The organism is Capillibacterium thermochitinicola, assembly GCF_013664685.1.
GTDB lineage: Bacteria > Bacillota > UBA4882 > UBA10575 > UBA10575 > Capillibacterium > Capillibacterium thermochitinicola.
In genome coordinates, this window is the sequence record NZ_JAAKDE010000006.1 from 1 (window position 1) to 57,671 (window position 57,671).

The window sequence follows — 57,671 nt, forward strand, 5'->3', positions numbered from 1 at the left end:
CCATTATATGGACTCAACTCGTTTTTGCGCCCTATTGGTTCCCGTTTTGTAATAAAAAAATAAGCGCCCGACGGCGCCCGTTTGTTTTTCGGCCTTAAATAAATTAAGGCCTTCGCAAAGGTAAAAGTTCCACATCATCAGCGGGTACAATGCCCCCGCTTACTCGGCAACTGCGGGTTATGTGGACGAACCCCGTATGATAAAAAGGAGGAAAATGGAAAAGGTTGTTTGTCTTGGTCTGAATTTATTATAACAAGAAACGGTTAACTTCACTTTGCCCGGAGGCAACAAATGGGTAAAAAAAACAACCCCGTACGGGGTTAACCTTTGATATCATTGATAATCGCTTGCACTGCTTGTTCAAGGTTGCTGAAATTCAGTGCTTTATAAAACTCCTCCAACTCTGCGTCCGAAAATCTTTCCTTTAGTTTCGCAATCGCTTCCGCTGCCGTCAGGGAGGAGCCCTGGGCTTCAACTATCTCTCCGATTGCCGAAGAAATTTTATGGTTCATCAGCACAACGTCTCCTTTCCTCCGGTTTGTTACGAACGCGGCCAACCTGTAATAAAACCCGTGATCTTCTTGATTTGATATTTAATAATATAAGTAACATAAATAATTAATATTATCTGTTTGGTAGTTATAAGCCAAATTATCCGGTTATAAATCAAATCATCCTAATGGATGTTTTGGTGGAGGCGGGGGGAGTCGAACCCCCGTCCGGAAAGATGACCACAGGAGTCTCTCCGGGTGCAGTCCGTATTTTGGTTTCACCAAAGTCCCGTCTACGGACAAACTGGACTTCGGCTATCTCGATCCGCTTAGCACCAGCCTCCGAGAATTGGCCGGTGAGCAACCTGGTTTAAGTGACGCCCGCACCAGACTCCCAGGTAAAGTCCGGATTGGACGGCCGCTGTTAATTAAGCAGCTAAAGCGTAATTGTTATTGGCACTTATTGTGCTTGCTGCAGTTTAACGAGGCCACAGCACCTCGACCCGCTACTCCTGTCACCACACTCCCCGTCGAAACCGGTCGCCCCCAACGGGAATTGGTTTACCTTATTTATTATACTCGATCCGCAGAGTTTTGGCAAACCTTGCGGCGAAACCATCTCTCACCTTCCTAGTCAGGTCTTCCCTTTAACGTCCGGGCCACTTCCCGCGCCGCATCCCGTTTGGCGAGGTCATGACGTTTATCATACAGTTTCTTTCCTTTGGCCAATGCCAACTCGATCTTAACCCGGTTATTCCGGTCAAAATACATGTTTAACGGCACTAAAGTATAACCCTTTTCTTTTATCTTCGCCGCTATTTTTCGAATCTCTGCCTTATGCAAAAGCAGTTTACGGGGACGCAAGGGATCATGGTTATACCGGTTCCCATAATCATACGGGCTTATATGGCAGTTGTAAAGAAAAACTTCCTCCGCCTTAATCAGCGCGTAACTTTCATTAAGGTTTCCCTTCCCCTGCCGTAAGGACTTCACCTCGGTCCCCGTTAAAACCACTCCTGCTTCGATTGTCTCTTCGATAAAATATTCGTGCCGGGCCCGACGATTCGTGGCAATTTTCTTGACTTCCAAAAGTGCCAACTCCTCAAAAGTGTCATTTAACATTATAGCCGGGTCCGCCGCCGATGTCAAGAAATAGCAATCGCGGTTGGTTTACGAAATCAGAGCCATCGTATCCCGGGCAATCACCAACTCCTCATTGGTGGGGACCAGTAAAACCTTCACCTTCGAGTCGGGAAGGCTTAAGATGGTCTCTTTCCCGCGCAGCCCTTCATTTTTCTCATAATCCATTTTGACTCCGAGGAATTCAAGCTCCCGGCAGATATCGGCCCGTACTTGCCAGTCGTTTTCACCGATCCCGGCCGTAAAGACCAGCACGTCAAGGCCCTTCAAGGCCGTCATATAGGCCCCGATGTACTTGACAATCCGGTAGATAAACAAGTCATAAGCTTCTTGGGCGCGAAGATTCCCCGCTTGACGTTCCCGCTGGATATCACGCATATCGGAGTAACCGGTCATCCCCACAAACCCGCTCTTTTTGTTCAAATATTCATCGGCCTGTTCCGGAGTGAGTTTCAATTTACTCCCGATCAGCGGGACAATCGCCGGATCAAGGTCCCCGGATCTTGTCCCCATCACTAAACCCTCGAGTGGCGTCAACCCCATCGAGGTATCAATTACTTTACCCCCGTCGATGGCCGCCAGACTGCTCCCGTTCCCAAGATGCGCGGTGATCATCTTCAAACTCTCCAGCGGACACCCAAGCAACTTCGCCGCTTGGCCTGACACGTAACGGTGGGAGGTTCCGTGGAACCCATACCGGCGGACCCGATATTTCTCGTATAACTCATAAGGCAGGGCATAGAGATAGGCCTTCTTCGGCATCGTCTGGTGAAAAGCCGTATCAAAGACCGCGACTTGTGGCACTCCGGGCATCAATTCGGCACAAGCCTTAATCCCCATAAGGTTAGCGGGCATATGCAGCGGTCCAAGCTCAACGAGCTCCTCCATCTTCCGCAACTCTTCGGGGGTCACCAAAATGGACTCTTTAAAGTACTCACCACCGTGGAGCACGCGGTGCCCAACACCGCCAATCTCTTTGAGATCGCGCAACACACCCCACTTTTCGTCGGTCAGCAGGTTTAAGATCATACGTAAACCCTGTTGGTGGTTGGAGATCTCCTCTTCAGCCTCGTACTTTCCGTTCTGTTGTACTTGATGGGTGATCTTGCCCAGTCCTCCCGGCATCCCAATTCTTTCAACCAAACCATGCGCCAATACTTCTTCTTTTGCAGCGGAAAAAAGCTTATACTTCAGCGAAGAACTACCACTATTAAGCACTAATATATTCATCGTACGCAACTCCTTTCTGAATTATTTAATTTGCGCCGGGATACCGAACGGAGACCACCTTCCCCTCAACCACCTCCTCTTACCATATTACCTGCTGTCTGGTTATCAATAGACATAAGAGGAAGCCAGTGTTATACTGGCTTCTCATTTTAAAATCTTCTTCGTCCAGTTTAACCATTGACAACCTGATCTTTTTGTTTCTCCAGTTTTGCGGTGTTAATCTTAAAGACTTCACACTGGTGACAGGTAGCCCGTTTCTCTTCCACGGAGCCGGCGGGTATACCACACCGTTGTAAGGTGTTGGGGATTAACCAGCATTTTTCTTCTTTTGCTTGGTAGGCTGGACAGTCCACCCAGTTGCAATCATGGACTCGCCAGCAACGTTGGAAATCGGAACTGACTTTGAATCTCCCCACCATCGAAGTTAAGTGCTCCGCCATCTCCACCAAGGCGCTGGAGGATTTGGTCAACTGCTCCATAACAGCCCTTTGTTGCTCGGTCACGGACGCCACTTGTTGGGCCGCCGTCGCGTTCCGCTGGGCAATCTCCTCCACACCCGTCATCGTGCTGGTCATCTCTTCACTGCTGGCTGCCTGTTCCTGGGAAGCGGCGGCAATCTCCTGAATCGTCTGGACGGTCTCGGTTACCGCGGAAACAATTGCATTAAAGGCTTCGTTGGCTTGAATGGCCAACGCGGCTCCCTCGTCAACGACGTTTTTCCCCGACTCCATGGCTTCCACGGCGGCCTGGGTTTCTTTCTGGATCTCATCGATCATTTTCACGATTTGGCTGGTGGATTCGGTGGTTTGTTCGGCGAGCGCACGAACCTCGTCGGCTACCACCGAGAAACCGCGGCCGTGTTCACCGGCCCGGGCGGCCTCAATGGCCGCATTCAGGGCCAGAAGGTTGGTTTGGCGGGAGATCGCCCGGATCACATCGGTGATCTTTCCGATCTCCTGCGAACGTTGTCCAAGCCGGCGAACGGTATCCGCCGAGGCGTCAACCGTCTCTTTAACCTGTAGAATTTTAGCCCGCACCGTCTGGATAATCTCCCCACCGGCTTTCGCCCGCTCCGAAGCTTCACTCGAAAAGGAAGCCGCTTTTTGCGATTCAGCAGCCACTTCCTGCGCAGTCGAGGCCATCTGTTGGGCGGCAAGGGATGATTGTTTTACATGGTGGGACTGTTCTTCGGTTCCCTGGGCAATGACATCGATCGAGCGCGTCACTTCTTGTGACGAAAGATTCGCCTGTTCCGCCATGGTGGACATTTCATGGGCGGCCATCGTTAATTTCTCCGCCGCTTCCAAGTTTTCTTGGAGAATACGACGGAGATTTTCAAGCATCCGGTTGATATTATGGCCGAGGATGGCAAACTCGTCTCTGGTCAACACCGTCACTTCGTTACTTAAGTTGTTCTCGGCAACTTCCTCGGCAACCTTGTTAATCTGATAAATTGGCTTCAATATTCCTTTATTAAAAAAGCCTTCCACGAATTTTATGTACGCCAGAACCATCAGCAGATTGAGGACGATGCGTATGAATTTACTGGAGATAAAGGCTCCCATCAAATTGCTGAGCAGAAGTGCGATGGCTAAAGAAGGAATAATCCGGATCATTATGCGCCTTTTGATACTAATAAACTCCAAAGGAACCCCTCCCTGTGGCCAAATACTCTCCCGAAACTATAGCCTTATTCTACACCGGGGTGGCCTATTCCTGCTTTCTTCGGGTGGAAAAGTACAGATCGAGCTAACCGGTCCCGCCGTTCACTAATAATTTCGGTTTAACCAGGTTTTTTCTTGAGCGAAAAACTCTCCTTGGCAGCACGAAAAAAACTCCCATGCGGGAGTTACACGAGATTGGCAATGATCGCGAGCAGGAAAAAAGCTACGCCCAACCCGGCTGTTATTTTGGTGAGGAGCGTTTCCAATCCTTTGTTTTTACCAAAAAAACGCGAAGACCCGCCACCCAACGCGCCCAAGCCTTCTTCTTTGCTCGGTAAAATCGTCACCAACACAATCAAAGCCACGGAGACGATCAATAAGAGAACCGAAAAGAAGTTCACATCTTCACCCCCTGCTGGGTCGCTTATTTTTTTATTGTATCAAAGTTGTCCACCCTAAACAAGGCCTGTCCGAGATTTTTTGTCACGGCCGTGGCAAACGGTGCGGAAGGCCGGCCGCGCCGTCCTTCCGCCTTTTTTTGCTTACCTTGTTTCTTACTTCTTCTTCAAATTGTAGAAGGCTGCCCGTCCGCTGTAAACCGCCCGGTCGCCCAACATATCTTCGATCCGCAGCAACTGGTTGTACTTGGCCACGCGGTCGGTCCGGGAAGGAGCACCGGTCTTAATCTGTCCGGCATTGGTGGCCACGGCGATATCGGCAATGGTGGTGTCCTCCGTCTCGCCTGAACGGTGGGAAATGATCGCCGTATAACCGGCCTTTTTCGCCATCTCAATCGCATCCAGGGTCTCGGTGAGGGTTCCGATCTGGTTGACCTTAATCAGAATCGAGTTGGCGACCCCCAGCTCGATCCCCTTCGCCAAACGCTGCGTGTTGGTCACGAACAGGTCGTCACCGACCAGCTGCACTTTCCCCTTCAGCCGTTCGGTCAGCATCGCCCAACCTTCCCAGTCCTCTTCGGCCATACCGTCTTCGATCGAGATGATCGGGTAGTTATTGACCAAATCAGCCCAGAACTCCACCATCTCTTCGCGGGTCTTCATCATCCCCGATTTCCAGAAGAAATACTTGCCCTCTTCGCCTTTCTCCTTGGCCGCATCCCACAGCTCGGTCGTGGCCGGGTCCATGGCGAACATAATCTCTTTGCCCGGGGTTAATCCGGCTTTCGTGATCGCTTCCATAATTACGTCCAGGGCTTCCTGGTTACTCTTCAGGTTGGGGGCATAACCGCCTTCGTCGCCCACGGCCGTCGCGTAGCCTTTTGCCTTTAACACTGCTTTCAAGGCATGGAAGATCTCGGCCCCCCACTGTAACGCCTGGGAGAAGCTTTCCGCCCCGACGGGCATAATCATAAACTCTTGCAGATCAACGCTATTGTCGGCATGCTTCCCGCCGTTGAGAATATTCATCATCGGGACCGGCAGTTCTTTGGCATTGACCCCGCCCAGGTAACGGTAGAGGGGGATCTCCAGCGCGTTGGCGGCCGCTTTGGCCACCGCCAGCGACACCCCTAAGATGGCGTTGGCACCCAGTCTCCCCTTATTCGGGGTCCCGTCCAGGTCGATCATCAACTGGTCGATTTCGGTCTGGTCCAAGGCATCCATACCGATTACTTCGCCGGCAATATCCTCATTGACGTTATTGACGGACGTCTGGACACCTTTGCCCAAGTAACGGTTTTTATCCCCGTCCCGTAGTTCAACGGCTTCAAAAGCACCGGTGGAAGCACCGGACGGTACCGCCGCCCGTCCGACCGCGCCTCCGGCCAGGGCGACTTCCACTTCGACCGTGGGGTTCCCGCGGGAATCCAAAATTTCTCGGGCATGAATATCAACGATTGAAGTCAAATCTTATTCCTCCTTTAGCTCATCTTATTTATGATTAATCCAAACCTTGGGGTATCCCTTAGGGCAAATGTTCGATTAAAGAGTGGCCGGTCATCTCCGCCGGTTTGGGCAGGCCCATCAGCTCAAGCAGGGTCGGGGCGATATCCGCCAAAATACCGTTCTTTAACCGACATTTCTCTTTGTAACCAATGAGGATCACCGGCGTCGGGAAGGTAGTATGGGCAGTCCAGGGCTCCTTCGTCACCGGATCCACCATCAGCTCGGCGTTACCATGATCGGCGGTGATTAGCACCACCCCGCCTTTTTCCAGGATCGCCGGCACCACCCGCGCCAAACAAGCATCCACGGTCTCCGCCGCTTTCACCGCCGCCTCCCAAACTCCGGTATGGCCAACCATATCACCGTTGGCGTAGTTCATAATGATCACGTCAAAACGGTCGGAGGCAATCTCGGCCAAGACCCGGTCGGTGACCTCCAAGGCGCTCATCTCCGGCTGCAAGTCATAGGTGGCCACCTTCGGCGAAGGGATCAGGATCCGCTCCTCCCCTTGGAAGGGAACTTCTTCCCCGCCGTTAAAAAAGTAGGTCACATGGGCGTATTTTTCGGTTTCCGCGATCCGGAGTTGTTTGAAACCTAACGCACTGAGGTACTTCCCGAGGATGTTCTCCATCGGTGGCTCCGGCGGGAAGAGCAAGGGAACGTCCAGCTCCTCATCGTACTGGGTCAAGCAGACAAAGCGCGTGGCCAAGAAGCCTTTTTTCCGCGGAAAGCCAGTAAAGTTCCGATCCACAAATGCTCTGGTGATCTCCCGGGCCCGGTCGGGACGGAAATTAAAAAAGATCACCCCGTCACCGGGCTCAATGGTGGCCACCGGTCTTCCGTCTTCTTCAATCACGGTCGGCACCACAAACTCGTCGTGGACACCTTTCTGGTATGAAGCATCCACGGCGGACAGCGCATCAGGGGCTTTCTCCCCTTCGCCGTCAACCATCGCCGCGTAGGCCTTTTCCACCCGTTCCCACCGTTTATCCCGGTCCATCGCGTAATAACGACCGGCAACGGTCGCAATGCGCCCCGTCCCGATCTTTTTCAGCTCCGCTTCGAGCTCCGCCAAATACTCCTTGGCGCTGGCCGGCGGGGTATCACGTCCGTCAAGAAACGCGTGGACATAGATATCTTGCACGCCCATTTCCACCGCCAACCGGATAAAGCCGTATAAATGCTCAGTGTGGCTGTGGACCCCGCCGGGAGAGACAAGCCCCATGAAATGTAACGGTTTTTTGTTTGCGACTAAGTACTGGATAAGTTCGGTAAAGACCGGGATGTGTTTAATTTCGCCGTTCTTCAGCGCTTTACTGATCCGGACCAGGCTTTGGTAGACAATCCGCCCGGCCCCCATGTTCAGATGTCCCACTTCCGAGGTACCCATCTGCCCTTCCGGAAGCCCCACGGCCTCGCCGGAGGTTTCAACCAGCGCATGGGGGTTCTCCGCCATCATCCGGTCCAAGAAGGGCGTCCGGGCGGCATGGATCGCATTATAGGTGGGGTCAGGATTATGACCCCACCCGTCCAAGATAATCAACCCAACCGGTCTGTATTTAAGCTCCATTTTTCATCTCTCCGTTCAACACTGCCTAACTTGCTTTAGCGTACTACCTAATAGGAAATAATCCCGTAAAAGTCCTCCGCCTTGAGGCTGGCCCCGCCAACCAAAGCACCGTCGATCTCCGGTTGGTCCATGAACTCTTTAATATTCCCCGGTTTCACACTGCCTCCGTACTGGATGCGCACCTGCTCCGCCAGGGAGGAACCGAATTTCTTGGCGATCGTCTGGCGGACCAAGCCAATTACTTCATTGGCATCGGACCCGCTGGAAGACCGGCCGGTGCCAATGGCCCAGATCGGTTCGTAGGCAATGACCACCTGCGGAATACTCTCCGGCGCCAGTCCGTCCAGGGCTTTTTCCACTTGCCCCGCAACGAAAGCGTTGGTTTCACCCGCTTCCCGCTGCTGTAAACTCTCACCCACACAAATGATGGGTTTCAAGCCGTGGCGAAGGGCGGCTTTCACCTTTTTGTTCACCGTTTCGTCGGTTTCCCCAAAATACTGCCGCCGCTCCGAATGGCCGATAATCACATAGGAGCAGCCCAATTCCTTGAGCATCAAGGGCGAAACCTCACCGGTGTAAGCCCCTTCATCCTCCCAGAACAGGTCCTGGGCTCCCAGCCCAATCGCCGTCCCCTGCAGAAGCTCCGCCACAGTCGTCAACGCCGTAAAGGGCGGACAGAGCACAACTTCCACCGCCGCCGGCATGGTCTTTTCTTTCAACCCGTTGACCAAAGCCCGTGCTTCGGTATTGGTCTTATACATCTTCCAGTTCCCAGCAATAATCGGTTTCCGCACGGTTACCACCTCTTATTCTTTATCGGTAAGCGCAGCTACCCCCGGCAGCTCTATCCCTTCCAGGAACTCCAGCGAAGCCCCGCCACCGGTCGAGACATGGGTCATCTTGTCGGCGTAGCCCAGCTGCTCAACCGCCGCCGCCGAATCGCCGCCACCGACAATCGTCGTCGCGTCAGCTTCGGCCATGGCTTGGGCGATGGCGTTTGTCCCCACGGCAAAGGTGGGATTTTCAAAGACACCCATTGGCCCGTTCCAGACCACCGTCTTCGCCGCTTTGATCGCCGCTGTAAACTGCTTGATCGTCTCGGGGCCGATATCCACACCTTGCAGATCCGCCGGGATCGCATCGGCCGGCACTGTCTTATGCATGGTCGGGTTCTTAAAGTCATCGGTTACAACCACGTCCACCGGGAGGAGCAATTGGACCCCTTTCGCCTCCGCCTGGGCGATCATCTCCCGGGCAAAGTCGATTTTTTCTGCATCAAGCAAGGACTTACCGATCTCGAGCCCCTTCGCCTTGAGGAAGGTATAAGCCATGCCCCCGCCGATGATCAAGGTGTCCACTTTGTTGAGGAGATTGGTGATGACCCCTAATTTATCGGCCACTTTCGCCCCGCCCAGGATGGCGACGAAGGGTCTTTCGGGGTCGGTGATGGCTTTACCCATAATCGCCAGTTCTTTTTCGATCAGGAAGCCGGCCACAGCCGGTTTCAGATAGGCCGTTACCCCGGCGGTCGAAGCGTGGGCGCGGTGCGCCGTGCCAAAGGCATCATTCACATAAAGATCAGCCACCGCGGCCAGTTGCCGGGCAAACTCCGGATCGTTGGCCGTCTCCTCTTTATAGAAGCGTACATTCTCCAGGAGCAGAATGTCGCCTTCGGCCATTGCGGCCACGGCTTTTTGCGGTTCTTCACCGATACAGTCGTTGACCTTAATCACCTTCCGCCCACTGAGTTCGCGCAGGCGTTGGGCGATCGTGTCCATCCGGTATTTCTCGTCCACCCCTTTCGGACGGCCAAAATGGGAGACCAGGATGACTTTCGCCCCTTGCTCCGCCAGATAGTTGATGGTCGGCAACGCCGCTTGAATCCGGCGGTCATCGGTGATTTGTCCGTTGTCGTCCACCGGTACGTTGAAATCAACCCGGACTAAAACCCGTTTTCCCTTTACCGCCAGATCCTTGATGGTCATCTTTTTCATCAGCACACCACTCCTTGCTTCTTTCTCGGGTTTTTTGCTCTATATTAAAGACCTTTCTCCCCCATATAAACAGCCAAATCCGCCACCCGGCAGGAATAACCCCATTCATTGTCGTACCAGGCCACCACTTTCACCAGGTTGCCCTCGATCACCATCGTCGAAAGGCCATCCACAATGGAGGAATGGGGATCACCGTTGTAATCGGAAGAGACCAACGGCAGCTCGTTATAGCTCATAATCCCTTTAAGCTCGTTTTCGGCCGCCGCCTTCAAAGTAGCGTTGATCTCTTCCACGCTCACCGGCGACTGGTTCAACTCCGCCACGAAATCAACCACCGAGACGTTGGGCGTGGGTACCCGCATGGCAAACCCGTTCAGCTTCCCTTTCAACTCCGGCAGGACCAAGGCCACCGCCCGCGCCGCCCCGGTCGTCGTCGGGATAATCGATAACGCGGCCGCCCGGGCCCGCCGCAAGTCACTGTGGGGCAGATCCAAAATCTGCTGGTCGTTGGTATAGCTATGTACAGTGGTCATCAAGCCCCGTTTAATCCCGAATTTTTGGTGGAGAACCTTGGCTACCGGGGCCAAACAGTTGGTGGTGCAGGAGGCGTTGGAGACGACATGATGTATTTGGGGATCGTACTGGTCATGGTTGACCCCCATCACAATGGTCAGGTCTTCCTCCTTGGCGGGCGCCGTAATGATCACTTTCTTGGCGCCGCCTTTGGTAATATGATTGACGGCACCGCGCACCACCCGGCCTTTCTTATTCACGCCGTCATTTTTCAGGGTAAAAATACCCGTTGCTTCAATCACAATCTCGACGCCATAATCCGACCAGGGAATCTCGGCCGGGTCTTGCACCGAAAGGACCTTGACCGCTTTGCCGCCCACGATGATCCGGTCGGCTTCCGCACGGACGTCCGCCGCCAGGCGCCCATGGACCGAATCATACTTCAGAAGATGAGCCAAGGTCTCCGCGTTCGTCAGGTCGTTGACCGCCACCACTTCCAGCTCCGGATGGTACTGTAAAATGGCACGGAAAACACTCCGGCCGATCCGGCCAAAACCGTTAATCCCGATTTTTACTCCCATTTTTTACTCCTCCTTTTTCCTTTTTGCCGTCGCCCCTTGCCTTGGGCGCGGGATTTTCATTGCTACTGGAATTATCTCCCGATCAAGCTAAAACTATCATTAACAGTTTTTGCAACTCGCACGGTTTCAGGAGACTTCCCGTCGGAAAAAGGAGGATAATAACGGGAAACCGGGTTGATGAGGTTATAATAAATTCTTACATTGAATTCAAAACTAAAGCTTCATCCTGGAGAATCCATTTCCTCCTGGCCAATAAAAGTTTCGGCAATTTTTAACAATTTCCGCATCCGGTGGTTCACCGCCGACTTACTCAAAGGCGGTGTGGCCAGTTCGCCAAGTTCCCTGAGGCTGACTTCGGGATGTTCCAGACGCAACCGGGCAACCTCCTGGAGGCTCGCGGGCAGGGTGGCCAGGACCTTCCGGTCTTGCAAAGCCTTGATCGCTTCCACTTGTTCCAAACCCGCCCGCACCGATTTCTCCAGGTTGGCCGTTTCACAATTGACCAGGCGGTTCACTTCATTGCGCATCTCTTTAATCACGCGCACTTCTTCCATGGCCAAAAAAGCGCTGTGGGCACCGATGAAACTGATAAACCGGCTGATCGTTTCCGCGCCCTTCAAATAAACAGTATATTCCTTCCGGTGGTGGATGCCCGCCCGGAACCCGCAGAGGTTTAACAAATAATTTAAACCCACGGCAAACTCCTCGTTCTCGGTGGTGATCTCCAGATGGTAGTTGGGTTTCTGGGGATCGGTAATCGAACCGCGGGCCAAAAACGCCCCCCGCAAGAAAGCCGCCCGGCAGCAGTCGTTCCGGACCAGCGAGGGCGAGATGGCGCTGTTCAACTGCAACCCGGCCGATAAGATCTCCAGCTCCGTCAAGACCCGTTTGACATTCCGGGCCCCGATCAGCTGTAAGCGGTAGTGGCGCCGGTTAAACCGGCCGGTATCTTCCACAATAATCTGCCCGGGCAGCTGAAAGTATTTTTTCAGCAGTAAAAGGGTTTTCCGGATTAAGGCCGCGCTTTCACTGCTGACCGTCAGGACATAAGAATGGTTGGCCCGTAAATGCAGACTGCCACTGGCCCGCACAATCGCCGCCAGTTCCGCCTTGACGCAACATTTTTGCGCCGGGTACTTCCTGGCCAACTCTTCCTTCGTGCGTTGGGAATAGGTCCCCACGATCTTTCTCTCCCATCACTAGCCATCCATTTATTGGGCATAAACCCGCTACGCCACGTATATATAAATCTGTGGGGGGTGTTCGCCATCAATAAAATCTGGTTTGCCCTTTTTTTTCTCGGCTTTCTGGTAGCCGGGGCGACCGGACGCGTCGAGGAGACTACTCTGGCCCTCATTGCCGCCATGGAGGAGAGCGTCAACTTCACCTTGGAGCTCATTGGTTTTCTCGCCTTCTGGTCCGGCCTGCTCAAGATCGCCGAAGCCGCCGGCATCACCCAAAAAGTGGCCCGCGTCCTCCATCCGCTCCTCCGCCACCTGTTCCCCCGTCTTCCTTCCGACAGCCCGGCCATGGGCGCGATCACCCTTAGTTTGGCCGCCAACCTGCTCGGTTTAAGCCACGCCGCCACTCCGCTTGGTATCAAGGCCATGCACGAGTTGGAAAAGGTCAACCCCACACCCGGCGAAGTCTCCGATGAGATGGCCGTATACCTGGCTTTAATCTTGGGCGGCGTCTCTTTCGTTCCTTCCACCATCATTGCCGTCCGTTCGCGTGCCGGTTCCGTCCAACCATCGGTGGTGATCCTTCCTATTTTACTCGTCTCGCTGATCGGAACCACCGTGGCCCTGCTCACGCATTTTATCATAAAAAAAAACCCGAAAGGAGAGTAAAAAATGAAACTACTCTCGGTTTGGGCCATTCCCCTCTTCATCCTGGTTGTGCTCGCCTGCGGCGAGTATAAAGGGGTTAAAGTATATGAAACCTTTATCGAAGGAGCCGGCACCGGTTTGAAAACCGGTTTCCAACTCCTCCCCTATTTCCTGGCCATCTTTGGCGCGCTCGCGGTCTTCAAGACTTCGGGTGCCCTTAGCCTTTTTTGCCGCCTCACCGCCCCGCTCGCCCGCCTCCTGCGGATTCCCGAGGAGATCATCCCCCTGGGTCTGGTGAAGCCGCTCTCCGGTTCGGGAACCATCGGGTTTCTGGCCGACTTAACACAGAAACATGGCCCCGATTCCCTCCTCGGCTTGATGGCTTCCATCATCGCCGGGGGCTCGGAGACCACATTCTATGTCCTCACCGTTTATCTCGGCGCCATCGGCATCAGCCGCCCGAAGCATCTGGTCGGTATGGGCCTCCTTGGCGACCTGGCCGCTTTCTTCGCGGCAATCGTTATAGCTCGGTGGTTTCAAATAGTCTAGCCGCTTTCGCTTTCGCCGCCGCCAGGACATCATCATCATCGATTTCTGTCACGGCCGGCTTCGTGCGGGTTTCCACCTTCTTGAACCCACTCAGCTTCTCCAGCTTCTCCGGTTTCTCAAATTTATCCAGCTTCTCGTCGAAGCGTCCCAGTTTCTCCAGTTTCTCGTCAAACCGCTCTACACTCTCCAGTTTCTCCGGTTTTTCCGGCTTGACTTCCTTCTCTTCCTGCTTCCGGCTTACCCCGCAGCGGGAAAGATCGGTCATTTGCTCCCAGATGTCGTCAATATCCAGTTGTTTCTCGGCCATCTCAATCAAGGTCTGTAAAAAGCGGGTGAAATGGATCCGGAACATATCCACCTGCTGCTTGAGATTGGCCAACTGCTGGAGTTCGGCCTGGATCTCCTCCCGTACTTTCAGCCGCATCTGCTCGGCCCGGTTCTGCGCTTCCCGGAGAATGATCTCGGCTTGTTTCTCCCCGGCCGACTTGATCTCATCCGCGGTCCCCTGGGCGAGATAAAGCGTGTTTTTCAGGGTCTCTTCCATTGCCTGGTAGTTTTTGAGCAAATCTTTCTTCGCTTCCAACTCTTCCCGGAGATCGATGTTTTCTTTATATAGTTTTTCATAATCAACGATCAGCTTCCGCATAAACTCTTGAACCTCTTTGGTCTTGTAACCGCGGAATCCCCGTCGAAAAACCATGGTTTCCAAATCAACTGGTGTAAACATCGGACCAAGCCTCCCTTTGCTAGCTAAATTATTCTGTTGTTGTTCTACAATAACCTCTTCAGTTTAACAAACAAACGCCCTTTGCGCGTTTCACCACCAATTTCCTCGACAATGACCCGGCCCCGGCCCCGGATCGAAAGCACATCGTCCGTTGCCACCTTATAGTCGGGATCCGTGACCACTTGCCAGTTTACCTTAACCTTCCCCATTTTGATCTCCCGGACCATCCGGCTCCGGGAAACACCGTAACCCAGCCCGGCCACCGCATCCAACCGCGGTGAAGCCACGGTGCTCCTGATCTCCTTAACCCTTTCCACCGGGGTGTTCAATTGCTCCGGATCAATGGCCACCACCGTGACGGGCAAGGAACCGACTTTACTCAGGTTGGTCAGGATAAACTCGGCTATCTCCGCGGCGACCACCACCTGTGCTTCCTCAGTCCCCAGGAGAATGTCGCCGATTTTGCCCCGTTTCAGCCCCAAACCCATTATACTGCCTAAAACCGACCGGTGATTAAGCAGTGGTTCGGCTCCGGCGGGGGCGGCCTTCCCCCCTTTCAACGGCGGCCGAATTGCCAAATAAGCCAAAGGCGGTTCCACGGCCTCGTCCAGGTAAAAAGCGGGCATGACCACCATCCGTTGCCGCTCCGCTCCCCGGTACCCACCGAAATATAAAGCTTTAACCTCCGGTAGAAAATGGATTACTTCGCTACAAAGGGCCCGCTGATTCGGGTCAAGAAAATCCGTCGCCACCGGCGCGGTCTTCTTTAAAGCCGTTTCCACCTGGTCCAGGACCCGGGCCACCAGTTCCCGGTCTTCCCCTTCCAGGTGCGCCAAGAATCGTTCTTTATCCATGCCTGCTCCTTTTCTTCGTCAACCGTAATTCGTTCCTACTTTTTTCCTTCACCCAAAGCTTTAGCCCGGTCCGTAGCCGCCAGCACGGCCCTCATCACCTGTCCGGAAAAACCCGCTTCTTCCAAAGTATGGAGACCGGCAATGGTGGTTCCCCCCGGTGAGGTAACCATATCCCGGAGGACCGCCGGGTGCTCGTTGGTCTCGGCGACCATCCGCGCGCTCCCTAAAACCGTCGCCACCGCCAGTTCCCGGGCCAAAGCCCGCGGCAGTCCGGCCAGGACCCCGCCGTCGATCAAAGCTTCGATAAAGAGGTAGACATAACCGGGTCCGCTGCCCGACAGGCCGGTCACCGCATCCATCAGGCTTTCCGGAACCAGGACCACCTGGCCCAAACTACGGAGGACCTTCTCCGCCCAGTCCTGTTCGGCGGACCCGCTTTGCGCCCCCAGGGCCAGGGCCGTAATCCCCGCCCCGATCAGCGCCGGCGTGTTGGGCATCGCCCGCAGGACCTTGGTTCCGGCGGGGAGGAGGGCTTCCAAAGCCGCCACCTTATAACCGGCCACAATCGACAGGAGCGGCAGGCCTCCCAAATCTAAACCAGCCAGGGCCTCCGGCACCACCTGCGGCTTAACCGCCAGAATCACCCCGTCGGCTTCCTGCTTGTTTAAGGCGGCCAGCATCGCCCGGTTATCGGCAAAGGTTGCCACCCCGAGCTCCGCGAGAAGCTGCCGGCGGGCGGGATCCGGATCGGCCACACAGATTGCGTTTGCCGGATAACCCTGTTTCAACAAGCCCTTGATGATGGCTGTGCCCATCAGGCCGCCGCCAATTAAACCTAACGCACCCAAAGGTCTCCTCCTAACGTTCTAAAAAATCGGTGTTGAAATAGGGGTTGCGCTCCGTCTCGGAACGCAACGGGAAAGAAACCTCCACGTTCAACGGCGTAAAGAGCATAATCGACGAGCTGACTTTCTGCACCCCGCCGTCCAAGGCATAAACCGCCCCGCCGACAAAATCGGTAATCCGGCGGGCCACCGCTTTATCGGTCTCTTCCAGGTTAAGAATCACCGGTCGCTTGTTCTTCAACTGGTTAACGATGGATTGGACATCATCAAAGCTGCGCGGCTCGTAAACAACAAGACGTGTCGTTTTATTGGGGCTGGAGAGGCTGACCACCTTCCCCCGTTCTTTCCCCTGGTTTACTTCCTTCATCCCGGGCACGGGATCGTCATCAACCTCTTCCACTTCAATCTGGGTCTCAAAACCCAGGAGGTTCATCAAACGTTCCAAAAAACTCTTTTTCCCTTCCGCCTCCGCCCATTCTTCATTACCCGGCGTTTTCATCGTTATCCCTCCGTTCCGGCACTAAAGATGGCACTGCCAATCCGTACAATCGTGGCACCTTCTTCAATGGCGACCCCGTAGTCGTTGCTCATCCCCATGGACAGTTCACGCCATTCAGGTCCGGGATGGTAATCCCGCTTGATCTGCTCGAATAGATGGCGTAATTCCCGAAAGACCGGCCGGCTTGTCTCCGGATCTTCGGTGTCAGGAGCCATGGTCATGAGGCCGACCGGCCGCAACCCGGACAGTTTCCGGACCGCGGTATAAAAAGCACCAACTTCCGCCGGGGCGACCCCATGTTTGGTCTGTTCCCTGGACACATTAACCTGGATCAAGACGGGAATCTCCTTGTTCAGCTTCCGGCTGGCCTGGTGGAGCGCTTCCGCCAGGCTCAACCGGTCCAGGGAATGGATCAGATCAAACCCGGCCGCCACCTGACGTGCCTTGTTCGTCTGCAAACTCCCGATAAAATGCCACTTAAATCTATTTTTCAAGTCGCCCAGGACTGCTTGTTTCCTGACCGCCTCCTGGAGACGGTTTTCGCCTATATGTTCCACGCCGAGGCCAATTAGCTCCTTAATGATCAGGGCATCCACATACTTCGTGACCACCACCAAAGTCAGTTCCTCCGGGTGACGACCGGCAACGGTTAGTGCATCGTTGATCCTGGCACGGACTGCGGCAATGTTATCCGCTAACGCCACTAGCTTCACCCCCCGCAGAACATGCTTGCTTTTGAATTACCGGTAATAGACCGCCGTACCCAGGGGAAGCCCTTTCACAATTGCCCACTGCTCATTCATATCCACCACTTCCACCCCGGTGGACCGCTTGTCCCCTTTGACCGCAGTCGTCACGGTCCAGCCGACGTTTTCTTCATAAGCCAGGGCCGGGGTGGGCACCCGGAGCCCCGTCACCGAGCTGTAGATCAGGTAAGCCGAAAAATTACGCCGCTCCAAAAACTCCGGGGCTAAAGTATGTTCCGTAAAATACCAACGGCGGTTGGTATAGTCGGTCGCCAAAAAAGAAAGCTTAAAGCGTTTGCCGTTCACCAGTAAGACCGCTTCTTCCGGCGGCTCCAGATTGACACCCTTCGGCAACTGACAAACCAGCGTCTGGTTATACTCGTTGATCATCTTCGCCCATGGTTCGCCTTCTTTGACCGTCGGATTAAAACCGCGGTTGCCGGTCAACCCCCGCGTCGTCGGGGCTTTTGGCGGGGCGTGCTCCAGGAGGTCAAACCCCTCGCCCCCGTCCAGCCTGGTACTGAAGATGCCGGGTTGGTCCGCGACGACCAGGTGATAGCACGCGCGCCAATTGGCACAGATCTTTTCGGCATTCCGCAACAGTTGATTCCGCATGGCCAGTATTTGGGTTTTACGTTGCGCCAGAAACTGCTCCCTTGCCTTTTCTTCGGCTGAATTTTTGTTGTGCACCGCCAGAAAAGTAAGGTCCTTGTCGATTTGGGCCACTTCTCGATCGAGTTGGTAAAGATGCTGGGCGATCGTCCGCAATGCCAAGCGGTCATCGGCGCCGAGCTTGGACCGGGCTTCCGCGCTCACCAGTTCGGCCACCGCCTCCCCGGCCCGGACCCGGGATCCTTCTTCCACCAGTAAACGGGCTTCACCGCTGAAAGGAGCGGTCAGCACCGCCTCCGACCGCAGCACCAACACGTCCACCCATTGTCCATGCTCGATCGTCCCCCAGTCCACCACCCGGACGCGGGGGAAAAGATAACTGACGCCGGTGTAAACCAACTGGGAAAGGAAGAGAAACAACAGCAAAACTGCGGTGATCAGGAGCGGAAGGCGGCAACGGGGTAAAAATTTCAACAAGCGCGCTAAAAAAGAATCCGGTCGCAAGGTATAACGTTTCAAGAACGATCCCACCTCTGACCTCCCGGTCGTTGGAATTCCCCTTAAAATTATTAAGTTCGGTGATGTTCTACTTTTTTCCTGCTTTCCCCCGCATTCTTTGCATTTATTTCATCACCACCAAAGAAAGCATCCGCCCGGTGGCCTGCTCCCGCCGGAAGGAGTAGAAAGCGGTATGGTGACAGGCGGTGCAAAGCCGGGCATTATCAATCTTTGCCGGAAGTAAACCGCAATTTTCCAGGAATTTTTGGTTGATCAGCGCCAGGTCCAGGGTGGATTCCTGCCGGGACACGGTAAGATCCAACTCGGGCCACTTTTCGGCAAACAGCGCAACCCGTTCCGGCGGCACCCGGTAACAACAGGAACCGATCGCCGGGCCAATCGCCGCGTAACATTCCGCCGGCACACTCCCGTACTCCGCTTCCATGCGGGCGACCGTTTTCCGGACAATCCCGGCCAGCGTCCCTTTCCACCCGGCATGAACCGCCGCGATCACCCGGTGCACCGGATCAACCAGGATCACGGGGACACAATCCGCGTGGATCGTCGCCAGCCCGATCCCCGGCCGGTCGGTGATCATGGCGTCCGCCTCCGGCAACTCCTTGCCAGGCCGGAGCTGCTCAACCTTAAGGACCGTATCCCCGTGGACCTGCTTTACCAGTTGCGTTTGCGCGGGCGAAAGCCCAAAGAGGCCGAGAAAACGCCGCCGGTATTCCGCTTCCGCTTCGGCGTCCGCCGGCACCCCCGGGGCTTGATTGCGGGTGGAAAACCCTTGCTTTAACCAGGGAAAAGCGGCCAGCAACTGCGAACGGCAATACCGGATCCCGTTACTCCCCACCAGTTGCCAGGCCATGCTTTATCCCTCCGTTCGGCACCCAGAGCACCGGGCACTCTTTCCCCAAAGATGCTTGGACATCAATGATCCGCTGGTTGCGCGAACCCCGGAACGGCAGGCGCTGTTCCTTTTCGGCTTCAAGAAACGGGCCGTCAACCAAAAGCGCCGTTATTTTCAGGAGCTCCTTAATGACCGGCGAAGGCATCCGCAAAATCTCTTCCCAGGTATAACCCGTATAGATCATCACGTTCCCCTGCGCCGCACGGGCCTTGCGGGCAAGGGCCAGGGCCCCTTCCGGCTGGGCCAGCGGTTCACCGCCGCTGAGGGTAATGCCCGAGAGCAACGGGTTGTAACGTAACAAACGCCATACTTCATCAACCGAGAGGCGCTGTCCGCCCCGGGGGTCCCAAGTTTCCGGATTGTGGCAACCCGGACAATGGTGGGGACAACCTTGAAAAAAGACGACCGCCCGCAAACCCGGGCCGTCCACCACGCTCTCCGGGACCACTCCGGCAATCTGAATACTTAGCTTCCCGTCGGTCATCCACATTCTCCTCCCTGCACCAGCCTTAACATAATCAAACCACGCCCAACTCATCTTATGCCCAGCTAAAGCCGGCATTCACCCTTTGCTTGCCCCGCCAAGGCATATAGTTATCCCTGTGGTTCTCCACACTTTCCACAGACTTATCCACAAGGGAAAGCAGGAGAAATGGGGATTTTTCGTAGGGTATTCCACAATATCCACAAACCAGTCTACAAAATAATTGTCCATAAATAACCCGATTTTAAGTGGAGTTTATGGAATAATCCACATTTATCCACAATCCGTTCTCCCGGTGGCCTTTTCCTTGCCACCAACCCTCAGCTTCAAGGGTTGTTTTTCCCGGCGCCAACCAGGGGCGGTTCAAAACGTAAACGGGGATTGGCCGCCAACGCCAGGGGCGAAGCCCCCTTCCTCAACCACTGGAAATAACCGCAGGCGGCAATCATGGCCGCATTATCGGTGCAAAGAGATAGCGGCGGGTAGTACAGTTTTACCCCCCGCGCCTCCGCTTCGGCGGCAAAACGCGTCCGCAGCTCTGAATTGGCGGCCACCCCGCCGGAAAGGACCAGGGTCTTCACTTTGGTCGCCGCCAACGCCCGGAAGGCCCGGTCCAGTAAGATCGACACCACTTGCCGCTGGAAACTGGCTGCCACATCGGCTGCGGGGACCGGTTCCCCCTTCTGCTTTAGGTTGTGGACCAGGTTCACCACGGCCGTCTTCAAACCGCTGAAACTGAAGTCATATGTTCCCGCCAGTGCATCGTGCTGAACCAGCATCAATGTAGGTCGGCCGGTTTGCGCCAGACGGTCCAGGTGCGGTCCGCCCGGATACCCCAGGCTAAGAACCCGCGCCACTTTGTCGAAGGCTTCGCCGGCGGCATCGTCCCGCGTTTGGCCTAAAAGTTCGTAGTGCCCATGCTCCGGCATCAACACCAACTGGGTATGGCCACCGGAGACCGTCAAGCAGAGCAAGGGCGGTTCCAAATCCGGATGGGCCAGGAAATTGGCATAGATATGCCCTTCCACATGGTTAACACCCACAAACGGAACTTGCCAGGCGAGGCTCAGCGCCTTGGCCATGGATAAACCGACCAGGAGACCGCCGATTAACCCCGGGCCGTAAGTGGCGGCCACCAAATCAATCTCTTCCGGGGCTACCGCCGCCTGTTCCAGCGCTTCCGCGGTCAGCCGGGAGATCACCTCCAAATGGCAACGGGCGGCCAACTCGGGAACGACCCCGCCAAACTTCTGGTGCTTGTCAATCTGGGACCAGATCAGGTTACTCCGGATCCTTCTCCCGTCTTCCACCACCGCGACGGCGGTTTCATCACAAGAGGTCTCCACCCCTAAACACAACATCACTACTTCCTCCCGTCTTTACAACCGGTTCGTTGATCACAGCGGACCTTTCCACATGATAATCGCGTCTTCCTGGTTGTCCTGGTAATAACCCGGCCGCACGCCGGCTTCGTAAAACCCCAGTTTCCGGTAGAGCTGTTGCGCCACCAGATTGGACGAACGGACTTCCAGCGTAAGAAAGCGCACCCCGCGTTTCTTCCCCTCCGTGATCAGGTGTTCCAAAAGTGCCCGGCCGATCCCCTTCCGGCGGTAAGCCGGGTCCACGGCCAGGTTGGTAATATGGCCTTCATCCAAAATAACCCACATCCCGACATACCCCACCACCTTCGTGGCGGTCTTGGCCACACAATAGTAGGCCCGTTCGTTCTCCAGTAATTCATAGAGAAAAGCCGAGCGGGACCAGGGAACCGGGAAGCATTGCTCTTCAATAGCCAATACCTCCGGCAAATCATCCAGGGTCATCGGCTTAACCTGAAACATCCACCCGGCAACTCCTCTCTTCCCAGCGGACCTCCGCCTCGGTCCGGCGCAAGTATAAAGGCAAAACCGTGTCTAACTGGTTCTCTCCGGTCGCCAGCCATTGGGCCTGCCCCAAACGGGCCACGCAGGCCCCATCAACCACATTCTCTGCCCCGTGCCCAAAGGATGCCCGTTCATTTAAGACCCTGGCCAGTTCAGCCACGTCCTCCGCCAAAACTTCCCCCAGAAACAACACCGGCTCATCCTTCTCCTGCAAAGCAGCCGCCAGCTCCGGCACCGTCCAGATCGCCGGGGGGGCCACCTCCTTAAGCCCCTCCGGGTCCCGCCGGTACAAGCCGGCATAGACTTCTCCCTTCCGGGACCGTGCCAGTGTACAGATAAGCTTGGCGTCGGCCGGTCCATTCAAAGCCAGGGCGTAAAGGGAGGGGACCCCCACTAGGGGGACGCCAAGGCCAAAGGCCAGACCTTTGGCGATGGCCAGCCCGACCCGGACGCCGGTGTAAGAGCCGGGACCGGTGCCAACGGCGATCAGTTCCAGTTCCTTAAGGTCACGACCAGTCCGGGCCAGCGCTTCGTCCAGCAAAGCCGGCAATTGCTCACTACCTCCCGGCCTGATTTTGATCTGTTCGGAGAAGACCACCTGATCTCCCTCGATCATGCCCACGGCGCCGCTCTGGGCGGAAGTATCAATCCCTAACACCCGCAACTCCATTCACATCCCCGTTGTATGTTCTTTATTCAACGCTAACCATAATGAATGATTGATCTCTTGATAACGTTCCCCCTTCGGATGAAAAGAAAGAATCCTTTCCTCCTCCTTTTCGCCCCGGGTAAACTCCACTTCCATATAGGGTCCCGCCCAGATCTCTTTCACCGGGGCGCCCCACTCAATCATAAACGCCGCTTCCTCCTCCATGATCTCTTCCAGGGCCAGCGGGGCCAAATCCTCGGGCCCGGACAGGCGGTATAAATCCAGATGGTAAAGGGGAAGTTCCCCTTCATAGCGGTGGATCAGGGCAAAAGTTGGGCTGGTGGCCGTCTCCGCACTCTCCAGCCCGAGGGTAACGCCGCGCACAAACAAGGTCTTCCCGCTCCCCAAGTCCCCCGATAAAAAAAAGAGGTCCCCCGGTTGCAGGATCCCGCCCAGAACTTTACCGAGTTCCTCTGTCTCCGCCGGGCGCTCCGAACATACGACAAGCTTTCCACCGGCCTCTTTTTTCACCCGCACCGGGCCTTCCCCCTTTAATCTCTTTTGGTTCAAGATTAGCATAACCCTTTTCCAGCGTCAAGCTCCGCGCTTAGTCGGCCAGAACCCGCCGGAGAAAGGTCCGGATCGCCCAGGCCGTGGGCGGACATCCCAAAAGCGCCTCGTCCATGGCGCGTGTACAAGTACCAATCCCGACACCTTCGCCCTTCACCCCGCGAAACCCCTGTCCAATCTTGATCTTTATGTTATGCTGCCGCAATGCTTCCAGTTCCCCCTCTTCGGCCATCCGGTGCAGCGCATGCAGGAGCGAACCATAACAGGCCGAACAAGCATCCCGTTCTTCAACATACCGGGCCAGCTGCTTGGCCCGGCCGGTCAGGTGGAAGCGGCCCGCCTGCTTCGCCTCCGGGTTAACCTCGGTCACCACCGCGCGGGTGAGATCCGTCGTCCCCACCCCCAGCTTCGCCGCCAGCTCCAGGTAGGGAATCTCCGCCACCGTCAGCCCCAACAAGGCAGCGGCGTAGCTGTCGAGCAGCACCGGGTCGGTCCCGGCCAACAACCGGCCCATCGGAACCGGGTTTCCCCCTTCCTCAAAGGTGAGGTCCCCGCAGATGGCATCGACAATGGTGAGGTGGACCGGCAGGACCGCCGCCAACTGGGCAATCGGGCGGTGCAGTCCAAGCCGGTGAAAACGCCGCTTCTCGTGGTCCGGAATGCAACCCTTCAAGTTTTTCAAGGCACAGGTCAGCAGGGTTTGGCAATGGGCTTTTAAAACCGGAAGATTGATTAAGTAGTCCACTCCAAACGGGGCGGCACAGACTGTTAACAGGCCTTCTTCCGTCTCCTTCGTGATGGTGCGGTCTTTTTTTAGATCAAGCAGTTTAACGCCATACCGCGCCGCCAGTTCCCCGTAGCCGCAGACCCGGAACGCCTCCTCCGTCCGGGCCCCCACCCAGGAACTCTCCATAATGACCAAATTGGTAAAGCCTTTTGCCTGAAAGTAGCGGATGATCCCCTCCACGATCTCCGGATGGGTCGTTGCCCCCGACGCCGCGGGCTTGTCCAAGACCAGATTGGGTTTTAACCCTATTGTCGCCCCCGGCCGCAGCGCCGCTTCGGGTTTCAATTCCGCCAGTAACGTTTCGACCATTTCCCTTGGGTTTTCGCCGTACACAACGGTGATTTGGTTTTTGTCCATTCTTTACCCCGCCTGTCGTTCATATTTTGCTGTTTATGTTGAATTTCGTTTTTCCTAAACCGGATTCCTTTATATTTTATAATCTGTATTAAGATGTATTAAAACTATTTCCACTACGCAAAAACGAGACCGCATGGTCTCGTTTTTGGCCACTTTTATCATAATCTACTTTTGTTTCTTTATATCTTGATAGGCCTTTTGCAACGCTGAGGTTTGCATACCGATCTGACCTTGTGTATGGACCACACCATCTACCTGTAAATTATCAAACCATGCTACATATTCACTAGAACCATCCGCAAAGGCATACAAACCAAAATCCAAGGAAGAAACTGGTTCAGCATCGATTTCCCCGACCCATACCTTGTCATCGTTAATTAAAAGCCATACTTCTCGCCAATTTTGTTTTACTTTGAGCTTGTTACTATATTCTTCAATTCTGTTATCAATCTTTTTGATAATCTCTTCATAGTCAAGCAACAAGCCCTCACTGGTAACATTAACAATGTTGGCTTTAATTAGTTGGAAATAAGGATTATAGCCGCTACTAAGATCACCACTCGGCTTAACCTGAAAAATATGAAAATAATTGCCCTTATTTTCACCAGTAAAGTTAAAGACAAAACCATAACCACCGTCATAATCATTGGAATATACATTTGCTTCGATGGTGTAACTAGGTGGTACGGGGTGCGGGGCCATTACACGGGTGGAATAGGACGGTGTTGCCTTTAACCAATATTCGCCTTGGTGATAATTACCTAAATCATCTTGCGCCCAGCCACTAACTGCAAAATCCACATTGCTGTGATCGCCAGTAACGGGATCAATTTTACGAAACGAAGGGTAGAACAAATAATTTTCTTGCTGCGCCCAGATTGTCACCCGGTCACCCTTATTGGCCCGGATCTGCCAAGTTCCTGGTTGACCGAATATCGATGTCGTTGTCCATCGCAAACTACCATTGTTTATTTGGTAATTAATCCTCTAACCCGGCAACCAGAGAACAAGACGACGATGACTGCCAATACAACTAAGGCTAGATTAGGAAAAAATCTTTTAATCATAATCCCCCTCTTTTCTGTTTTACAAAGACTCGATTAAAACAATATTAATAATTTACCGACAGGCACGGACAAAAGCCGCAAACAACCGCTGCGAGTCGGGGCTGGCCAGCCGTTCCGGATGCCATTGAACCCCGACAAGAAATTGGTCACCGGTTCCTTCCAGCCCTTCGATTACGCCGTCATCACTGCGGGCGGTGATGCGCAAATTTGCCGCCGGGTCTTTGACCGCCTGGTGATGGTGGGAGTTGGTCCAGATTTCAGTTGACTCCAGGATCCGCGCGAGCAGTGAACCGGCCGCGATAGTCACCCGGTGGCTGACCTGATCGCCCGGGATCTGCTGGTTATGTTCAAGCAAGGGCCGGTTTGGCCGCTGGGCGTATTGGGCGGGTAAATCCTGGTAGAGTGTTCCGCCGAAGGCCACGTTTAAGACCTGGACACCGCGGCAAATCCCCAACATCGACAAGCCCTCCGCATAGGCTTTGCGAACGAGGAGGAGCTCCCAACGGTCCCGTTCCTGATCGACCGTTCCCAACCGCGGATGAGGTTCTTCGTTGAAGAAAGCCGGATCAATATCTCCGCCGCCGCTGAGAAGCAAGCCTTGACAGAAGCTGTGCAATGGACGATCAAACTCTGCTTGAGCCGGAAGCAGAACCGGGATTCCGCCGGCCTTTTCGATCGCACGGCAGTAAGCACCAGCCAGCATGTATTGGTCGGGAATCTGTTTTCGATCGTGGCGGCAAGTAACCCCGATGACCGGTTTTATATGATGACCTCCTCTCTTTTTTTCATCATATTTCCATTATAATCTATGTTTCGGCTCCCTGTAAAATACTTCGGACAATCCTTTCGAGTTGTCCAGTCGATTTTCTGATTTAACCGAAAAAAAGTTTAAAAAGGGATTTAACACCGCAACCCGAAATAAAATAATGGTAATATGGTAAAAAATCTTCACGTAAACAACATTAAAATTTATGGAGGTTGGAAAATGAAGTTCCTACATAAGCCTAATCTTCGCTTTTTCCTGTTGGTAGTGGTCTTTTCCTTGGTCTTCTTGTGTGCCGCCGTCACCGCCGCCGATAGTCAATCCAGTAAAGATGTGGTGGTCCAATCACCCTCTTCCTCCGGACAAAGTAGTTCAGAACAGTTTTTCCGTTTTTGGTTCGAAATTACACCCCCCAGCCAGAGCAAAAAGGATTTCGAATTCAGGCCACCGTCCTCTCCCCCGAAAGCCCCGAGTGACCCTCAAGAGCTTCGCTACCTTATGCTGGGAAGTATCGACCCGGAGCTGGCTTTGATTATCCGGCTGACGGATAAGGCAAAGGAACGCCGGATTGACCCCAATCGTTTTGCCGATTATCTGGCCGCGCAACAGCTACCTTTCCGGAACTACCTTTCTCTCCATGACCGGATCAACAATCTCGTCCTCGAACTTTGCCTGTATGATCTGGGCAAGGTTTCCCGGAACAACCTCGTTAGTTATATGCAACGCCTCCGGTTTACTTCATACCTGTTATCCTCTGAAGAAAACACTTTCAATTACATAATTGAACTGATCGAAAACAACATCTTCTCAACCACGGAAGCGATCGACAGTTTAATTCTCTTAAAACAAAAAACAACCAGCCGGTGGTAAAATTTAAAGGGATAGCACCGGATTTGTGCTATCCCTTTATTTTTTATTCTTTTCGACAAAGACCAGCTTTGGTTGGCAACCATCGGGGCCCAGCTCCAGCAACCCGTAACTGGGGTTCTCACCTGTATTGTTCCGGCTGAGACTCCCGGGGTTAAAGAGCAGGATCCCTTGTTCGTATTTGATCAGCGGACAGTGGGTATGCCCAAAGACGATCAGATTCGCCCCGCGCTCCTTCCCGGCCAGGAACAGGCGGAGCAGATCCCACTTCACCTGGTACCGGTCCCCATGGGTCAGGAAGAGCCGCTGTCCGCCCACGGTTAACAAGAGTTCGCGGGGGCGCGTGGAAAAAGGATCACAGTTTCCGGCCACCGCCGCCAGGGAATAGCCGGGAAAGTCCTGGGCCAGTTTGGTCTGGTCATTACTCCCGTCCCCGGCATGGAGCAGCAGATCAACCGGACCGGCCGCCTTAACCACTTGGTGTAAGAGTTCGTAATTACCATGGGTGTCACTGACCACTAGAATCCGCACACCATTCCCCCCAACAAACGACGGCAAGCGGCCGCCGTCAGCCGCCGCTTGCACTCTATTTTCGCCATTTTGATTAGCTATTTTAACTCTGCTCCCCCGTTCCCGGAAACTCCCGGAGCAGGTAATCACGGAATTGGCGCATGGCCACCGCCCGGTGGCTGATCCGGTTTTTCTCTTCTTCCGGGAGTTCGGCCATGGTCCGGTCGTATTCCGGCAAGTAGAAAAGGGGGTCATACCCAAAACCGCCTTCCCCCTTGGGCGCCAGGGCGATAAAACCTTCACACGTCCCCTCGGTTGTCCAGGCCACGCCCTCCGGGGAAACGAAAGCCAGCGCACATCGAAAACGGGCTGTTCTTTGCGCCCAGGGGACCCCGGCCAGGAGCGCCAAGAGCTTTTCGTTATTCTTGGCGTCATCGCCGTGCACCCCGGCAAAGCGGGCGGAATAAACGCCGGGCGCGCCGTTTAAGTAATCAACCTCAAGGCCGGAATCATCGGCCAAAGCCCACATTTGGAGGTGTTTTGCCACGAAAGTGGCTTTTTTCAGCGCATTCTCCCGGAAGGTTGTCCCGTCTTCCTCCACTTCCGGTACTTCCGGAAAGTCAGCCAGGGAGGAGATCGCCCAGGGGAGACCGGCCAGGAGCATCTTCAGTTCCTTAAGCTTCCCTTTATTCCTCGAAGCCAGCACGAGTCTTGGCAATGGGCACCCCTCCGATTCTCTGTGCCAAATCACCGAGGACGTTCTTTTGGAAAGCCACCAGTTCACTGATGCCTTTATTCCCCAAACTCAACAAGATTTCAAATTCGTCATGGGAGAAGGGTGCCCCTTCCGCGGTCGCCTGGACTTCCACCAATTGGCCGTTACCCGTCATTACCAGATTCATATCGACCGAAGCGCGTGAATCTTCCTGGTAACAAAGGTCCAAGAGCATTTGGTTATCGACAATCCCCACACTGGTCGCGGCCAAAAAATCATAGAGCGGTAAGGGTTCTTTGTCGTCCTTCGCCACGGCGGCCAGGGCGTCCACCAAAGCAACAAACGCCCCGGTAATCGAGGCCGTCCGTGTCCCCCCCGTCGGCCTGGATGACGTCGCAGTCGATCCAGACTGTTTTCTCTCCCAAGGCGGTCAGATTAACCACCGAGCGCAAAGCCCGGCCGACCAGCCGTTGAATCTCCTGGGAACGCCCGGACGGTTTTCCTTTGGTCACCTCCCGGACGTTTCTTTGGGGTGTTGCCCGGGGAAGCATTGCGTATTCGGCCGTGATCCAACCCTGCCCGCTACCCCGTAACCAGATCGGGACTTTATCTTCAATCGTCGCCGTACAGATCACCTTGGAATTGCCCACTTCGATCAGGACGGACCCTTCGGCGTGCTGGATAAAGTTCCGCGTGATTTTCACCGGTCGCAGTTGGTCTGCTTGTCTTCCGTCAATTCTCTCCATTTTGTCCTCCGTCATTTAATAATCGCGCCAAAATGGCGTCGTTGACTAACCAGGATTCTCTACTAACTATATATAAGCATTTCCCCACTGTCAACTGGCAAACGCCTTGAATTCGCCGATTATTTCAGTTCTGGACTGGCTTTAATGCTTTTTCCAAAAGACAAAAGGAAATATCCGGGTATTCCTTGGCGAGCAAACCCAAAGTGGAAAAAAGATAACGCTCGTCATAATAAAAACGGGGTGCTTGCGGCTTTAAAAGCTCAGGACGGTCCGGCGTCGGCAAGACCCCCGCCAAAATCTGCCTGGTCGCCGGGGAATGAACAAAAACGCCTCCGGTCCCAATAACGGTCTGCAGCCCGGTCAGGTCCTTCCCCTCCTGGAGATAGCAAACCCCTTGGGGCGAATAAACCTGTTCGACCTTGCCCACGTGGCGCTCCGTCGCCCCTTTGACCGCCAGATAGCCAAGGACCGCCTCCAGGCGCTGGTCGGCCGGGCTCTCGGGGAGGTAGGCGGGAGCTTCGGCCCTGGCCCGGACCCGGGCAATCACCTCTTCCACCGGCAGTTCGGCCAGATCGGCAATCAGCTCTGGTGTATACTGTTCAAGCAGCGCCGCCGCACTGACCCGCAGGCCCAAGTCCCCTTCGACCGTCCGTTTTACTTTCGGTTCGGGCAGTCCATGGGTATAGACATAAGGCTTGGTCGGGCGGCCTTCGGCAATGCTGTGGACATCAGTGGTCGCCCCACCCACATCAACCAAGAGGAGATCACCCCAACCCGGCCGGCCGTGGCCCGGGCCGGTCGCCAAGCGTTCCGCCGCAGCCTGGACCGCCGCCGGGGTCGGCATCAGGATCCCGTCGATCTCTCTCTCCACCTCCGCCAAACCCTTGGCGTAGATAATCCGCTCCAAATAAACTTCCCGGATTTTAGCCTGTACCGGTCCGATGTTTAACCGGTTAAGCTCCGGGAGGACATTCGGCACCCGGTAGCAAATCTTCCCCGCCTGCCTGAGGGTGGTTTCCACCTCGGGGGCAACGGTTTTGTTCCCGGCCAGGATCACCGGAGCATCTACGGGGCTCGCCGCGAGGAGGGCGCCATTATGCCGGAGTACCGTCTTGTTTCCGCCGTCCGTTCCTCCGGCCAGAAGGATCAAGTCGGGCTTAAGGGTGAGCAGCTCGTCAAGGTCGGCGGCGGTCAACTCATAGCTGAAACTGCCCACCAGGCGGGCACCCGCCCCGAGGGCTGCCCTTTTGGCCGCTTCCACCGTCAGTTCCGGGACCAATCCGATGGCGACCATCCTTAAGCCGCCCGCTGCGCTGCTGCAGGCCAATCGCCGCGCAAAGGCCAGAGGTCCGACTTCCTTCGTGAGCCGCCGCAACGCCTCCCGGTAGCCGCAGATGAGACCATCGTCCACCGTCGTCAGGGCGCTGGCCGTACCGATGACCGCCGGTTTCGCCAGATCCACCGCGGTCAACTTCGTATAGGTGCTGCCAAAATCGATCAGCAAATAAGGACGCACACCAGTCAACTCCCGTTTTTCTCCGTCACAGGCCTTTCATTGCCCGGCAGGCGTATGGAAGTAAGCAATCAGGCCTTGGCTGATCCCGTCGGTAATTTTATCCTGAAACTCCTCGGTCTTGAGGAGCTTTTCTTCATCCTGATTGGAGACAAAACCCATTTCAAAGATGACGGCGGGCATCTGCGCCTCCCGGGGGAGGACAAAGTCCTTACTGGCCATGATCCCGCGGAAGTGCTGGTTGGTCCGGGCCAGAACGGCCTCGGCCAGGGCTTTGGCCAGAACGGCGCTTTCGCTCCGGTCCGGATGGTGCCATATTTCCAACCCGTGAATTTTCCGGTTATCATGGTTATTGGCATGAATACTGAGCAGAACGGCCCCGCCCGCCCGGTTGGCAATCGCAACCCGGTCATAGAGCCACAGGTACCGGTCATCCTCACGGGTTAAGAGAACTTCAGCCCCGAGCGCCTCCAGCTTTTGCTTGAGGCGGAGCGCCACCACCAGGTTCAATTCTTTCTCCCGCAGGCCGCTCGGGCTGATCGCCCCGGCATCGGCCCCCCCGTGCCCCGGATCGAGAATGATCACCTTCCCGGACAAAGGCGCGTTTTTCACTTCCACCGTGATCTCGCGACGGTCTTGATTCCAAGTGACGCTGTAGTCGTGGCCGCGGGGAATCGCCAGCTCCACTTCCACGGTGGAGGAGTCCTGCTCCCGGAGCTTGAACACAGAGCCGGCCGCGTCCGCCCCCGCCGCGGCCTGCAGGGCGTCGCCCAGTTTGGTCTGGGGGATCCTGATATACAGTTTACCCGTTTTCGGATCATAACGGGGCTCGGCCGGCAACCGGCCGGAACCCTTTAAAACCAAACGGCCCCCGTCGCCGTCCGGATGCCACGTCGCCTCTAGCAGTTCCGTCATGGTCTTGATCAGCAACCGGGCCGGATTCGTTTCGTCAATCCCCACCACACAGTTGCGGGGCTCTTTAATATCCAATACCAGCCTGATGGTCTGCGGATCAAACTGGCTGACCCGGATGCTCTTCACCCATGTCTCATTCCCCGGTACGGTCAAAGCCGGTCCGGTCAGGGTCACATCCCAAAGGTCAATGATCAACCGGTGCGGATTCATGAGGAAATCCACTTTATATTGGACCGGTCCGGACGTTTCAACATAGATCTCCGGTACCGCACTGACCAGTTGAAAGCCGATATCCTTCAAAACGACATTAAAATCAAGGCGTAACCCCCCCCGGCACGCCGGTCCGCCGCTCCAGTTTATACCCGACCAGATATTCCAGATCAAAGACCACCCGTACCGTATTCTTGTCAAAGCGGCTGACCCGTACTCCTTTGACGGGACCATCGACCAACCCGTCGGTGGATAAGGCCGGAGCCAGTTCCAGACCGGTCAGGTCGATCACCAAACGCTCGGGCTCGGACAAAAGAAAAGAATGATAAGTAAAATCACCATTGATTAAAAGGTCATAACTTAATCTCCCCCGGTCGTTCGTCCGGGTCAATCCCAACAGGGTGTTACCTTGCGCCGGCGCCGCCGAAACCGCAGCCGCCGGCCAGGAACGCGGGTTGCCTCCGGTCAAGAGAGAAAAAAGACACAGCAGAACAAGGCTGATGATGTAAACGTTTCTCTTCTGGTCCGTCGATTTTTCCAAATTTAGTCCTCCCGCCAAGCAATGTTCCATGGTATGAATCTTCGACTTCCGGCAAAGCGTTCCTTCCCTGCCGTCCTCAGCGTAGGCAGGAATATGCTGGCAGCGGTTTATTCGACCTTTTCCAGCGGTGCCAGTTCGACCAGGAGCTCTTTGATACCCAGCCCGGGAAAGGCCACCTTCACCTTGGCCCCTTGCCCGGTCCCGTCCACGGTAATAATCGTCCCTTGTCCCCACTTCCGGTGGATCACTTTATCCCCGGGACAGTAGGTGATGGGTTTGTCCGCCCCGGGCGCGGAAGACGTCGGCGCGGCCGGTGTATTCGGCGCGCTCGGCACGGCCGGCGCACCCGGTGCCGTCATCGCGGCCGGTCTAAAGAACCGGCCATACCCGGCCACGGCCGGCGGTTCCTGCTCCGTTCTTTCCCTCCGCTGCAGGAGCGCCGGGGGGATCTCCTGGATAAACCGGGAAGGTACTTGGTACTGAAAGTTACCGTACAAGGTGCGCATCTGCGCATAGGAAAGGTACAAACGCTGGCGGGCGCGGGTCATCCCCACGTAACAAAGGCGCCGTTCTTCCTCCAACTCCGCTTCATCCAGAAGCGAACGGCTGTGGGGAAAGATCCCCTCTTCCATGCCGACCAGAAAGACGACGGGAAACTCCAACCCTTTGGCCGAATGGATCGTCATCAGCGTGATACTCTCTTGCTCCTGGTACTGATCAACATCGGCCACCAGGGCCACGGTCTCGAGGAAAGCGCCCAGCGTCTGGTCGTCGCTCTCCTTTTCGAACCCGGCGGTGATCGAGAGGAATTCGTTCAAGTTCTCCAGCCTGCTCTCGGCTTCCACCGTCCCCTCCTGCTGCAGACTGGCCAGGTAGCCGGATTTATTCAAAACCGCCCTCGTTAAATTGGAGACCGAAAGCGTCTCTTTTAAGGTCAACATCTCCTCCAAAAACGCAGCAAAGCCAGTGAGGGTCTGCGCGGCCCGGCCGGTTATCCCCGGTATTTCCGCGACCCGCCGGAAGGCTTCCATCGTGTTCAACCCCGCGGTATCCATAAAGGAAAAAAACCGTTCGACGGTCGTCTCGCCGATCCCCCGTTTTGGCGTGTTAATCACCCGCCGCAGACTGATCCGGTCATTCGGGTTATAGATCAGCTTGAGGTAGCTGAGCAAATCCCGGATCTCCTTGCGGTCATAGAAACGCAACCCGCCAACCACCTGGTAAGGCAGGCCTTTTTGGATCAATACTTCTTCAAAAACCCGCGACTGCGCATTGGTCCGGTACAAAAAAGCGAAATCGGAATAGCGGTAGCCTTCGGTCCGGACCAATTCCTCCAAGGTGGCCGTCACCAACCAGGCTTCTTCCCTTTCATCGGCAGCCTGGATGAGGGTGACGGGTTCCCCTTCCTCATTCTCGGTCCAAAGGGTCTTCGTCTTCCGGGAATGGTTGTTGCGGATCACTTCATTGGCGACCCGCAAAATGTTCTGTGTCGAGCGGTAGTTCTGTTCAAGCTTGACGACTTTGACCTCGGGATAATCCTTTTCAAAATCGAGAATGTTCCGGATATCCGCATTGCGAAACCCGTAAATGGACTGGTCGTCGTCGCCAACCACGCAAAGATTGCGGTACTTGTCCGCCAGTAAGCGCACTAAAACATACTGGGCGTAGTTGGTATCCTGGTACTCGTCGATCAGGATGTACCGGAACCGTTCCTGGTATTTCGCGAGCACCTCCGGGCATTCCCGGAACAGGCGGATCGTCAAGCCAATCAGATCGTCAAAGTCCACCGCCCCGTTGTCGACCAGTTTCTTTTGGTAAAGCGGGTACACTTTCTTAACCAGGCTGGCCCAGAAATCAACCGCATCGGCCGCATATTCCTCGGGCCCGACCAGTTCATTCTTGGCCCGGGAGATGGTGGCGAGGACCGCCCTTGGGTTACAGGTCTTCTCGCTTATGTTCAGCTCCTGCAAGGCTTCCCGTACCACAATTAACTGGTCTTGTGTATCATAGATGACAAAGTTGGACGCCACTCCGATCGCGGCCCCGTCCCGCCGTAAAATCCGGACACAGGCCGCATGAAAGGTCATAAGCCAAATCTGTTCCGCCTGCGGGCCAATGAGCTGTATAACCCGCTCCTTCATCTCCTGGGCCGCCTTATTCGTAAAGGTCACCGCCAGGATCCGCCCGGGGTCGACCCCGTTCTTTAAGAGCTGGGCGATGCGGTAGGTCAGCACCCGTGTCTTTCCACTGCCCGCACCCGCCAAAATCAAAAGCGGTCCTTCAGTATGGCAGACCGCTTCCCGTTGCGCCGGATTGAGTTCATTCTTCCATAATTCCAATCTGCTTAGCCCCCATCAATGTACTTACTGCTGCAAAAACCACCTCTATTTAAAAGCTAATCTACCATACAAAACTTTCCTCTGTCAAGCAAAAGTGACGGAAGCTTCCGGTCCAAAGCCCTTCGCTTCCAAGAAAAAAGGCCGTTATAGTTAACGGCCTGTTTTGGCAAATCATACGTATGTAGCTTTCGAACTTAGTTGGCGGGTACAAAACCGAAGACGATGCCGGCCACACCCAAAATCAACGCAACAATACCAATGGTCTTGTTGGATTTGGTCTGTTTCTCAACAGCGTCCAGTCTTGCCCCTTGCTCTTCAACCTTGGTTTCGAGGGCGGCGACCCTGTTCGCCAGCAAGGAAACGTTGACGTCACTGCGTGCATCTAATTCGTTCCGCAATTCGTATTCGAGTTCCCACAATGCATCATAGATGGCGTCAATATCGGCAGCAGTGGCCACTTGCTCTTCCTCTAAAGCCCGGCGAATCAGTTCTTTGGCCTGAGCTTCGGTCAGAGCGACCCGTCCGCCATTCTCCGGTAGAGTAGCGCTGCCATACATCTGGCTTTCCAGGTACTTCAAAATGCGAGCGGTCAACTCAACCATTTCGTAACGGGTTGCGTACCTTTCGCCTTTGAAAGTGCCGTCGGGGTAGCCTTTTAACAAACCGGCGTTGTACAACAACATGAAGTTGTCGTATGCCCAGTGGGTCGCTTTCGGCATGTCTTCAAAGGCACCCATCGCTACTGGAACGACCGAGAACAGCATCGCAAGCGAAACTAAGACGACCAAAACTTTTCTCATTCTAATCCTCCTTCTTTATAAATTTTTGAGCCAAGGAGAACTGGAGATTTTATAAGGAACGCTTCATCCCCCAACCTCCTGAAACACAAGGATGGCTCTTATACCATATTATTCTCTTTCCTGGATCAAATTCCTCCCTTTTCTACTAGATAATTTCATCATTAATTATCGTTGGAAACAGGGAGTTGTCAATCATATTCTATTCCTTAAAACCTTCCCCTAATACCTCATGGACGTTCGTAATGATCACAAAAGCGTTGGGGTCTTCCTCTTTCACCAGGCGTTTCAGCCGCATTTCTTCCGTCCGCCCAATCACACAGAGGAGAACCTCGCGGTGCTTCCCCGAATAAATGCCCCGCCCGGCCAGACCGGTTACCCCCCGGTTCAGTTCATTTAACACCCGTTGGGCGATCTGTTCCGACCGGTCGGAGATGATGTAAACCCCTTTTGAATAGTTAAACCCGTCTAACACTCCATCAATAATTTTACCCGAAACCACAATTGAGATCAATGCGTAGAGCATCAGATCCACCGACTTAAAGACCAAACCGGCCATGGCGATGACCAGGCCGTCGAGGAGCAAGACCGCTTGCCCCATAGACAAAGCGGAGAAATGGGCAAGCAGTTTCGCGGCCAGATCGGTCCCGCCGGTGGTGCCATGGTAGCGTAAGGTAACCCCGACGCCCGCCCCGGCCAAAACGCCCCCCCACAAGGCGCCCAGCAATGGATCGAGGGTCAACGGATGCACCAAAGCCCCCCAATACTCAACCACCGCCGCCAGCAAAACGGTGCCGAAGACGGTCTTCATCCCGATCGCGGGGCCGAAAACAAGAAGGCAAGCCAGAAAGAGCGGGATATTCACCAGCAGAATGACAGCCCCCACCGGCCACTGGAACAGGTAATACAGGATGGTGGCCACCCCGCTGACCCCGCCCGCGGCAATTTTGTTGGGGATTAAAAACCAAACCAGACCAAGGGCGGTTAGATTAACCCCCAGAAAAACCCCGAGATAATCAATGAACTCTCTTTTGAGGCGGCCGCCGTTCCCCTTTCCCTTTGCCATCTATGCTCCTCCTCACCAATCCTTCTTGTTGTTAAGTTGTTCCGCCCGGACCATACGGATAAAAGCGGGTAAGACCGTTATCCGCCGCCACCGGGCCGGTTCCCGCCACACCCGGTAGGCCCATTCCAGGCCGAGATTTCTGAGCAGAACCGGTGCCCGTTTACTCCGGCCCGCCCAAAGATCAAGCAGTCCCCCAACGCCAATCCCCACCGCAACCTGCAGGGCGGACCAGTACTGATGAAGCCAGACCTCCTGGCGGGGTACGCCCATCCCGACCAGGAGCAGGTCGGCACGGGCCTGATTAATCAAGCCCACGACCTTTGCGTTCTCTTCCGGGGCAAAGAAGCCATGGTGGACCCCGGCCACTGCAATTCCGGGCCAACGCTGCTCAATTTTGGCCGCCGCCCTTTCCCCAACACCCGGTTCACCACCGAGTAAGAACAGCCGTCGCCGGCGGGGTTGCTCCCGCGCAAGCAGCGTTTCAACCAGGTCAACCCCGGTCACCCGCCTTTGCCGGCGCCAACCCTGCCGCCGCAACGCCCAGACAATGCCAATCCCGTCGGGGACCACAAGGCCCGCCCCGTGGATCGCCTTTCCTAGCTCAGGATGGTTTAATGCCGCCATCACCATCTCCGGGTTCAGCGTCACCACCCTTAGACGTTCACCGGTGGCGAGGGCCGATGATAAACGGTCGACCACTGTTCCCAACGGAAGAGGATCGACCGGAAAGCCCAATACCTCTACGCGTACTCGCGCGCCAGTACCGCCTGCACCTGGTTGATAAACCACTGCCGATCCTCCTCTCCTTTTTGCTCCATGAGGGCCGCTTGCCGCCGGACCTTCTCCCCGGCGGAAACCGGATCCGCAATAATCTTTTTGATCACGGTGCAGACCCCCATAAGGAAGGAAGGGTCCTCCCACGTCCAGCAAGTCCAAGCCATCTGGTGGCAAAAAGCGTGGAGCTTCGGGTCCGCCCCAAGCCCAATCCCGGGGATACGGCCACGGGCGGCCAGCAACAGTCCGTGCAAACGCTCACTCAGCACTACAGTCAACTCGCCAGATAAGGCAAAGAAAGCATCCGGGTCCCGGATACACCAGGGCGCCGCGAGCCCAAGCTTGTCGGCAAGCCGGTGGGCCTCCGGTTCATCCGCGAGGGACAAAGTAATAAGCTGTAGATTGCCGAAAAGGGATGTCAATGTCTTGAGCAGATGCCTTTTTTCCCTGTTTTCTTCGGCGCGGAGGATATAGCCGATCACCGGCTTTCGCTGCCTTGGCGTAACATCGGCCGACCGCGGCGGAGGGAACGGATAGTCCCATAAAGGATCAACCCCCAGGTAAAGCTGGGGTGTGTCGACCTCCATCGCCGCTAGCGTCAGCAAGGACCTTTGGTCCCGGCAGCCGATGGCCGCCGCCAAATTCAAACCCGAACGGGCCACTTTCCATCCCCAAGCAGACAAGGGGCCGATCCCCTGACCGGCCAAAATAATCGCCACTCCCCGCCAATGGGCCAAGCGCAAAAGAGCCAGATAATAAAGGAGACTCCGCTTGCTGGTTACATCCTGGAAGATACTCCCGCCGCCCCCCACCAGCAGATCCCCGGGGGCCATCATCCGTCCCAGTCGCCAGAGATTCCAACGGTTCGCCACCGTAAAAGGAACGCTGCCGTCCTCGGCCTTGAGGTGCTTATTCTGGGTCAACACGACCAGCTCAAAACCGGGAAAATAACGGCGAAAGATCCGCACGTAATAATTGCATAAAAGTTCGTCCCCAAGGTTACCAAAGCCATAATAGCCAAAGAGAAAGATCCTCGGCATCAAATCCCCCCAACGCTCCCGGCGGCCGCAGTCGGCCGCTTCCGGCGGCGCTCGGCCGTCCGCAACTGCCCCCGGCCGCCCGCTAAACAGGAGCCTCCCCTTCTCCGGTGCCGAACACACCGGCGACCACCGGTTCCGGTTCGTTCCGCCCGGCGGTGACCAGGGCATAGGCAAACCAGAATAAAAAAGAGCCGAGCGGAACCGCCCAAATGCTCTCGGCAAGACCGGCGACCAGTTGACCACCGAAGGCGGCTGTTATTCCCCGCCGCAGCCGGTCATCCCGGCTGGCGCTTTCCGGGCGACGGGCGGCCTTCCGGAACCGCACAAGCAACCAGCCAAAAAGCAGGAAAGCGGGTATCCCTTTCTCCGCCGCGATCTGGAGGTAGTGGTTATGGGCGTGGTCAACCCGCAGGGGCCGTAAAGCCGCCCGGAGCTCATCTTCGCCGCCTCCCGTCAGGGGATATTTCTGCACCAGCCGCCAGGTTTCCTGCCAAACCGCAAAACGATAACCCACCGTCCCACTGGCCAAAGGGTTGTGCCCAATCCGCCCCGCCACCGACGGAAAGAGGCCAAGCAGAATGAGGATAATCGCAACCAAACGACGGCGGTTCACCTGCTCCCGGGGCCCCCAGTAAGCAAAGAGAGCGACGAGGGCGGCCACCCAGGCGGTACGGGCGTAGGTAAAAAGCAAAGCCGCCGCTGTCAAGCCGGTTAGCGCAATTTTTCTTCTGTCTTCTTCCGCACCGGCCAGAAAAAGGGGAAGCAGGAAAGCCAGGAACAACCCGGTAAGGTTGGGGTTGTGCCAAAGGCCGGTCACCCGGAAGGGCACGACAGCCCGCTCCGCCGGGGCAACCCACCCCCGCGGGAAAGGAGGGGCGGCCGCGGCTTGTACCAAGGTCATCACGCCCATGATCAAACCGATTATTTCCATGGCCAGCAGCCACCGCCGGTCCTGGCGGCCGTAAAGGCCGGCGGCGAACCCGGCTCCGGCCACGAGACACTCTTCGCCCCAGGTCCACAACGAAGCAGGAAAACCGGGCGCACAAATGGCGGAAAAAAAAAGACCAGCCTAACCAGAGGTAAAGCGGTCTTGTCTGTTCCCTGAGTAATAAGCAGGATGAAGAAAGAACAAAACCCGGGAAGAAAAAAAGATAAGGCAACGAATCCTGCGGCCGCAGAAGCACCAAAAGGAAAGTGAAAAAGAAGAGCCGGGGCCAATGGGCCAAAACCCGCTGCTTGACCCTGCTCACTCTTTAACCACTACTATCCGGTTGATGGTACCGGTAAATTCCAGATAAAAGGTGTGGAACTTCCGTTGTTGCCCGGCCCGGACGGTCTCCCGCCCGAAAAAGATCCCTTCCCGCGCCACGATCTTCCCCTCCCGTTCCAAAACTAAAACCAGATTCTGTACGGACCAACCGCTTGGTGGAATCGCTTCCCCCAATGCCCGCTCCGCCGGAACGGCATCGACGTTGGTGGTCTTCTTGATGATCTTCCCCATAAATTCACCGGTTGTCCCGTCCTTGACCCACTGGCCGACGGCAAGCTGCGCGGCCTGCTCGGCCGCCAGATTAGCCACCACCTCCAGCCGGACCGTGTGCACCGTTTTCGGGTCAACCCGGGGCCAGCTTTGGACCACCGTCCGCCCGATCAGAACCAGCAGGGCCAGCCCTATCAGCACATCCAGCCAGTGGAGCCCCCCGCTGCGGCCGTCCCGGTCTTTGTTGCCCGTCAAATCTTTCCCAACCTTTACCCGCCGACCACCTTTTCCCGTTCGCCGGTTTGGACATTAATCCGCCAGGTCCCCATCTTCGCTTCGTCCCCGGTCGCTTGCACGCCGGGACTGACCCGGATGAGAAACGCTTTGCTGTCCGGCTCCCACTGCCGGAAGGAGACGTTATATTCGCCAACGGGAAAAGCCTGTTCTAAATTAAAATTGAGGCGGTTTTTCTCGTCAACCTGATAAACCTCGACCCGGTCCGTTCCGGAGGTACTCCGGATCTCCACCGCCAAATACCGGGCATCCGGGGAAAAAGCCTGCAAAATTGTGTGCTGCCCGTAATAAACGTCCAGCGGTTCCAGGGTGACCTGTTCCGGGTCGGGCGTGGTGCCATCCCACTTCAAGACGGCCAATGCCCCGTGGGTTCCGGTCGTGCCAAAAGCAACGCGGCGGTTTTCCGGGTTTAAGACCACCGCGGCGTAACCGGCCCGCCCGGCCTCCAGTTCCGTCGTGCCGCCCAGCGGCGTTATACGGGCGGGGAAATCCTGGAGGTTGAAAAGGTTGACTTCTTTGGTCTCGTCCTTTCCCCGTTGCACCCAGATGAGGTCGGTGCCAACCCCCCGCACTTCGACGGCTTTTAGCGGCCGCGCCGAAGAGATCCGGTACTCGTCGTTACTAAAACTGACGATCAGATCCTCGGTAATGTTCGCTCCGTATGGCCGGCTGCGGTCGAGCAGCTGCAGGCTGGTGGTAAAGGCGTAGCGTCCCTCGCTTAGATCCGACTCCTCCAGAATTTTGTACCCGACAAATTCCTGGTTTGCTTCCGCGCGCAGGGTTAAATCGGCACTCTGAAAGTCATTCCATGCTTCGTCGGTCAAATACGCACGGAGCTTGTCATCATTCTCATCGGCCAGCCGGGCGTTCATAAAGGAGTGCAAAAGCTCCCGGGCTTCCTCGCGGTTTCCTTGGGGGACCGTCGGTTGTCTTTCGGGGATGTTCAAATAATCCCAGATATTACAACCCTGCAGTGAGAAGACCAGAAAAAGGGAGAGCAACTTATACCGGACGGTCATCCGTACGCCACCTCACTACGATTTTTCTCCTTCTCATTCTCCCCTTTTTTTACGGCCTTTAAACCATCAGCTCCGGTGCTCCCGGTCCGCCCTCTCCGCGCCGGAATTTTGATCAATAATTTTTAATTAATTCATCAGGAAAATGAAGGGTTTTCTTGATTGTTCTTGAAAAAAACCTTGAAGATAAACTACCGTTTTCACGAAACGAACCTTAAGGGAAGGTGGGTAATTTGATCCGTAAACTGGTTGGTCGTTGCCCCAAGTCGATGCTCCTTTTCGTCGGACTGATAATTATCCTCGGCACCACGCTCGCTTCCCCCGGCGTCCACGCCGCAGAAGATGCCCTTTTTACGGCCGGCATCCTTGTGACTTTGCCCCCGGACCAAGAGGTCGAACCCCAAGAGGTGGCTACGTATATTTTTCGGCTCGAGAACCGGACAACGGAAACCATCTTCCTCAAAGCAAGGGCGTTTTCCACCCAAGGCTGGCCCCTCCTCGGCCCCACGGAAGAACTGGTCTTAGCACCGGGCGGAGAAGAGTATGTGGTTTGCTCGCTCCTTGTCCCGTCGTCAGTGGCGGCAGGAACCGAGGACCGTTTACACCTGTTTTTAAGCGAGCAGAAGACCGAAAGAGAATACATCGTGCATACGAAAGTCAAAGCCGTTCGCCATCTGAAGTGGGACCCGGCCCCGCTGTACCGGGCCGAAGCGGGTACGGAAATCTTCATTCCGGTCCGCCTCCTCAACCTCGGAACAACGACCGAACAGTTTGCACTGGAAATTGACTCGGAAAACGGTTGGCCTGTCTATTGGCTTAACCAGACGTCCAATCCGCTTGATCCAGGCCAAGCCAGGGAGATCCTCCTTAGTTGTCTGGTTCCCCCCGCGACGCCCGGGGGAACGTTGGAAGAGATCACCCTCCGGCTGCAAGGCAGCGGTCCCGAACTGCCGCCCCTAAAGGTAAAGGTCTTAATCACCGGGGCGCAAAACGCCTTGCGCGACCAGGAGTTGGCCATTCCTGTAAGTTCCGCCGTGAACTTCAGTTATTTGCCACCCACCCCCGAGGCCGGCATGCCGTGGAATTTAATCTGGCGCACCAGCGGGGAACTGTCCGCCGATACCCGCGTCGACCTGTTTTTCAGCGGCACCCACGAAGCCGCCCTCCCCTCCACCACTTACCTGGGGGTTACCGGCGACCAGTGGACTTTACGCCTGGGCGCCCTGGGGCATAACTGGGACGGGCTGATTCCGCCGCCCACCTATTCCTCCCTCCTTTACTACCAAAACCGGAGCGCGCTCCCCTGGAGCCTCTGGGTCGGCCCAACGACCACAGAGGCGGCTCCTTTGTGGTGGGGAACCAAATTCGAGCTGCCCCGGGCGAACTTACGTTTAAACTACATGCAAAACCTGGAGGAGGAACGCCACTTCCAACATGCCCTCTCCGCCGCCTACCAGCTTTATGCCTCACCGCTTTACGGCTGGAATATAACCACCCACGGTGCCGTCGGCCTGGGCGGGGCCAGTCCGCTCACCCATGGCGGCCTGATCCTGAACCGCCGGACGGAAGACTGGGATTTGACCGGGGAATACAATAAAGGCACCGACTTTTATACCCTGACTGCCTTTGACGAGCTTGCCCTCTCCACTTACACCTACGCCATTGAGGGTCTCCGGCTCGCCACCGGCTACACCTGGCGCGCGGAGAACCCCCCGGCGGCGCCCCTGCTCCACAGCAATAAAGTTTGGACCGACTTCTCCTTCGGCGATTACCGGCTCGGGCTTGCGCATACCTACCGCTCCGACGGACGGATCAATGAAATCAAGGCCGGTACCACCAAGCGCCAAGCCCGGAACATCTTCAGTTTTTCGGCCAACTACATCCATGAGGACTTGAGTGTTTTACGCCAGTCGTTATTGCTTAGCGGCCGGTACCGTTTCCGGGTAACATCCGAAAACTACCTGGAAGCACTCTTGAGCGAGACCTTCACCTTTGAAGAAGCCACTATGAACAAGCGGCCGGAACTGGGATTAAGATGGCGCTATGTCCCGGTCCGCCAGCCCTGGAGCTGTTTCGGCCTCATCCAGTGGGATCTCTCGTCACCCCTATATAAAATAACCGCCCTCCAAACGGGCCTCAGCAGGCAAATGGCTTCCGGTACTTCCTGGCAGATCTATGCCCAACTGTTTTACGACGAACAGGACCCGGTTTACAGCATGAATTTCCGCTTGCAACATCAAGACCTCTTCCGCATCCCGCCGCCATGGTCCGGTCTCCACGGGAAAGCCTTTGTCGATCTCGACCGGAACGGCCTGCACAGCCCCGACGAACCGGTCCTGGCCGGATTGCCCGTCGTCTTCAACGGGAAGAAGGAAACGGTCACCGATGCCGACGGCAACTGGGAGATCGCTTTTACCGGTACCGGGCTACAATTTATCGAGTTTCCGGCCCAATTCGACGGGTATTACACCTTGCAGGCCAGAAAAGAGGTCATCACCGAAGCGCAAAAATCCGTGGCGGTTTTGGTGCCCTATCTGCCGCCAACCGAGGTCCACGGCCGGCTCTCCATCGACCGCCCCGCCGACGATCTGTTTGCTGCCGAAGCGACAGACTTGTCCCAGGTGGTGGTGGCCGTCTTCGACCATAACAACAACTTGGTCATAGAAAAAAGCGCCGATCAGGATGGCGCCTTTTTCCTCACTCTCCTTCCAGGTGAGTACCGCTTGGAGGTGGTATTTAAAACCCCCGCTTTAGCAGAGGCTTATGAACAACCGCAACCAATCACTTTTGAAGTTACCGCTGCTTCGCCGCTTCTTCTCTCGATTCCGCTCCGTCCGGTGCCAAAAGAGATTGAGTTCTTCCATGACGAAGGCTTACCGCTGGAGTTTTATGAAACCTATACCGAAGACAACTGGTAATTGACCTGCACTTTATACTGGCCGGGTCTGACGTCTTCGAAACCCCGCAGCACAAGGCGGAAATAAACCTTCAGCTCCAGCCAGCCGTTGGTGTAGCCGCCGGTGGTGAGGACCTGCCCGGTCGTCCGCAGCGGTAGCCAGTTGACGCCATCCAGCGACCACTCAATGGCCCCTTCCTTCAGACCCTGTTCGGTCACCCCACTAATGAGCAGCCGCCATTCCTTCCCGCCGTTGGAGTAAACCCGTACCGGTATGTACTGGTCCGTGGTAATCGGCGTATAGTAGACGGGATAACCGGCCGCGGGGAAAGGCTCTTCCGGTTTCGAACGGGCCAGATCAAAAGCGATCTCCCCGGAACCCATCTCCATCTTCAGAATCTCCGGAATCTCGACCCTGACCTTATGGTGCGCCGGTTGATCGGCCGCGTAAACTTGGGAGACCATTAGTAGCAGTAAAAATAAAATCCCGGCAAACTGCGGATACAGTAAGGAACGTTTCACCACGTCCTCATCCTCCCTCTCCACAGACGCAGGGACGCCAAGAAAACAAAAAGGGATTTTTTTCGGCGGCCCGGCGATCATAGTGGTTACCACTTTAGACCCGTGGCTTTGCGCCCCCGTCTTTCGACGGGTTTGCCTTTATCGTAAAATCCGCTTATGTATTCAACTTTACTTTAATTATACAATATTTTGCTACAAATGGCAATCCTTTATAGGTTAACTAAGGTCAAGGTTAACGTACTACTGTAGTGACCAGGACTTTCGTCCCCTTTGAGCACCAGACGGAAGGATAAACTATCGCTGATCACCCGTAAAAAACCGGAAATCCGCATCAATTCCTGGTTGCTTCCCGCGGCCGGCATCCGCCGGTAAGTACCGTTCCGCAATTTCCACTCCATCTGCGCCAACGGTATCCGCTCCGCCCCGGCGACAAAATCCTCCCCGGAAAGCAGTAATTGCCATTCGTTAAGGAGCACCAAAACCGTAAAGGAGATGGCGTTTTCCGCCTCAAAATACTCGAGGGTCGGGTCAAAGGGATCGGTCTTCAACTCCCCCAGGTTGGCTACAGTATTACCGAGGGCAAGAATCGCTCCATTCTCCCAATCGATCCCCTGGACTTGCACGGGCACCAATGCCACCGTCAGGAGCAACCCCAGTAGCAGCAGGCAAACCCTGCCTTTACCCATTACGCTCACCTCCTATGGTACGAATAAGGTGTAGGTTATGGGGGCGGAGTAGGTTCCTCCCCATTCGTCACCCCTTAATTCCAGACGGTAGGAGATTTTCTTACTATGCTTTACCCCAGCGCGCGGCTGGTGATCCCTTTTCCGGGCCAACACCAGATAACTGCCACTGGCGGGCATATCCCGGTAGATCCCGTCCTCCGTCCGCCACTGCAGCCGGGTGATGGGGATGGTCCGGGTCCCGTCCCGGAAATCTTCCGCCGAAATCCGTACCTCCCAATCGGTCTGGATATTACAACGGTAATCAACCTGGACCGCATTGATCCGTTCGTAATAAAGGCGTCCATTCTCACGGCGTGGTTCTCCCAAATCCACCACCGGCACCGACAAGGCGATCTCGGTCCGTTCGGGAATGACAAATTCAAGAACGCAATCGGCCGTTCTGAGCGGTTCGGCCAACAAGAAAAAAGCGGGAAGAAGAAGGATACCGACCAGTCGCCACCGTCCCATACGCATACTTTCCCTCCTTTTTCTTTTTTCGGCCCCTGCCGCGGCCGGCAGGCTGACTACCCCGGCATGCCTTGTCATAAACCTCTTCATTGCACCGTAAAGACCTTTTGGTAGCCGGCCAACTTGGAACCGCCATAATCCACAACGGCAATCGCCACGTAGCTACCCGGCTTGAGCCGCAGCTCCTCTTGGATACGGATCTGGCGGCTACTCTGGGGCAGGACTTTACTGGGCGGGATCGTCACCAGCCCGACCCGTTTGTTTTGGAGATCCTTGATTTCAATCCGTCCCGTGGGTTCCAGAACGGAATCACCTTCATTAACAAAGAGAACCGTCGCGGCGATTCCCGGCCGGCCGTTTATATGCCTGCTTTCAATAGTAAAGTCATCAATCCGCCCTTTGACGGTAACCGGCCCGGGAACGGTAATGGTGATGCTGCCGCCCACCCGGCCACTCATGCGCATTCCGCTTGTTTGCACCACCGAATACGGGAGAAACTCCACAAAAAACATGCTCCAATAATCGCCGGGCGCCGTCCCGGCCGGCACTTGTCCGCTGATCGTCACCATTTTTTTACCGCCCGCGGGCAACACAAATTCACTGGGTTCAATCCGCAGCCACGCGGTGGCGGACCTTTCCACCCGGTTAGGCTCGGCGTAAAACTGGACGGTCCCCTCCTGGTCAAAATCCCAATCCATAAAGTAGGTCTTCACCCTGATCTCTTTATCGGAAGCCCCGTAGACCTCGATCTGGCCTTCAAAATAGCCACCGCTCTCCGCCGTAAACGCCAAGCGTGGCGGTGTCACAGTGATACTGTTCGCTACCCCCGTCAAGGATAAAAAGCCCACCATCAAGGTGAGCATAAGAAGACTTCGCCATTTCAGGAAGTTCGGTTTCATCGTTTTGATGTTTACACCTACTTCGCAATCGGTTATAACGTAACCAGTGTATATGTAACCGTGGTGCTGTATTCGCCCGCATAGGCGTTTTCCGGAAAGTCCATGGCATAATAAATCTCGGTGGTGGTGTTAACCGGTTCCAACCCAGTCGCGACGACGATATCCGTTTCGGACATTTGGGTGTCGGTTTTGTCCGGCGCCGTGCCGAAATAGAGGTAGTTAACGGGAATCGTGATACTGGGATCGATGGCGTTTTGGAAGGCGGTCGCCGAAACCTTTAACGCCCAACCATCCATGTGGTTACAACGGTATGTTACCTTTAAGGGTGTGGCGGACACGATCCGGTTCTGAAGCACATTCCCTACTAAAAAGTTGCCCAGGTCAATGCTGTCCTCCGACAACTCGAGCTCCGCAATCTCAGGGATGGTCACAATAATATCGTGGGTTTTCTCGACCGCAAAGCTTGTCCCCAGTACTATTACTAACAAAACGATTGGCAAGATTAATTTCATTTCTTTCCGCATGCAAAACCCTCCTCGTATTATCACAAAAGATTAATAAAATTAGAAAAACAAAAAACCGGCCTACAGGGAAATACACCCTTAGCGCCGGTTTCACTACTCACTCATCCCAGGCCAAGTGACCATTTAAAGCCTGAGAGTCATCGTTTCGCTAATGTCATAAACGATTTTATTTATTTTTTTACTGTTTTTTATTATAGCTGATCAAGCAGGCGAAGTCAAACAATTTTTTCCTGCTTTTTTCAGCAAAATTCCTAAAAAAATGGCTCCCCGAGTTGGATTCGAACCAACAACCGCCCGGTTAACAGCCGGGTGCTCTACCGTTGAGCTATCGAGGAATGCCTTGCATTTCTCATATTAGCATGGTTGTGGCCATTTGTCAAGAACATTTTGTGTTTAGTTTTTTGTCAACTTTATCAGGCGTCAAGATGTACCGGCCTCAAGATGCAGAGGCATAAAAAATTTGCTACATAACAAATAAAGGAAAAGAAGGATAAATAACGAAATAAAGTTCACGGAGCTTGATTCGAATTTCCGGCCCAGTAAAAAAACCTTTAAGGAGAGATTCGATTGAACAAACCTCATTGGGTTAGTCCCGAAAACACGACGGGAAAAAAGGGATTGGCGATCAAATTTGCCCTCGCCGTTATGATCGGTCTTCTGCTGGTCACCTCCTTGACCGGTTGTGTCCCCAAAGCCCCCCACGAACATTTCATCGCGGCCTTAAAATTGGTAAACGACCTGGACTACCAGGAATTTGTGACCAAAGCGGCAGTGCGTATCCAGTCGGACAATCCGGAATACCAAAAGTTTTATGAGATCTTCAACCAAGTTACCTTTGAAATCACCACAAAGTTGGACAAAGTAGACCGCCGTTTCCTCTTTGATCTTAACCTCCTCTACAAAGGAGGAAACTGCGGAAATCTGACTTTTTACTGCGATCTGGAGAAAATAACCGCCCAATCGGTCTTCTTGGGGCCAAAAACTTTTTATATTAATTGGAACGATCTACAGCAACTAATCCATAAGTACTTTGGCTTCCAGGTCCAAATTACCGATTATTTCCCCTTACTGCTTGAGACCGACGAGAAAACCTGGGAACAGGTGGAACTGGCGGTTTATGATTTCTACACCGAATATTACCGGGACAAAATCACCGCCGGTGACAAGCAGGTAAAACTATCCGTCATGGAGAACGGCCAGGAAAAAATCGTTCCTTGTAAAGAACTGATTCTGCAGATGGATCAGGACGATTTTGCGTTTGAAGAAATGAATCGCATGTTACAAGGTATTTTGGGCAATCCTGCGGTCCGGACTTTGGTCAAAGACAAAATCACCCAGTTCATCACCATTGCCAAGAACAACGGCGACTTGGCTACCTGGCCAATTACCGAAGAACAAATCATCGCCTTCCGGGACAATCTTGATCTGAAAATCGATCATTTGCTCGCCCGGATGACGGCGGCAATCGTCCAAATCGAAACGGCCACTCCTCCAACCTCCTTTACCAAAATGGACGGTAAAATTTATCTCGACCGGAAGGGTTTATGGCGGAGCATGGTCGCCGAGCAAACTATGGACATTACCGACCCGAACACAGGCGAAGTCTCCCGGTCGACGATCATGGTCGAACAAAGCCTGATTAATCCAGGGCAAAAACCGGCCTTCCCTGAGCTTCTCCCTGCAACAACGGTCAACGTCGGCCAAATCTCCGCCGACGAGTGGGCCACGATCGCGGAAGATGTTTCCATCAATTTCTTCACCCAGGTTATGCTCAACCCGCTCATCCGAGACATTGTGCAGCTCAGTACAGAATCAGAATAATATCCTCTAATTCTAACGGCGGCAAAGACGAAAATCGCACCTGCCGCCGCCGGTAAATGGAAAATCATACTTACCCGTCGGGATAAAGAGAACCTTGGTGTCGACCAAGGTTCTCTTTATTCCAATCCTTATTTTCTAAATCCTCTGTTGATTGGTAGGTTTAAGCCGACCCGGCGATCACAAATTACCCTGGAGGCCAATCTCCGCCGCCACCTTCCGCATGCCGGCTATGGTCTCTTTAATCACCTCATCCAACGCCATTCCCAGCCGCGCGGCTCCCTTTTCGATGACTTCGCGGTTAACCCCCGCCGCAAAGGCCTTGTCTTTCCACTTTTTCTTGACCGACTTTACTTCCAAATCCAAAACACTCTTACTCGGCCGGACCAAAGCCGCAGCGGTAATCAGACCGGTTAGTTCGTCAATGGTGTAAAGCACGTTCTCCATCCGTTCCACCGGTTCCACATCGGAGCAGATCCCCCACCCATGGCTCTGCACGGCGCGGATGTATTCCTCCGGCCAGCCTTCGCCGGTCAGGATTTCTCTCACTTTGATACAGTGCTGGTCGGGATAACGTTCGTAATCCAGGTCGTGGATTAAGCCGATAATCCCCCATTTCTCCTCGTCTTCTCCAAAAAGAGCGGCAAAATGGCGCATCACCGCTTCCACCGCCAGGGCATGCCGGAAAAGACTTTCGTCCTGGTTATACTTTTTATACAACGCTAAGGCCGCTTCCCGGTTAATCGTTTTGGTCATCGCCGATCCTTCCTTTCTCTTCAATCCCTAACTTGGACAAACTTGAATTCCCCTTTATTTTCCGGCATCAACCACAATTTGTCAACCTTCGCCCCTCATTACTAATCGCTTACGTTTAATAAGGTTCTCACTGTCAAGAAAAACTAAAGCACACTAATCCTTTACACCAAAATAAGAGACACTTTTTTCTGCTTGGTAGCGCAAGCAACCAATGGTCGGGTAAACAACTGATAAAATTCAACACCCCTGTAACCATCGGTAAAGGAAAGCCGGGCTTCAACAGAGAACCTAAAATATAAAAGGAGTGATTTACATGCGCATTGGCGTTATCAGCGACACCCACGGTTCGGTCAGCGCCTGGCGGAAAGCCTACGACCAATTTTTACACCAGACCGACCTGATTATCCACTGCGGTGATCTCCTCTACCACGGACCGCGGAACCCGCTCCCCGACGAATATAAGCCAAATGAATTATGTACGCTGTTCAACACGCTGGAGAAGCCCATTGTTTTCGTGCGGGGAAATTGCGACGCCGAAGTTGACCAGATGATCCTCGACCACCCCATCGAAGCGCCCTATGCCCATCTTATCACCCCGCGCTGGCGGATCCTGGTCCACCACGGCCACCGTGACCGGCTCCCCGCCAAAACAAAAAACTTTTATAATCTGATCATCTCCGGCCATACGCACCTCCCGTCGGTCAAACAAGAAAACGGCGTGGTTTACTTAAACCCCGGCAGCCCCGCCCTGCCGAAAAACGAACCGCAGGCGCCGACCATTGCCGTCGTTGACGAAGAGGCGATTGTGATCTGGAATATCGACACCAAGGAAGCTGTGCAAAGGTTGGCTTGTCCCAAGACAAACGCATAAAATTTTACCCATAAAAAGCCAGTGGAGCTGAATACGGATGCGTCCCTTTCTGAAATGGGCCGGCGGCAAAGGCCAATTACTGAAGGCCTTGGCCGCCCGCTTACCGGAACCAATCAAGGAATCCAAAGCGATCCCCCGCTATCTCGAACCTTTCGTCGGCGGCGGGGCGATGTTTTTTTATTTAAAATCCCATTACCGGATCGGCGAGGCCTATTTGTTTGACATCAACCCCGATTTGATCCTCTGCTACAAAGTGTTGCAAGAGCGGCCGCGCGACCTGATCGCGCAATTGGGAGAAATCGCCGTTGCCTTCGGGCAAAAGAGCGCGGACGAACGGAGAGCCTTCTACTACGAAATCCGGGCCCGCTTCAACCGGCAGCGCCAGGCGTTGGACCGGCAAGTTTTCAACCGGGCTTGGATTGAACGGGCTTGCCTGCTCATTTTCTTAAACAAAACCTGTTATAACGGGTTATACCGCCTGAACCAAAAGGGTGAGTTTAACGTGCCGTACGGGCGTTATAAAAACCCCCGCTTCTACGAGCCGGAGAATTTGATGGCGATCCACTATGCTTTACAGGACACCCACCTGATCTGCGGGGACTTTGAAAAGGCCGGTGAGTTTGTGACCAAAGGCAGTTTTGTCTACCTTGACCCGCCCTACCGCCCGTTAACCGCCACCGCGAGCTTCACCGCCTATTCCCGCCACGGCTTTTCCGACCGGGACCAGCAAAGACTAGCCGCCTTTTATAAAGAAATGGACCGGAAAGGAGCATTCCTGATGCTCAGCAACTCCGATCCAAAGAACGAAGACGCCACCGACCATTTCTTTGAAACTCTCTACCAGGGTTATCAGATCGAGCGGGTCCCCGCCAACCGTTCCATCAACCGCGACGCCCGGAAACGGGGTGCCATTAACGAGTTGATCATCCGGAATTATTAGGCCGCATCATTGTTTTAACCGCTGCCCAAAGAAACTGGACAATCCCGCCCCTGTTGCGGATCAAAATAAACGATCCGGAACTCATGGGTTTTCAGATTAGCCGTTAATGTCGTTTTATACTCGTCCTTTTGCCAGGTAAGCGCCAACGCTTCTTCACCGATCGGCTCGCAACGAAAATCGCCTTGAAAGGCGGGATAGGTATTGCGAAACCGCATTAAGGCGAAGAGCTTTTGGACCACCGGGCGGGCTAAATTCGCTTCAACCTCCTCCTTGGTATAGTTATGCCGGTTAATGTCTCTCCCCACTTTGGTCTTTTCCAGCAGTTCAATATCATTTTCCCCGGCGAGTAAACCGACATAATAGACTTGCGGAATCCCGGGCGTGAAAAACTGAATGGCCCGCGCAAGTAAATAAGCCTGATCATTGTTGCCCAAAGCCGAATAATAAGTACAATTAATCTGGTAAATATCCAGGTTATTATAGACGGTAGAACTATAGATCCTTTTGACGTTGGCTCCGTTGGCGTAAAGATAATTTTGGGTCTGTTCGATCTCTTCTTCGCTCAACAGATCCCTGACATCCACCACCCCGATCCCATCGTGAGTATCCAGCGTCGTAAACTGTTGGCGCGGGCAGATTTTTAACCAATTGATCAGTCTTTTGTTGGTTCCGAAGTAGAGCGCATGCAGTAACAACATGGGCAGGGCAAAATCATAGACCCAGTATCCTTTCTCCGCTAATTTCAATTGAATCGAGTAATGCTCATGGATTTCCGGTAAAAGCGCAACTCCGTGAGGTTTGAGCAGAGCCTCGACTTCCGTTAATAAAGCCCAAACTTCCGGTTCCACAAAAAAACAGTTGGTCCCCACTTTTTTCGTTGTATAAGCAAAAGCATCAAGCCGAATCACGGCGGCACCCTTCTCCACCAGAAAACGCAGGGAATCACGGATAAATTTCTTGCCGACCGCGGTATTGACATTTATATCAATTTGCTCATCCGTAAAGGTACACCAGATTTTCTCTTCCGTCCCATCGTGAAACCGCACCGTCGTATATGGTGCTCTGGGCTTCCTTTTATAAATCAAGTCAACCTCTTCTGGACTGGGTTCACCCCCGGGCCAAAAATCCTTGTACCTGATGAATAATTCGGCGTATTCCGACTGATCTTTCTTCCTTTTGAAATCCTGGAAAAAAACTGATTGGCGGGAAAGATGATTGATCATAAAATCAAAAATCAGGTAAAAATGGGCACCTAACGCTTGAATATCATCCCAGGTCCCAAACTTCGGATCTACTTCCTCATAGGTAAGAGGGGCAAAGCCGCGGTCCGCGGAGGATGGAAAAAAAGGCAGCAGATGAACACCCCCCACAACACCCTGGCAGTATTTGATTAAGATCTCCCTTAACTCTTTGAGGTTTCTCCCCATGCTATCAGGATAAGTAATAAGTACGATCTCGTTTTTGAACGTCAAAACAATCTACTCCTATCTGGATGTCTTAATTGTGATCAGCAGGCGACAACCCATCATGTTGTTTCTCTTTCATGTAAAATTACCGGAAGAATATTATCGACTGAAATCTGTTCCTTGTTCATCTGCCGGATCAAGAGATCGATGGCCAAGGCACTCATCTGCTCAATCGGCTGTCGGATCGAGGTAATTTGCGGTAAGACTAAAGAAGCAATATTCGTATCATCATAACCCACAATCCGTACATCATGCGGTATTCGCTTTTTTAGGAGGGAGCAGACTTTAATCGCACTGACCGCCATCAGATCACTATTGGCAAAAATCCCATCCAAATCTGGATGTTCATTAAATAAATCTCTTATTAAAAGTTCATACTGCTTGGTCTCGAAAACATTAATCTCCGTTTGAATCGTGTAATATTCAACCCCGCGTTCCCGCGCCGTGTCCACAAAAGCTTCATTTCGTTTATTCGCCAGCATATTAAGGCTAAGATTACCACAGACATGGGCAATCTTTCGGCATCCCTTATCAATCAACAAATTGGTGGCCAGTTGGCCGCCTTGATAGTTATCCGAAGACACATAGGGAATATTCGCACCAATCCTGCGGTCAAAAGTAACAAGCGGCAATTTTACCTTGGCAAATTCATCAACTTCCATCGTATGACTGGCCATGATAATTCCGGCGACTTGGTGCCTTTTCAGCATCTCAATATATTCCTTCTCTTTTTCCCGGTTCAGTTGAGAATTGCAGAGAAGGACTTTATAGCCTTTGGCGTGGGCATATGCTTCGATGGATGCGGCTAATTCCGCAAAAAACGGGTGGGCGACCGTCGGGATGATTAACCCAAGTAACTGGGATTTCCCGCGAAACAAGGAACGGGCGAGTTCATTCGGTTGATAGTTCAATTCTTCCATTGCTTTATATACTTTTTTGCGCGTGGCTTCACTAATATAGCCCCGGTTGTTGAGGACCCGTGAAACAGTAGTAACAGTAACTCCTGCTTTCTCCGCTACATCTTTAATTGTCGGCATCTTTTCACTCCCTTTGGGGTAAAACCCACAACTCATTGGTTAGCAATAATGATTCAACCGTTATTTTCCCAAACTTTATAAATTATATCACATTGCCGTGTCCCATCCGCAACCGTTCACCGCCCGCCCGGCCCCATCGGCTTTTCCCTTGACCGATTATTTGATTGCCCCCTGCAGTATGCCGCTGATCACGTGTTTTTGCATCAGAATAAAAAAGGCAATCACCGGAATGATCGTCAACAATAAACCCGCCATTAACAAACCGTAATCCGATGTATAGGTCCCGTGAAAATAGAAGGTTGACAACGGCAAGGTCCGGTTGGTCCTTGAGATAAGGACTAAAGAGGGAAGGAGAAAATCGTTCCAAATCCAAAGGACATTCAGCACAACCAACGTGATCGTGGTGGGCCTTAAAAGCGGAAACACGATTTTAAAAAAGGTCTGAACAGGCGTACAACCATCAACCAGGGCAGCCTCTTCCAACTCCACCGCGATGCTTTTCATAAAGCCATGGTAAACAAAGACCGAAAGGGAGGAACCAAAACCCAGATACATGTAGATTAAGATCCATTTATTATCAAGCAATTTCAAAGTTGAACCATAAATCCGGACCAAAGGGATCATAATGGCCTGAAAAGGAATCAGCATCGAGGCGACCATCAGAAAGAACAGGAACTTGCTGAGCTTCCCTTTATACCGCAGGAAATAATAAGCCGTCATGGAAGAGAAGAAAGCAATGAGCACCACACTTAAGGCGGTGATAACTAAGGAATTCCAAAAGCCTTGCCAATAATTCATTTTTATAAAGGCCTGGTGAAAGTTGATCAGTTTCACCGCACTACCGATGCCCAGCGGGTTGGAGATGATCGCTCTTCGGTCTTTAAAGGCGTTGATCACCACCAAATAAAAGGGGAATAAATAGATGACCAAAAGGAGATATAACAAAAGATGTCTAAGGAAAGGCAGAATGTTTCTCCTTTTTCTCTCTTTAACTGCAAATTGCCTCATCAAGTCCTTCACATCTCCACCTCCCACTTTTTACTGAAATAAACCTGGGCCAGGGTAATCGCCGCAACAATCAGAAAGAGGAAAAATGCTTGCGCCTGTCCAATTCCATATTCCTGCGCCAAAAAAGCTTTCTTGTAGACGTGCATCGAAATCAACTCGGTACTTCGAAACGGCCCCCCGTCAGTCAGGGCCAGGTTCACATCATAAACCATAAAACCTCTTTGCAGCGTCAAAAAAAGCGTAACCACAAAGGAAGGCACCATCAACGGAAGAATGATCCTCCTTATTCTCTGCCCGGCCCCGGCCCCGTCGATGATGGCGGCCTCAATTAATTCTTTGGGAATATTCACCAAGCCAGCAATATGAATGATCATCATATATCCCGAATACTGCCAAACACTCACGATCACTAAAGCCCATAATGCTTTCTGCGGATTGGCAAGCCATGAATAAGAAAGGAAGGACAGATTGAGACTTTTACCAATAAAAACTAAAACACGGGAGAACACAAAATGCAAAAACCGAATACCAACGGGATTAGTCGCGCTTTTTTCATCCTTTTTACCTCCTTTGGATTTAGGGACGGCCGTTACCCTAGATCATTTTGCTAATGATCCGTTAATATTATAGTACCTTCCTGTAACATATGTCAACCGTTTGACATATGGGTTTAGGTGCTCTTTTTCACCATCCAGCCAGATAAAACACTATTTGTTATAAAAATTAGGACCGGAAAAGAACATCCCTGATGTTCTGTAACTCCGATCCTGCACTGTACGTCTTTGCGCTTCCCGCCTTTGGAAACCGCTTTGGGCTCAACTCAAATCCGCACTGGCCGACGCTGGATAATACCGGCAAAGCCATTCCAGGTCACGCCGTTCGTCATTGGATTCGTACCAGCCACGGCCAAAGAGCCGGTGGACCCGTTGGAAGTATTCCTCGTACATCCGCCCCACCCGCTCCAGGGAGAAGTTATCCACCGCCCATTTCCGGCAGTCGTGCGGCCGGATCCGGTGGATATTCTTGACCGCCCAGCAAAACTCCTCGAAAACCCGGCAGCGGTACCCGGTAACCCCATGGAGGACCGTTTCCGGAAACGCCCCCCAGTCACTGGTGATCACCGGTGTCCCGCAAAGTTGCGCCTCCACATTAACCCCGCCGAACGGCTCCAGATAAAAGGTGGGCATAAGGACAGCTTTGGCCTTGCCAAGTAACCGGGCACGTTCTTCCGGGCCGACCGCCGGAAGATATTTGATGTGTTTTTCTCCGCCCAGCGCCAGCTCTTCCAGGGGATTATCCAGGGCGCCCTGCCCCACCACATACAGTTGGTGGCCGGTCGCCTTGGCCACGTCGGAGGCAACTTGTACCCCTTTGCGCCAGATGATGCGGCCAAAATAGAGCAGATAATCCTCCTTTTGTTCTTCAAAGGGAAAGTCGGCCACGTCATAACAATTGGGGATCACCGCATCATACCAAACACCGTCATCCTGTTTTAAAAGGCCGTAAACATAATGCATCCAGGCGTAAGACTCGAAAACCCGGAAGGCGGAAAAAACACCGGTATAGCCAATTCCCGGCTCCACCGTCAACAGGTTCACCGCCTGGGCGATGGGTTGCTGGTAATTCCCCATCGGGCAAAGCAAGATATCCTGCTCCGCTTTGCGGGCATTGATCTCCTTAATGGCATTGGCATTAAAGGTCAGATGGGCCAAATCCTGCGGGTGGTGTTTGTAGAACTCTTTCCTTTGGTCGTATTTGCCGTATGTTTGCTCCAGAATCTCCTGGGTGGAAACCTGGATAAACTCGTCACATTCCAGCTCGGAGCCTTCTACCCCGTAAAAAAAGACCTGATGCCCATAGCTTTTCAAGATCCGGGCAAGCTTGATCACTTTTTGGGTATAAGCACAGGCCGAATTCTTTTTATGCGTCGGCAGGTGGGCAAGGCCCAAAAGATGAAACCGGAGTTTTTTCATTTTTCCTACTCCTTTCAATCCCAGCGATCAGAGGACAGCTTGTTCTCCAATTGAACTGGATTTGTCTGCATCAACAAAAGGCATAACAACCAGTGTCTTTTGATCTCACGTCTTTCTAAAAAGAAGTCTTTCGTCCAAAAGTAAAGTTAAAGGGGAAGAATTGTGCCTGCGTACAGGCACAATTCTTCCTGTTTTCGCGTTTTGGCGCCTTCGCCGGTCCAGGTGGTCCAGGACCGGTCGTTTTCGCCAAAACGGCCCTAGCTTAATCTACGGATCACAAGCGCGGCATTGACTTGATCCTGGGTTCCTCCGATTTGGGTTTGTAAGGCAACCGAATCGAACGACGTATGGTTCCGGATATTAAGAATGACCGGTGCCTCAATCTCGACAATAACCGTTCCGGTATTTTGGATGTTCGCGGCCCCTACACTATAAATGCCGCCGGGTACTAAGTTGCCGTCCAGGAAGACCGCAAATTGGTTCACCCGGTCCCCCTGCACCATAAAGGTGATCTCGTAGACGCCGCTTTCTTCGATGACGATATCCCCGGACCCCGGCGGGTGGACAATCCCCCCGACAATCAGGCCGTTGTCGCTGAAAGGAACGATCCCGTCCACGGGTATATCGGGGACCTCGCCGACGTTATAGATATAGGCAAAGGTGGTCGGCGCGCCAGGACCAGTTGGTCCGGTTGGGCCGGTCGGCCCCGTTGGGCCTGTCGGGCCAGTCGGGCCGGTGGCACCGGTCGGGCCAACAATCCGCAGCGGAAGCCGGAGCAAGATTTGTTGGATTTTATTGATCAAAGCCAAGATCGGGATAATAACATTGCACAAATCAGGACGTTTCAACAAAAAGGCCACCAATTTATCGAAGATCACACCGAGAACATTGAGGACACAAAGGAAATCTTTCTTCTCCAGACATTTGAAGGCCAAGGCAACGTCCGCCAAGAGGACTTCTTTAAAATCGTGCGGCAAATCGGCCTTGAGGATCCGCTTCTTCAGTTCTTCCAATAACTCGAATAACTCGGTAAGTTCAAAGCGGTGTTGTTCCTCCACACTCAAAGGCCTCCACCTCCTTTTCAATGATACCCATCATACGAACCCCGCCCGTGAATTGCCCCCCTTCAGAAGACACATTAAATGACGACCGGATAAAAATGTGTTCTAGAAACAGGACAAACCATCACAAAACGGGACAAACCATCACAAAACAAAAAAACCGCT

At 54.0% G+C, this 57,671-nt stretch carries 57 protein-coding genes, 1 tRNA gene, 1 other RNA gene, 2 pseudogenes and 2 riboswitches; of the genes and pseudogenes, 7 read left to right on the top strand and 54 right to left on the bottom strand.

Going from position 1 to position 57,671, the window contains the following annotated elements:
• Window positions 1-320: 320 nt before the first annotated feature.
• From G5B42_RS03495 to whiA, 12 genes are all read right to left on the bottom strand, one after another.
• Complete coding sequence (locus G5B42_RS03495) at window positions 321-512, bottom strand: hypothetical protein (RefSeq protein ID WP_181339066.1); 192 nt, start codon at window positions 510-512, stop codon at window positions 321-323.
• 177 nt (window positions 513-689) lie between these two features.
• Window positions 690-1,039, bottom strand: a transfer-messenger RNA (tmRNA) gene (gene ssrA, locus G5B42_RS03500).
• 82 nt (window positions 1,040-1,121) lie between these two features.
• Complete coding sequence (smpB, locus tag G5B42_RS03505) at window positions 1,122-1,580, bottom strand: SsrA-binding protein SmpB (protein WP_407926901.1); 459 nt, start codon at window positions 1,578-1,580, stop codon at window positions 1,122-1,124.
• Window positions 1,581-1,661: 81 nt separating this feature from the next.
• Window positions 1,662-2,861, bottom strand: coding sequence for an acetate/propionate family kinase (locus G5B42_RS03510; protein WP_181339068.1), 1,200 nt, complete (start codon window positions 2,859-2,861; stop codon window positions 1,662-1,664).
• A gap of 170 nt (window positions 2,862-3,031) precedes the next feature.
• A complete protein-coding gene (locus tag G5B42_RS03515; RefSeq protein ID WP_181339069.1) occupies window positions 3,032-4,507 on the bottom strand; it encodes a methyl-accepting chemotaxis protein in 1,476 nt (491 codons plus the stop codon).
• A 203-nt stretch (window positions 4,508-4,710) separates the two neighbouring features.
• Window positions 4,711-4,926, bottom strand: a complete 216-nt coding sequence (gene secG / locus G5B42_RS03520) for a preprotein translocase subunit SecG (protein WP_181339070.1) — start codon at window positions 4,924-4,926, stop codon at window positions 4,711-4,713.
• A gap of 153 nt (window positions 4,927-5,079) precedes the next feature.
• A complete protein-coding gene (eno, locus tag G5B42_RS03525; RefSeq protein ID WP_181339071.1) occupies window positions 5,080-6,390 on the bottom strand; it encodes a phosphopyruvate hydratase in 1,311 nt (436 codons plus the stop codon).
• 58 nt (window positions 6,391-6,448) lie between these two features.
• The gene (gene gpmI / locus G5B42_RS03530) at window positions 6,449-7,999 is read right to left on the bottom strand and encodes a 2,3-bisphosphoglycerate-independent phosphoglycerate mutase (protein ID WP_181339072.1); all 1,551 of its coding nucleotides are present in this window, start codon (window positions 7,997-7,999) and stop codon (window positions 6,449-6,451) included.
• Between the two features lie 47 nt (window positions 8,000-8,046).
• Window positions 8,047-8,793, bottom strand: a complete 747-nt coding sequence (gene tpiA / locus G5B42_RS03535) for a triose-phosphate isomerase (RefSeq protein WP_181339073.1) — start codon at window positions 8,791-8,793, stop codon at window positions 8,047-8,049.
• Window positions 8,794-8,805: 12 nt separating this feature from the next.
• Window positions 8,806-9,993 (bottom strand): phosphoglycerate kinase, encoded by a 1,188-nt coding sequence (locus G5B42_RS03540; protein WP_181339074.1) that lies wholly within the window; start codon window positions 9,991-9,993, stop codon window positions 8,806-8,808.
• Between the two features lie 44 nt (window positions 9,994-10,037).
• Window positions 10,038-11,087: a type I glyceraldehyde-3-phosphate dehydrogenase gene (gap, locus tag G5B42_RS03545; RefSeq protein ID WP_181339075.1), complete on the bottom strand. Its 1,050-nt coding sequence runs from the start codon at window positions 11,085-11,087 to the stop codon at window positions 10,038-10,040.
• A 221-nt stretch (window positions 11,088-11,308) separates the two neighbouring features.
• Window positions 11,309-12,268 carry a DNA-binding protein WhiA gene (gene whiA, locus G5B42_RS03550; RefSeq protein ID WP_181339076.1) on the bottom strand — a complete coding sequence of 320 codons (960 nt, stop codon included), beginning with the start codon at window positions 12,266-12,268 and terminating at the stop codon, window positions 11,309-11,311.
• Between the two features lie 78 nt (window positions 12,269-12,346).
• On the opposite strand from whiA, the gene G5B42_RS03555 reads away from it, so the two are divergent.
• Both G5B42_RS03555 and G5B42_RS03560 read left to right on the top strand, forming a co-directional pair.
• Complete coding sequence (locus G5B42_RS03555) at window positions 12,347-12,937, top strand: nucleoside recognition domain-containing protein (RefSeq protein ID WP_181339077.1); 591 nt, start codon at window positions 12,347-12,349, stop codon at window positions 12,935-12,937.
• 3 nt (window positions 12,938-12,940) lie between these two features.
• Complete coding sequence (locus G5B42_RS03560) at window positions 12,941-13,465, top strand: spore maturation protein (protein ID WP_181339078.1); 525 nt, start codon at window positions 12,941-12,943, stop codon at window positions 13,463-13,465.
• Here G5B42_RS03560 and G5B42_RS03565 read toward each other — a convergent pair.
• The 15 genes from G5B42_RS03565 to G5B42_RS03635 form a co-directional block, all read right to left on the bottom strand.
• Window positions 13,437-14,192 carry a DivIVA domain-containing protein gene (locus G5B42_RS03565; RefSeq protein ID WP_181339079.1) on the bottom strand — a complete coding sequence of 252 codons (756 nt, stop codon included), beginning with the start codon at window positions 14,190-14,192 and terminating at the stop codon, window positions 13,437-13,439. The two genes, G5B42_RS03560 and G5B42_RS03565, sit on opposite strands and share 29 nt — an antisense overlap.
• Before the next feature lie 44 nt (window positions 14,193-14,236).
• Window positions 14,237-15,046, bottom strand: a complete 810-nt coding sequence (locus G5B42_RS03570; protein ID WP_181339080.1) for a YlmH family RNA-binding protein — start codon at window positions 15,044-15,046, stop codon at window positions 14,237-14,239.
• A 35-nt stretch (window positions 15,047-15,081) separates the two neighbouring features.
• Window positions 15,082-15,894: a pyrroline-5-carboxylate reductase gene (proC, locus tag G5B42_RS03575; protein WP_231133208.1), complete on the bottom strand. Its 813-nt coding sequence runs from the start codon at window positions 15,892-15,894 to the stop codon at window positions 15,082-15,084.
• Between the two features lie 10 nt (window positions 15,895-15,904).
• On the bottom strand, window positions 15,905-16,390 hold the full coding sequence (locus G5B42_RS03580; RefSeq protein WP_181339081.1) for a cell division protein SepF: 486 nt from the start codon (window positions 16,388-16,390) through the stop codon (window positions 15,905-15,907).
• 2 nt (window positions 16,391-16,392) lie between these two features.
• Window positions 16,393-17,094, bottom strand: coding sequence for a YggS family pyridoxal phosphate-dependent enzyme (locus G5B42_RS03585; protein WP_331274027.1), 702 nt, complete (start codon window positions 17,092-17,094; stop codon window positions 16,393-16,395).
• A gap of 36 nt (window positions 17,095-17,130) precedes the next feature.
• On the bottom strand, window positions 17,131-18,267 hold the full coding sequence (locus G5B42_RS03590) for an HlyD family efflux transporter periplasmic adaptor subunit (protein ID WP_181339082.1): 1,137 nt from the start codon (window positions 18,265-18,267) through the stop codon (window positions 17,131-17,133).
• Window positions 18,268-18,370: 103 nt separating this feature from the next.
• Window positions 18,371-19,117, bottom strand: a complete 747-nt coding sequence (gene pgeF, locus G5B42_RS03595; RefSeq protein ID WP_181339083.1) for a peptidoglycan editing factor PgeF — start codon at window positions 19,115-19,117, stop codon at window positions 18,371-18,373.
• Window positions 19,092-19,643 (bottom strand): anaerobic ribonucleoside-triphosphate reductase activating protein, encoded by a 552-nt coding sequence (nrdG, locus tag G5B42_RS03600; protein ID WP_181339084.1) that lies wholly within the window; start codon window positions 19,641-19,643, stop codon window positions 19,092-19,094. The genes pgeF and nrdG overlap by 26 nt, the downstream gene beginning before the upstream one ends.
• A gap of 326 nt (window positions 19,644-19,969) precedes the next feature.
• Window positions 19,970-21,004 (bottom strand): tRNA (adenosine(37)-N6)-threonylcarbamoyltransferase complex transferase subunit TsaD, encoded by a 1,035-nt coding sequence (tsaD, locus tag G5B42_RS03605; RefSeq protein ID WP_181339085.1) that lies wholly within the window; start codon window positions 21,002-21,004, stop codon window positions 19,970-19,972.
• A 36-nt stretch (window positions 21,005-21,040) separates the two neighbouring features.
• A complete protein-coding gene (gene rimI / locus G5B42_RS03610; protein ID WP_181339086.1) occupies window positions 21,041-21,484 on the bottom strand; it encodes a ribosomal protein S18-alanine N-acetyltransferase in 444 nt (147 codons plus the stop codon).
• A complete protein-coding gene (gene tsaB, locus G5B42_RS03615) occupies window positions 21,471-22,196 on the bottom strand; it encodes a tRNA (adenosine(37)-N6)-threonylcarbamoyltransferase complex dimerization subunit type 1 TsaB (protein ID WP_181339087.1) in 726 nt (241 codons plus the stop codon). The genes rimI and tsaB overlap by 14 nt, the downstream gene beginning before the upstream one ends.
• A complete protein-coding gene (gene tsaE, locus G5B42_RS03620) occupies window positions 22,197-22,712 on the bottom strand; it encodes a tRNA (adenosine(37)-N6)-threonylcarbamoyltransferase complex ATPase subunit type 1 TsaE (protein WP_181339088.1) in 516 nt (171 codons plus the stop codon). It abuts the gene before it with no gap.
• Window positions 22,713-22,782: 70 nt separating this feature from the next.
• Window positions 22,783-23,889 (bottom strand): DUF362 domain-containing protein, encoded by a 1,107-nt coding sequence (locus G5B42_RS03625; protein WP_181339089.1) that lies wholly within the window; start codon window positions 23,887-23,889, stop codon window positions 22,783-22,785.
• A gap of 165 nt (window positions 23,890-24,054) precedes the next feature.
• Window positions 24,055-24,846 (bottom strand): hypothetical protein, encoded by a 792-nt coding sequence (locus G5B42_RS03630; RefSeq protein WP_231133210.1) that lies wholly within the window; start codon window positions 24,844-24,846, stop codon window positions 24,055-24,057.
• A gap of 162 nt (window positions 24,847-25,008) precedes the next feature.
• Window positions 25,009-25,719, bottom strand: coding sequence for a gamma-glutamyl-gamma-aminobutyrate hydrolase family protein (locus G5B42_RS03635; RefSeq protein ID WP_181339130.1), 711 nt, complete (start codon window positions 25,717-25,719; stop codon window positions 25,009-25,011).
• A 222-nt stretch (window positions 25,720-25,941) separates the two neighbouring features.
• Between G5B42_RS03635 and G5B42_RS03640 the strand changes: the two genes are divergently transcribed.
• Window positions 25,942-26,589 (top strand): hypothetical protein, encoded by a 648-nt coding sequence (locus G5B42_RS03640; protein ID WP_181339091.1) that lies wholly within the window; start codon window positions 25,942-25,944, stop codon window positions 26,587-26,589.
• A gap of 36 nt (window positions 26,590-26,625) precedes the next feature.
• On the opposite strand, the gene G5B42_RS03645 is transcribed toward G5B42_RS03640, so the two are convergent.
• The 14 genes and pseudogenes from G5B42_RS03645 to G5B42_RS03710 all read right to left on the bottom strand — a co-directional run bounded on the left by G5B42_RS03645 (window position 26,626) and on the right by G5B42_RS03710 (window position 40,545).
• Window positions 26,626-27,171 (bottom strand): metallophosphoesterase, encoded by a 546-nt coding sequence (locus G5B42_RS03645; RefSeq protein WP_331274028.1) that lies wholly within the window; start codon window positions 27,169-27,171, stop codon window positions 26,626-26,628.
• 28 nt (window positions 27,172-27,199) lie between these two features.
• Window positions 27,200-27,814 carry an XTP/dITP diphosphatase gene (locus G5B42_RS03650; protein ID WP_181339093.1) on the bottom strand — a complete coding sequence of 205 codons (615 nt, stop codon included), beginning with the start codon at window positions 27,812-27,814 and terminating at the stop codon, window positions 27,200-27,202.
• Window positions 27,783-28,557: pseudogene (gene rph, locus G5B42_RS03655) on the bottom strand (ribonuclease PH). Before rph ends, G5B42_RS03650 begins: the two are co-directional and overlap by 32 nt.
• A 124-nt stretch (window positions 28,558-28,681) precedes the next feature.
• A complete protein-coding gene (gene glmL / locus G5B42_RS03660) occupies window positions 28,682-30,073 on the bottom strand; it encodes a methylaspartate mutase accessory protein GlmL (RefSeq protein ID WP_181339094.1) in 1,392 nt (463 codons plus the stop codon).
• 36 nt (window positions 30,074-30,109) lie between these two features.
• The gene (locus G5B42_RS03665; protein ID WP_231133212.1) at window positions 30,110-31,285 is read right to left on the bottom strand and encodes an N-acetylmuramoyl-L-alanine amidase; all 1,176 of its coding nucleotides are present in this window, start codon (window positions 31,283-31,285) and stop codon (window positions 30,110-30,112) included.
• A gap of 13 nt (window positions 31,286-31,298) precedes the next feature.
• Window positions 31,299-31,736 (bottom strand): AMIN domain-containing protein, encoded by a 438-nt coding sequence (locus G5B42_RS03670; protein ID WP_181339096.1) that lies wholly within the window; start codon window positions 31,734-31,736, stop codon window positions 31,299-31,301.
• Between the two features lie 107 nt (window positions 31,737-31,843).
• Window positions 31,844-34,075, bottom strand: a complete 2,232-nt coding sequence (gene pcrA, locus G5B42_RS03675; protein ID WP_181339097.1) for a DNA helicase PcrA — start codon at window positions 34,073-34,075, stop codon at window positions 31,844-31,846.
• A gap of 194 nt (window positions 34,076-34,269) precedes the next feature.
• On the bottom strand, window positions 34,270-34,875 hold the full coding sequence (locus tag G5B42_RS03680; RefSeq protein ID WP_181339098.1) for an S-layer homology domain-containing protein: 606 nt from the start codon (window positions 34,873-34,875) through the stop codon (window positions 34,270-34,272).
• A gap of 199 nt (window positions 34,876-35,074) precedes the next feature.
• Complete coding sequence (locus G5B42_RS03685; protein WP_181339099.1) at window positions 35,075-35,938, bottom strand: YitT family protein; 864 nt, start codon at window positions 35,936-35,938, stop codon at window positions 35,075-35,077.
• 12 nt (window positions 35,939-35,950) lie between these two features.
• Complete coding sequence (locus tag G5B42_RS03690; RefSeq protein ID WP_181339100.1) at window positions 35,951-36,727, bottom strand: WecB/TagA/CpsF family glycosyltransferase; 777 nt, start codon at window positions 36,725-36,727, stop codon at window positions 35,951-35,953.
• Entirely contained in the window at window positions 36,679-37,872 is a 1,194-nt protein-coding gene (locus G5B42_RS03695) for a polysaccharide pyruvyl transferase family protein (protein ID WP_181339101.1), read from the bottom strand. The genes G5B42_RS03690 and G5B42_RS03695 overlap by 49 nt, the downstream gene beginning before the upstream one ends.
• Window positions 37,835-38,746, bottom strand: coding sequence for an O-antigen ligase family protein (locus G5B42_RS03700; protein ID WP_181339102.1), 912 nt, complete (start codon window positions 38,744-38,746; stop codon window positions 37,835-37,837). Before G5B42_RS03700 ends, G5B42_RS03695 begins: the two co-directional genes overlap by 38 nt.
• A gap of 252 nt (window positions 38,747-38,998) precedes the next feature.
• On the bottom strand, window positions 38,999-39,487 hold the full coding sequence (locus tag G5B42_RS03705; protein ID WP_181339103.1) for a DUF4330 family protein: 489 nt from the start codon (window positions 39,485-39,487) through the stop codon (window positions 38,999-39,001).
• A 14-nt stretch (window positions 39,488-39,501) separates the two neighbouring features.
• Window positions 39,502-40,545 carry a hypothetical protein gene (locus G5B42_RS03710; RefSeq protein ID WP_181339104.1) on the bottom strand — a complete coding sequence of 348 codons (1,044 nt, stop codon included), beginning with the start codon at window positions 40,543-40,545 and terminating at the stop codon, window positions 39,502-39,504.
• A gap of 230 nt (window positions 40,546-40,775) precedes the next feature.
• Between G5B42_RS03710 and G5B42_RS03715 the strand changes: the two genes are divergently transcribed.
• Window positions 40,776-43,460, top strand: a complete 2,685-nt coding sequence (locus G5B42_RS03715; RefSeq protein WP_181339105.1) for a hypothetical protein — start codon at window positions 40,776-40,778, stop codon at window positions 43,458-43,460.
• Here the strand turns inward: G5B42_RS03715 and G5B42_RS03720 are convergent.
• From G5B42_RS03720 to G5B42_RS03745, 6 genes are all read right to left on the bottom strand, one after another.
• Window positions 43,439-43,960, bottom strand: a complete 522-nt coding sequence (locus tag G5B42_RS03720) for a hypothetical protein (protein WP_181339106.1) — start codon at window positions 43,958-43,960, stop codon at window positions 43,439-43,441. The two genes, G5B42_RS03715 and G5B42_RS03720, sit on opposite strands and share 22 nt — an antisense overlap.
• A gap of 61 nt (window positions 43,961-44,021) precedes the next feature.
• A riboswitch (cyclic di-GMP riboswitch) is annotated at window positions 44,022-44,107 on the bottom strand.
• 62 nt (window positions 44,108-44,169) lie between these two features.
• The gene (locus tag G5B42_RS03725; RefSeq protein WP_181339107.1) at window positions 44,170-44,646 is read right to left on the bottom strand and encodes a hypothetical protein; all 477 of its coding nucleotides are present in this window, start codon (window positions 44,644-44,646) and stop codon (window positions 44,170-44,172) included.
• 12 nt (window positions 44,647-44,658) lie between these two features.
• A complete protein-coding gene (locus G5B42_RS03730; protein WP_181339108.1) occupies window positions 44,659-45,159 on the bottom strand; it encodes a hypothetical protein in 501 nt (166 codons plus the stop codon).
• 80 nt (window positions 45,160-45,239) lie between these two features.
• A complete protein-coding gene (locus tag G5B42_RS03735; protein WP_181339109.1) occupies window positions 45,240-46,052 on the bottom strand; it encodes a fimbrial biogenesis chaperone in 813 nt (270 codons plus the stop codon).
• A gap of 32 nt (window positions 46,053-46,084) precedes the next feature.
• Window positions 46,085-46,576, bottom strand: coding sequence for a hypothetical protein (locus G5B42_RS03740; RefSeq protein WP_181339110.1), 492 nt, complete (start codon window positions 46,574-46,576; stop codon window positions 46,085-46,087).
• Between the two features lie 73 nt (window positions 46,577-46,649).
• Window positions 46,650-46,733: riboswitch (cyclic di-GMP riboswitch) on the bottom strand.
• A gap of 103 nt (window positions 46,734-46,836) precedes the next feature.
• Window positions 46,837-46,911 (bottom strand) — tRNA-Asn (locus G5B42_RS03745).
• A 232-nt stretch (window positions 46,912-47,143) separates the two neighbouring features.
• Here G5B42_RS03745 and G5B42_RS03750 point away from each other — a divergent pair.
• Window positions 47,144-48,397, top strand: a complete 1,254-nt coding sequence (locus G5B42_RS03750) for a hypothetical protein (RefSeq protein WP_181339111.1) — start codon at window positions 47,144-47,146, stop codon at window positions 48,395-48,397.
• A 177-nt stretch (window positions 48,398-48,574) separates the two neighbouring features.
• Here the strand turns inward: G5B42_RS03750 and G5B42_RS03755 are convergent, their stop codons facing one another.
• Window positions 48,575-49,150, bottom strand: a complete 576-nt coding sequence (locus G5B42_RS03755; RefSeq protein WP_181339112.1) for an HD domain-containing protein — start codon at window positions 49,148-49,150, stop codon at window positions 48,575-48,577.
• Between the two features lie 313 nt (window positions 49,151-49,463).
• On the opposite strand from G5B42_RS03755, the gene yfcE reads away from it, so the two are divergent.
• Both yfcE and G5B42_RS03765 read left to right on the top strand, forming a co-directional pair.
• Complete coding sequence (gene yfcE / locus G5B42_RS03760; RefSeq protein WP_181339113.1) at window positions 49,464-50,021, top strand: phosphodiesterase; 558 nt, start codon at window positions 49,464-49,466, stop codon at window positions 50,019-50,021.
• A gap of 37 nt (window positions 50,022-50,058) precedes the next feature.
• Complete coding sequence (locus tag G5B42_RS03765) at window positions 50,059-50,961, top strand: DNA adenine methylase (RefSeq protein WP_181339114.1); 903 nt, start codon at window positions 50,059-50,061, stop codon at window positions 50,959-50,961.
• Window positions 50,962-50,975: 14 nt separating this feature from the next.
• Here the strand turns inward: G5B42_RS03765 and gtfA are convergent, their stop codons facing one another.
• From gtfA to G5B42_RS03795, 6 genes and pseudogenes are all read right to left on the bottom strand, one after another.
• Complete coding sequence (gtfA, locus tag G5B42_RS03770) at window positions 50,976-52,433, bottom strand: sucrose phosphorylase (protein WP_181339115.1); 1,458 nt, start codon at window positions 52,431-52,433, stop codon at window positions 50,976-50,978.
• A gap of 53 nt (window positions 52,434-52,486) precedes the next feature.
• Window positions 52,487-53,464, bottom strand: a complete 978-nt coding sequence (locus G5B42_RS03775; RefSeq protein WP_181339116.1) for a LacI family DNA-binding transcriptional regulator — start codon at window positions 53,462-53,464, stop codon at window positions 52,487-52,489.
• Between the two features lie 156 nt (window positions 53,465-53,620).
• Window positions 53,621-54,472, bottom strand: coding sequence for a carbohydrate ABC transporter permease (locus G5B42_RS03780; protein ID WP_181339131.1), 852 nt, complete (start codon window positions 54,470-54,472; stop codon window positions 53,621-53,623).
• A gap of 8 nt (window positions 54,473-54,480) precedes the next feature.
• Window positions 54,481-54,984 (bottom strand): annotated as a pseudogene (locus G5B42_RS03785) (carbohydrate ABC transporter permease); the annotation flags it as partial.
• A 303-nt stretch (window positions 54,985-55,287) separates the two neighbouring features.
• On the bottom strand, window positions 55,288-56,445 hold the full coding sequence (locus G5B42_RS03790; protein WP_181339117.1) for a glycosyltransferase: 1,158 nt from the start codon (window positions 56,443-56,445) through the stop codon (window positions 55,288-55,290).
• Between the two features lie 257 nt (window positions 56,446-56,702).
• Window positions 56,703-57,509, bottom strand: a complete 807-nt coding sequence (locus G5B42_RS03795) for a hypothetical protein (RefSeq protein WP_181339118.1) — start codon at window positions 57,507-57,509, stop codon at window positions 56,703-56,705.
• Window positions 57,510-57,671 lie beyond the last annotated feature (162 nt).

What these genes read in the sequence shown, in the direction of transcription:
- G5B42_RS03495 (WP_181339066.1), bottom strand. Translation starts at nt 512, where the DNA reads ATGAACCATAAAATTTCTTCGGCAATCGGAGAGATAGTTGAAGCCCAG.
- G5B42_RS03510 (WP_181339068.1), bottom strand. Translation starts at nt 2,861, where the DNA reads ATGAATATATTAGTGCTTAATAGTGGTAGTTCTTCGCTGAAGTATAAG.
- gpmI (WP_181339072.1), bottom strand. Translation starts at nt 7,999, where the DNA reads ATGGAGCTTAAATACAGACCGGTTGGGTTGATTATCTTGGACGGGTGG.
- G5B42_RS03540 (WP_181339074.1), bottom strand. Translation starts at nt 9,993, where the DNA reads ATGAAAAAGATGACCATCAAGGATCTGGCGGTAAAGGGAAAACGGGTT.
- gap (WP_181339075.1), bottom strand. Translation starts at nt 11,087, where the DNA reads ATGGGAGTAAAAATCGGGATTAACGGTTTTGGCCGGATCGGCCGGAGT.
- G5B42_RS03560 (WP_181339078.1), top strand. Translation starts at nt 12,941, where the DNA reads ATGAAACTACTCTCGGTTTGGGCCATTCCCCTCTTCATCCTGGTTGTG.
- G5B42_RS03565 (WP_181339079.1), bottom strand. Translation starts at nt 14,192, where the DNA reads ATGTTTACACCAGTTGATTTGGAAACCATGGTTTTTCGACGGGGATTC.
- G5B42_RS03570 (WP_181339080.1), bottom strand. Translation starts at nt 15,046, where the DNA reads ATGGATAAAGAACGATTCTTGGCGCACCTGGAAGGGGAAGACCGGGAA.
- G5B42_RS03580 (WP_181339081.1), bottom strand. Translation starts at nt 16,390, where the DNA reads ATGAAAACGCCGGGTAATGAAGAATGGGCGGAGGCGGAAGGGAAAAAG.
- pgeF (WP_181339083.1), bottom strand. Translation starts at nt 19,117, where the DNA reads ATGGCCTGGCAACTGGTGGGGAGTAACGGGATCCGGTATTGCCGTTCG.
- nrdG (WP_181339084.1), bottom strand. Translation starts at nt 19,643, where the DNA reads ATGACCGACGGGAAGCTAAGTATTCAGATTGCCGGAGTGGTCCCGGAG.
- tsaD (WP_181339085.1), bottom strand. Translation starts at nt 21,004, where the DNA reads ATGTTGTGTTTAGGGGTGGAGACCTCTTGTGATGAAACCGCCGTCGCG.
- rimI (WP_181339086.1), bottom strand. Translation starts at nt 21,484, where the DNA reads ATGTTTCAGGTTAAGCCGATGACCCTGGATGATTTGCCGGAGGTATTG.
- tsaB (WP_181339087.1), bottom strand. Translation starts at nt 22,196, where the DNA reads ATGGAGTTGCGGGTGTTAGGGATTGATACTTCCGCCCAGAGCGGCGCC.
- G5B42_RS03625 (WP_181339089.1), bottom strand. Translation starts at nt 23,889, where the DNA reads ATGGACAAAAACCAAATCACCGTTGTGTACGGCGAAAACCCAAGGGAA.
- G5B42_RS03640 (WP_181339091.1), top strand. Translation starts at nt 25,942, where the DNA reads ATGAAGTTCCTACATAAGCCTAATCTTCGCTTTTTCCTGTTGGTAGTG.
- G5B42_RS03680 (WP_181339098.1), bottom strand. Translation starts at nt 34,875, where the DNA reads ATGAGAAAAGTTTTGGTCGTCTTAGTTTCGCTTGCGATGCTGTTCTCG.
- G5B42_RS03685 (WP_181339099.1), bottom strand. Translation starts at nt 35,938, where the DNA reads ATGGCAAAGGGAAAGGGGAACGGCGGCCGCCTCAAAAGAGAGTTCATT.
- G5B42_RS03710 (WP_181339104.1), bottom strand. Translation starts at nt 40,545, where the DNA reads ATGACCGTCCGGTATAAGTTGCTCTCCCTTTTTCTGGTCTTCTCACTG.
- G5B42_RS03725 (WP_181339107.1), bottom strand. Translation starts at nt 44,646, where the DNA reads ATGGGTAAAGGCAGGGTTTGCCTGCTGCTACTGGGGTTGCTCCTGACG.
- G5B42_RS03730 (WP_181339108.1), bottom strand. Translation starts at nt 45,159, where the DNA reads ATGCGTATGGGACGGTGGCGACTGGTCGGTATCCTTCTTCTTCCCGCT.
- G5B42_RS03735 (WP_181339109.1), bottom strand. Translation starts at nt 46,052, where the DNA reads ATGAAACCGAACTTCCTGAAATGGCGAAGTCTTCTTATGCTCACCTTG.
- G5B42_RS03740 (WP_181339110.1), bottom strand. Translation starts at nt 46,576, where the DNA reads ATGCGGAAAGAAATGAAATTAATCTTGCCAATCGTTTTGTTAGTAATA.
- G5B42_RS03755 (WP_181339112.1), bottom strand. Translation starts at nt 49,150, where the DNA reads ATGACCAAAACGATTAACCGGGAAGCGGCCTTAGCGTTGTATAAAAAG.
- yfcE (WP_181339113.1), top strand. Translation starts at nt 49,464, where the DNA reads ATGCGCATTGGCGTTATCAGCGACACCCACGGTTCGGTCAGCGCCTGG.
- G5B42_RS03765 (WP_181339114.1), top strand. Translation starts at nt 50,059, where the DNA reads ATGCGTCCCTTTCTGAAATGGGCCGGCGGCAAAGGCCAATTACTGAAG.
- G5B42_RS03775 (WP_181339116.1), bottom strand. Translation starts at nt 53,464, where the DNA reads ATGCCGACAATTAAAGATGTAGCGGAGAAAGCAGGAGTTACTGTTACT.
- G5B42_RS03780 (WP_181339131.1), bottom strand. Translation starts at nt 54,472, where the DNA reads ATGAGGCAATTTGCAGTTAAAGAGAGAAAAAGGAGAAACATTCTGCCT.
- G5B42_RS03790 (WP_181339117.1), bottom strand. Translation starts at nt 56,445, where the DNA reads ATGAAAAAACTCCGGTTTCATCTTTTGGGCCTTGCCCACCTGCCGACG.